This window comes from Thermoanaerobacter sp. YS13, assembly GCF_000806225.2.
Lineage (GTDB): Bacteria > Bacillota > Thermoanaerobacteria > Thermoanaerobacterales > Thermoanaerobacteraceae > Thermoanaerobacter > Thermoanaerobacter uzonensis.
In genome coordinates this window covers 795,401-853,071 of the sequence record NZ_JOOI01000002.1, presented here as the reverse complement: position 1 = coordinate 853,071, position 57,671 = coordinate 795,401, and the positions used below count along the sequence as shown (strand labels likewise).

Below are 57,671 nucleotides of genomic sequence, written 5' to 3'. Positions count from 1 at the left end.
TATTTTCAGTGACTTTTTCTCTTTCTATATCCAGAGGCGATGGCAAAAATTCCACAATGGCATCTAATAATTTATCTGTTCCAATATTTTTAAGGCTTGAACCGCATAAAACAGGCATTAACTCTCCAATTCTTATGCTGTTTTTGATTCCTTCTTTTATTTCTTCTTGTGTAAATTCTTCTCCTCCAAAGTACTTTTCCATTAAAGTTTCATCGTTTTCAGCAATGTTCTCAATCAATTCCTCTTTTGCCGATAAAACTTTATCCATTAACTCTGCCGGTACTTCTGTCTCCTTTATTCCTTTTTCATCGTAAACGTATGCTTTTTGAGTAAGAACGTCTACATAGCCTTTAAAACTTTGTTCGCTTCCAATAGGAAATGTCAAAGGAATAACCTTATTACCAAATTTATCCATCAATTGATTTAAAGCCTTAAAATAATCTGCATTTTCTCTATCCATTTTGTTAATAAAAAATATAATAGGCAACTTATTCTTTTTAGCTATATTAAACACTTTTTCAGTTCCCACTTCTACACCAGCAGCAGCACACACAGGTATTATAACACTGTCTACAACCCGCAAACCACTGACAACCTCTCCAAAAAAATCAAAATACCCTGGCATATCTAATATATTAATTTTATACTCTTTCCACTCCACTGGAATTACTGATGTGGAAATAGATATCTGCCTGGCAATTTCCTCTGGGTCATAGTCAGAGACAGTAGTTCCATTTTCTACGCGTCCCATTCTATCGATGACTTTTGTGTTGAAAAGGAATGCCTCAGTTAATGTAGTTTTACCGGCTCCACCGTGGGAAACCAATCCTACATTTCTTATTTGATTAGTTTTGTAATCCTTCATACATATCCCCCTATCTTATCGCAAATAATCTTTAATATTATTATTCTATACATTTTGAAATTTTCCTTTATTTTTTTGATATTTTTTAATAAAAATCTCTGACAAAACGTCAGAGATTTACTCAATGTCTTTAATTATGTCCTCCATCATTTTTTGTATCTTTTCTGCTTCAGCAATATTTAGCACTCTTTCCGCTATTTCTTTTGCTCTTTCATATTCCACATTTCTGATGATATTTTTAACTGTAGGTATTGAAGATGCACTCATAGAAAATTCGTCTAAGCCAAGTCCTAACAATATAACCGTAGCTAAAGGATCTCCCGCCATTTCACCGCACATAGCCGCAAATTTTCCTTCTTTGTGAGCCGCATCGATCACAAACTTTATAAGCCTTAAAATAGCTGGATTAAATGGCTGATAATAATCTTTTACGTGTTCATTCATTCTGTCAACAGCAAGGGTATACTGCGTCAGGTCATTAGTTCCTATGCTAAAGAAGTCCACTTCTTTAGCTAATATGTCTGCAGTCACTGCAGCAGAAGGTATTTCTACCATTATACCTACTTTTATGTTTTTGTCATACTTTATGCCTTCTTTATCAAGCTCAGCTTTTACTTCATTTAAAACGATATTTGCTTTTCTTACATCTTCTATAGAAGATATCATCGGATACATTATGTGAATATTTCCATAAGCACTTGCTCTTAAAATTGCTCGTAATTGGGTCTTAAATATGTCTGTCCTATCCAAGCAAAGCCTTATAGCCCTATATCCCAAAAAAGGATTCATCTCTTTAGGCATATCAAGATAAGGAAGCTCTTTATCTCCGCCTATATCTAAGGTTCTTATAGTAACAGGCCGTCTTTCCATTTTTTCTACAACTTCTTTGTAGGCTTCAAATTGCTCTTCTTCTGTAGGAAGAGTAGTTCTATCCATGTATAAGAATTCAGTTCTAAAAAGTCCAACACCTTCTGCTCCATTGGCCAGCGCACTTTTTACATCTTTTGGAGTTCCTATATTTGCCGTTAACATGACTTTTTTGCCATCTGGAGTTATTGCAGGCAAATCTTTTAATTTCTTTAATTTCTCCACCTTTTTATCATAATTCTCTTTTTTAGCCTTATATTCGTTTATTGTATTTTCGTCAGGATTTACAATGACAACTCCTTCCAACCCATCTACTATTATGGTATCTCCATTATTAACTTGAAAGGTAACATCGCCCAATCCTACTACAGCAGGAATTTCTAAGGAACGTGCCATTATAGCTGTATGAGAAGTTCTTCCGCCTACATCTGTAGCAAATCCTAAAACCATTTCTTTTTTCATGGTAGCTGTATCTGAAGGGGTTAAGTCTCTGGCTATAACTACCACTTGTTCATCAAGTTCAGAAAGGCTGGTGCTTTTTACTCCTAAAAGATTATTTATTATACGGTTTCCTACATCCCTTAAATCTACAGCTCTTTCTTTTAAATATTCATCATTTAAACTTTCCATTACAGAAGCATTTTGTTCAATTACTTTATTTACCGCATTATCAGCAGTTATAAGTTCAGTCTTTATCATGTTTTCTACCCCTTCAATAAGTTCGGGGTCACTTGCTAGCATTAAATGTGCCTCAAAAATTTCTGCCTTGTCCTTCCCAAATTCTTTTAATGCATCTTCTTTAATTTTTTGTATTTGTTCCTTCGTCACTACTAAAGCTTTCTTAAATCTTTCAATTTCGTACTCTACTTTTGATTCATCTATGTTTTTCATGTTGATTTCTGCTTTTTCTTTAGTATATAAAAAAACCTTCCCAATTGCTATCCCCGGGGATGCCGCAACTCCTTTTAGCATTTTTGACCCTCCTTAAAATTAGTTCTAACGTCTATTATAACATAGTTTTCGTCCCAGTGTGAAACTTTTGCACAATAATAAAATAAAAAAATAAAGCAAACAAAAAAGACCTGGAAAATATTCTCCCAGTCTTTTCTTTAAGCATTTTTCACACTTCATATATTGCAATTTTGTTCCTTCCTTTACTTTTGCCACCTGCATATAAAGCTCTATCTGCATGGCTTATAAGTTTTTCTGCAGAATCAGCCTTTTCCGGATAATCTGCTACTCCACCCGTTATGGTTACATATATATCTCCTTTATCTGTCCTAATTGGCCTTGATGATACTTCATTTCTTATCCTCTCTGCAATCATATAGGCTTGTTCTGCAGTAAGTTTCGGCAAAATCACTGCAAATTCTTCTCCACCAAATCGCGCTACAATATCATCACTTCTCACATTGTTTTTTATCCGTTTTGCCACTTCCTTAAGTACTTCATCTCCCACTAAATGGCCATAAGTATCATTAATCAGTTTAAAATTATCCAAATCAAACATTATAAGGCTCACAGGCTCACTAGTCTCATCTGCCCTCATAATATTTTCCATTAATGCATCATTAAAATATCTTCTATTATAAGTCTTTGTTAAAGGATCAGTAATAGATTTTTTGGTGACTTCATAATATCGTTTAGCATTGGTTATCGCAACAGAAGCTTGATCTACGATTATCTCTATGATTTTAACAGAATCCTCATCAAACACATTTGTCTCTACATGCAACACCATAAGACATCCAATGACAGATCCCGAAAACCTTAAAGGAGCTACTACTACACTGCCATAGTTATTTAAAAATTGTTCTTTTAAAAATCTTTTATCCTGCTTTAAATCCTTAATTGCTACTGTTTTGTTAGAAGATATGCACTTTCCTATTATTCCCTCATCTTTGAAGTAATTTTCTTTAAAGCCTCCTTCTCCCTCTCTATTACCTATCGATTTTACTAAAGCAGCTACCCCATTAGAATCTGTCAAATATATTGCTGCTGCAGATATTGAAACAACTTGAGAAATAACTTCTATAATAGTATCTAATATTTGCTCCAACTCTAACTTCGAATTTATCATTTTAACCATCTCATATATGGCGTTAAGCCTTTTATTTGCCTTAATCAAATCTCTAATCATCCTAAAAGCATATGCTATGAATATAAGTGGAGTTAAAGATAACACAAAAAACAGAAGGCTATGTTTAAAATAAATATATGCAAGAAGTAATGAAACAGGAATCATAACTATATAAGTACCCAACTCTAATAATACACTCTCATTCCAATACTCTTTAAACAAAATCTTCCCCTGTACTTTTAAAGCATAATACAGTATAAAATTATTCAAAAGAAAACTCATTATGACATAACTTAAAATATATTTGACTTGCGTAAAAGAAACTATTCCAATTTTTCCACCTATGAATTCATAAAACCATCCTGCCACTAAATACGCAATAGAAAACATTCCTCCATTTAAAAGCCCATTTTTTATCTTTTTTCTTACTACAATAGTATCAAACATAACAGAGGACACCATGAGAGTAGCCGCTCCAACCGTCCCAAAAATTAAAAAAGTAGTTATTCCTATTGTAGGGCTTAAAGACATTTTTATATCTGTATACATTATTCCAAGATTGTCCAAAATTATTGCAAAAGCTAATAAAATCAAAAAGACTCTCCAATCCATTCCAATACCACAGTAGTAAAGTGCCCACACAAATAATATACTTCCTATTGTAATTAAGGTTATATTAAAAACCAGTTCTCTGTACTTCCCCATACGAATCCCCTCGTTTTTCCGAATCATATTAGTATTCTACATTTATTTCAAAAATCCTTCTTGGGCTGACAAATGTTTATAAAATTAATCACATTTATTTATCAGAGCCAATTGTACCACAAATCTCCATCATAATATGTCGAATTATGTATATTAATTCAAAAAATAAATTAGAACCTCTTCAAAATATTGAAAGAGGTTCTTTAAACTATAATCCAAAAATTAAATTGATAAAATATTTTTCATTAGCATTCAGAATATCCACAATTTAGGCACGTTTTACAACCTTCTGTATACACAAATGTTGCCATACCGCAAGCAGGACAAATATCAACGTGAGTAGTAGAAGATTTAATTCCATTACCATTATTTTTTGGTTGATACCCATTTCTTAAGGCCTTGCCTATAGCATCAGGAACTGACATAACCCTATTTTCCCCAAAACCAATTGCTGTTGCACCACCAATTCCTATTAACTGTTCAGTAATTTCTTCAATTGCTACTCCACCGCGCAAAGCTAAGGAAATTAATCTTGCAATTGCTTCTGTAAAAGCCGCTACATCAGAACCAGCACGCCCAATATTTACAAATACCTCAAACGGCTTCTCATCTATAAAATTAATCGTGACATATGCACGCCCTAATGGAGTTTCTATGCGTTTAGTAACTCCTTTTAATACAGGAGGTCTTTCTGTTATCTGTGTCTTTTCTTTTGATTTTATATCAGTAACTAAAACTCCTTCTCTAGAACCATCCCTATATACTGTAATGCCTTTACATCCCAATTCATAAGCCAATCTATAAATTTTATCTATATCATCAATTGTAGCAGAATTCGGTAAATTTATGGTCTTTGATATGCTTGAATCAACATATTTTTGTAAAACAGCTTGCATTTTCACGTGTTCTTCAGGAGTTATTTCATGGGCACTTACAAAGGCTGGATAATCAGCAAGCCAATGTTTTATAGTATGGGTACCAGTTCTATCTTGCCTTATATACTCTTTTGCAAAATTTGGCTCTATGCCAGAACTCACCCCTGTAAGAATAGAAGTTGTACCTGTAGGAGCTTGAGTCAAAATAGTTGCATTCCGTATCCCATATGTTGCAATTTCCTCTCTTATTTCGTTTGGTAAACTTTTTACAAATTGTGATTTTAAATATTTTTCTACAACAAATTCAGGAAATGCTCCTCTCTCTTTTGCAAGTTCCACAGAAGCTTTATATGCAGCATTTCTAATAGTAGAAGCTATTTGTTCTGTCACTTTAAGAGCATTTTCACTGCCATATTTCAAATCCATAAGTATCAATGCATCGGCAAGTCCCATAATTCCAAGTCCTATTTTGCGTAATTTTTGAGCCATTTCTTTATTTTGTGGTAGTACATAAGCTCCTGAATCCAGCACATTATCTAAAAATCTAACCGCAACTTTTACTGTCTCTTCAAGATCGGTAAAATTAATTTTGCCATTTTCCACAAAAGCAACTAAGTTTATAGCTCCCAAATTGCATACTCCGTAAGGCTCCAAACCCAGCTCCCCACATGGATTTGTGGAGATTATCTTCGCAACATAATATGTATTGCTAAATTTATTATACCTTTCTAAAAATACTACTCCCGGCTCTGCCGATTCCCAGGCAGCAGTAACAATTTTATTCCACAGCTCTCTCGCCGGAATTTCCTTGTAAACTATAGTTGGATACCCTTTAGACTTCCATTCAGTTAAGTCACCTCTCCACTCAGCATCGTAATTAGGATGAGAGGTATCTGGAAATTCAAGCTTCCATACTTTGTCATGCGCTACTGCTTCCATAAATGCATCCGACACAGCAACAGAGAGATTTGCTTGCTGCATTTTTGTTAAATCCTTCTTAACTTTAATGAATTCTTCAATATCAGGGTGCCAGTCCCAAAGCATAAACATTAAAGCTGCTCTGCGACTCCCCCCCTGTTCAACTTGGGTAGCTACTTCATTTGCAGCCAACATCCAGCTTACAGCTCCTGATGAGGTACCCCCTACTCCCTTTACATATGCCCCACGAGGTCTTAGTGTGCTCCAATTAATACCAACACCTCCACCTCGCGAGTTAATTTCCAGCATTTTAGCTATAGTATCCATTATAGCTGCCCGGCTGTCATTACCCTTTTTAGGATCATTTGCTTCAACAGGTATCACAAAGCAATTAAAGTAGGTAACCTCTCTGCCAGTCCCCGCCCCCGCAAGTATTCTACCTCCAGGTATAAATTTCCATTCACTCATCACTTTGTAAAACATCTCTTCTTCTCTTTTATTCGTAGCAATAGCTTTGGCAACTCTTCTAAACATTTCTTCCGGTTTTTTCTCAATCGGCTTTCCTTCTTTGTCTTTCAAAGCATACCTGTCAAGAAATACTTTTTCTCTTTGCTCATTCCAAATTGGAAGCATAATATAATTCCTCCTCTTATGTAAAACCACAATATTTTGTGTATCATTTATTAAATTATACATTTTATTGTGGATTTTGCAACCTTCAAAACTATCCAATTAACTTTATTATCTCACTTTACTATTAATTTTCGTTCAAAAGCTTAATAAATTAAACGAATTTAAAAAGACCCGGCACACTTACCGGGACAAAATATTAATAATTTCCTCAATTATGTTTTTATCATATTTCCCTTTAAGATAATCTCTTTTCCACTCCTCTTCTCCACTTTTTGCAAGTTCTTTTACTATTTCAGGCCTTTCAATCCAATGACCAATTTCTTTAAAATCTTTATTCACAAATACAAAAGTTGGTATTTTAGCTTTGCCATCTATATAATAAGGTTTCATGTGTTCTTCGTTACCTTCTCTTTTTAAAATTCTCAGTTTAAAATTTTTATTATAACTTGCGATTTTTGCAACTATAGGCACATTAACTTGAGAATCAGGACACCAACTCTCAGCAAATGCCAAAATATTTATCTCATCTTTAAATTTTAATTTCTCTATCAACTCTTCATCTAAGACTGTCTTTTCATATCTCTCTTTTATTCTTTTAGCAATATCTTCCTCCGATTCTTTTACAAATTCCTCAAAAGTTATTCCTTTTTCAAACAATTCTTTCAAAGTTAATTCACCTCTTTCAATTTACTGCCTTTTAAATAACGATCCTAAAACAGTTTTTGCTCCCGAGACAGTAATCCCTAAGAAGCTACTATTTCTTGTGAGAATTTCATCTAAAGCATCTACAACTTTATCAATTTGTTCTTTTGTCACAATCAAAGGAGGCTCTAATCTTATTACATTTGGATTATTCAAAGTGTAGGCTGTTATAATTCGATGCTTATTTTGAAGTTCTCCCGCAATCAAAGAACCCATGTATTCACTTGAAAGCTTTGAAATAGCACCTCCAGAAATCTTGTCAAGAAGTCCTCCTTCTGGTTGATTAAATTCTATTCCTATCAAAAGTCCTTTTCCTCTTACATCTTTTATAAGTTTGGGATGTTTTTCCTTCAATTCTTTCAGTCGACCTAAAAAGTATTCACCTTTTTCTTTTGCAGCATCAGGAAGTTTTTTCTCTATAATAGCTTGTATTGAAGCAATTGCAGCAGCACACGCATAAGTATTTCCGCCAAAAGTAGAAGTATGCAAAAGAGCTTTTTCCATCGTTCCATAAGCCTTTTGCCATATTTCTTCCCTAGTTATGTAGGCGCCAATAGGCATAACTCCGCCCCCTAAAGACTTAGCAAGACACATTATATCTGGAACTACTCCTTCATGCTCACATGCAAACATTTTTCCTGTTCTTCCAAAGCCAGTTTGAACCTCATCTAATATTAAATAAGCATCATATTTAGTACATAATTCCCGCACTTTTTGCAAATAGCCTTCTGGAGGCACAATCACTCCTCCTTCCCCTTGGATAGGCTCTACTATAAAAGCAGCAACGTCTCTACCTTTCAAAGTTTCCTCCAAAGCTTTTTCATCTCCAAATGGAATAGGAACTGTCTCTGGCACAAGTGGTTTAAAATACTTTTGATATTTTTCTCGCCCTGTCACTGAAAGGGCACCCATCGATTTACCGTGAAAAGAATTTTGGCAATAAACTATTTTGTGCTTTCCAGAGGCAATTTTAGCAAGTTTTAAAGCACCTTCTACTGCTTCTGCACCACTGTTACAAAAAAAACTCCTTTTAAGATTTCCTGGTGTCACTTTTGCAAGATTATGAGCAAGAACCCCCGGCAAATTTCCTATAGCAGCTTGTAGTATGTTAGGCATATCTTTTACTTTTTCTACAGCTTCGATGACCTCATCGGGGTTATGCCCTAAATTTAAAGCACCATAACCTCCTAAAAAATCATAATACTCATTTCCTTCATTATCCCATACTGAAACTCCTTTAGCTCTTACAAAAAGTTTATCAAACTGAAGCATTGAAAGCATGGATACAAAAACTGAATTTATATATTCTTTGTAATTTTCTCTGACTTGATTTTTGTTTAATGTAAGTGCTTCTTCTAAAGTTATATATTCCGGAATATCCTCCTTCACTTTCCCTTTTGTACCTTCATACATCTTTCATCTCTCCTTTATTTTTAATGTCTATGGTGATGATGGTCATGACCACAATGTTTGCAGCCATTTTCAGCATATTTAATACTTTCTAATTCTCTTCTTACTCTCTCTTTTATTTCTTTCACATATTCTTGCCTCAGCCTTTTCTGCTCTTCTTTTTCCTCTTCTGTTAAACCTTCTGTTTGTGATTTGTAATAAAGGAAATTTATTCTATCTATCATCTCTCTCGTTATCATCTCTCCACCTCGTTGAAGAAATTTTGACTTTGACAAATATATTATATTCCTTTTTTCCAAAAAACAAAAGAATTTTTATAAAGTAATGGATAGGACTATTACTTTTATGATATTATAACAATATAGCGGCAATATTTAAGGAGGTTTTTGTAATGCCTTTGATTTGGATATTTTTTCTAATATTATTGTTTCCCTTTTTAATATTTGTATTTTTCATACAAGCAGCTACTTTTTCTTTTGCAAAATTAGGGTTATCCCCTCAAATGGCAGTTTTTCTTTTTAGCTTATCTTTAATAGGAAGTATAATCAATATTCCTATATCTCGCAAAAAATTTATAGTACATGATGAAGAAGAGATATTTTTTCCTTTTCTTTTCTACTATCCTCCCAGAGTACGGGAACAAATAATTGCAGTAAATGTAGGGGGTGCCATCATTCCTGTGCTATTCAGTATATACCTCATGCAAAGAACCCCTCTAATTCCTACGATAATAGCTACTATAATAGTCACAGCTGTTGCCAAAGCATTAGCTAAACCTGTGCCAGGAGTAGGTATTTCACTTCCTGCCTTTATACCACCTCTTGTAGCAGCTGCTGCAGCAATTTTGCTATCTCATAATAATGCAGCTCCTGTAGCATACATATCAGGAGTTTTAGGCACATTAATTGGAGCAGACCTTCTTAATCTTCCTCATTTTAAAGACTTAAACTCTCATGCTATAAGTATAGGAGGCGCAGGTATATTCGATGGAATTTTTTTAGTAGGTGTAGTAGCAGCTTTATTAGCTTAAAAATACCCTACTTACACAGTAGGGTATTTATCACTTTAAATACTTATTAAACCATTCTGTTATTTCTTTAAACTTTATTTATATATTTAAACTCCCTATTTTTTTACAATTATTGTAACACATATTGTCAAAATAAAAAACACACTAATTATTCAAATTCCTTGTAATTTTTTATAATTACAATAGGAGTTTGCTGTTCAGCATTACCTGATGGGTTATCGATAAATAAGCTTTCTACGAATTTTTTATCAACCCCTTTGGAGGCACCAACGCAATCAGCACGCTGCAAATCATTTGCATCGATTATAACTGCATCGACTCCCGTTTTCTCTTTTATCCTTTCGCAAACTGCATCAGGGTCTTTAGGTCCCAACACTATGTATCTATGATAAGGGGGCATTGTTCCTGCAATGTCGTCGATTAAAGCAACTTTTCTCCCAGCTATAATAAAAAACCACCCTTTTCTACCCAATAGCTTGCCTAGCCCTCCTATAATAGAAGCAATCAAAATCCTAAACCATCCCACTTCGTTGATAGCACATTGCATTGCTTGAGGAGAAGTAAGACTTCCATTCCTGTCGGTAAACTTACACAGTATCTTTGCAAGAATCCCTGGCTTTATATTTTCGGGAAGATATGCCCTACCTTGTGTTATAGCTACAACGCTTTCTGCAATTGATATTAAATCTCCTGGCTCTGCTATATCTTTTGTATAATTGTACACAACTTCTACTATATCATCTTTTTCAGTTATAATATGGGTTTTTATTGGTATTTTTCCATACATAAATTTTGCCTCCAAATATCCTAAAAATTGTAATAATAAAATTTTTAGTAAATATCTTTTATTTTTTTCTTGTTGTGGTAAAATATATTTGTCTTTCATCACAATTATATCACAAATTCATCACAATTATTTCACATTTATGTTTTTTAATCTAATTTTAACAATTGGAGAGGATAAAAATGTTAAACAAATTGACAAATTTAAAAATTGATTCTACTTCCAGCAATGAATCAATAAAAAATCTTAAAAGTCTTATTGTATTTGAGTTTTCACTAAAAGTACCAACATATCACGTAGAAAAGCAAAGCACCTCACTACAAGTCATTTTTGAAACTACCCCTTTAAACATGCCAGAAGGGAAATATAATGTTTTAGATGGAATAATCTCTCATGTAGAAATAAAAGCCATAGAACAACAAATAGTTGCAGAAATAGCTTTTGACTTTCAAACAGATTTTGAAATTGAAATTATTGAAGGTATTCCAGCAAAATTTAAGCTCTATATAAGTAGAAAACCATTATCAGAGATATTGAAAGAAAAAAAAATATTGATTAATCCAGGATTTAAAGAAAAAACTACAAGTCCCACCGGTCTTCTTCAACATATACCAATGATGGCAATAGCAAAAAAACTCCATTTTTTGCTCACGACATGTGGGGCACAAAGTAAACTTTCATGGGAAAAGTCCCCTCAAGAAGAAGATTTAGAAAAATTGGAAGAAGGAATTCTTATAGATATATTTACAGAAACTTCTTTAAAAAAAGAAAGTGGATTTAAGGTATATTATTCAGATAGAAATGAAAAATCTTTAAAACTTGCAAAATACATAAACGAGTCTATGTCTCGTAAACTTCAACTTGACAACCTTGGTATTTACCCCAAATCCTATAATTATAAAGAGAATGTAATACCTATTGGTGTAGTACCTGCAATGGAAAATATAAGACTTGATGATGCCCATTTGAGAGACTTAGATTACAGAAGTAAAGTTGCTCAAGCTATATTTAACGGCTTAGTAAAATTTTATGCTGAATAAAATAAAAAAGGGCAGGGCTATAGCACCACCTCTACCCTGTCCTTTAAAAATACGTAGTTTTCTCCAACATCACAGGTATAAGCATAAGCTTCTACTCCTTTACCTACAGCCTCTCTTAGAAACTTCCCAAACTCCGGGTCTTGCTCGTCATTAGGGGTAAAATATTTTATATCATCCATTTGAATTAAAAAAATTACTGCTGCCCTCATACCTTCTTTTTTTACTTTTATAAGTTCTTTTAAATGTTTCCTTCCTCTTTCTGTGGGAGCATCAGGAAATTTTGCAACACCTTCTACTTCCAGAGTTACTCCTTTGACTTCTACATAGCATATCTCTTTTCCTTTTGTAAGTTTTATATCAAATTTACTGTTCCCAAAAGTTTTTTCTTTTTCTACAATGTCATAGCCTTTAAATTCCTCAATAAGCCCCATCTTTATGCTCTCTAAAACTACTTTATTAGGTACTTGTGAATCGATAGATATAAGTCTTTTCCCCTTATAAGCAAAAGCCAACTCGAAGGGTGTTTTTCTGCCTTGCCTATCTCTTACTTCAAGGATAACCTCTGCTCCCGGGACAAATATCTCTTTACACCTTCCCGTATTAGGCACATGTACTAAAGTCTTTTCTCCGCTATTTAACTCTACATAAGCTTCAAATCTATTGATTCTCTTTATGAATTTCCCGTAAACAATTGGATTTGTAATCACCATTTTAAAAACCTCATACAAAATCTTTTTCAGTAATTTCTGCAAAACTTGTAGGGGTTTCCCACAATCTCAATTTATAAAGATGATAGTTATCTCCTTTTAGCACGGGCTCTAATTCTTTCCATATCCACAAAAGAATATTTTCGCAAGTAGTGTTAAATTCTAAAACTTCATTTAAATACTTATGGTCAAGCTTTTTTACAACTTTCTCATTTATTATTTCTTTAAGCTTCACAAAATCTATTACCATTCCTTCTCCGTCAGGCTTCCCCTCAACTGTGACTTCCAGCTTATAGGTATGACCGTGAAGCTCTTCACACTTCCCATTGTAATTTATAAGATTGTGGGCACTGTCAAAAGTAAATATTTTTGTCACTTTCATTTTTTACACCCCATTGTACCAATTCTCTTTATACAGTTTAACTCCTTCTTTATCAGGCAAATCTCTTATTAAATCTTTAATATACACGTCCTCTTTTTTTATAAAAGGGTTTATACCCGAAAGAGGAATCAACACAAAAGCTCTCTCCCACATTCTCGGATGAGGAATAGTCAACACTTCATCCTTTAATTCAATATCATCGTACAACAGTATGTCAATATCAATAGTCCTTGGACCCCATCTTATGAGTCTTTGTCTTTTTAATTTTTTTTCAATTTCATTTACAACTTTTAATAAGTCATAAGGCCCAATGTTTGTCTCCACTTCAACTGCAATATTTAAAAACATATCCTGGTTTAAATATCCTACAGGTTTTGTTTCATAAATAGGAGAAAGCTTCTTTAAAATTATGCCTTCCCAGTGTTCTAACTCAAAAACGGCTCTTTTTAAATTTTCTTCCCTATCTCCTAAATTAGAACCTAAAGATAAATACACTTCACTCATCTTCTCACCATCGCATCAGTCATCTTAGCAACCCTTAACATCTGCTTTACATCGTGAACGCGTACAATATCAACCCCTTTTACAATCCCAACAGCAACTGTTGCAGCAGTCCCTTCCAATCTATCCTCTACATCTAAGTTTAAAACTTTTCCAATCATTGATTTTCTTGAAGTGCCCAAAAGCACAGGAAGTCCTAAAACTTTTAATTCTTCTAATCGATTCATGACCTCAAGATTATGATCTAAAGTTTTTCCAAAACCTATCCCTGGATCTACTACCATTTGACTTTTATCAATTCCTGCTTTTTCTCCTATCTCTATGCTTTTTTGTAAAAATTTTATTATATCCTGAACAACATCTTCATATTCTGCTACATTGCTGTTATGCATCATTATTACACCTGCATGGTATTTTGCAACTACTTCCGCCATTTTGGGGTCCCTTTGAAGTCCCCATACATCATTTACTATGTGAGCACCTGCTTCTAAAGCTCGAAGTGCCACATTTGATTTCATAGTATCCACAGATATAATGACATTTGAAATTTTTGAAAGCTTTTCAATGACAGGTATAACTCTTCTCATTTCTTCTTCTTCGTCTACTGGAGTATGTCCCGGCCTTGTAGACTCTCCACCTACATCTATTATGTCAGCTCCTTCTTCTATCATTTGAAGAGCTCTTTCTATACCTTTTTCTAAAGTATTATATTTCCCTCCATCTGAAAAAGAATCAGGAGTCATATTTAAAATTCCCATTATGTAAGTTCTCTTACCAATTTCCAGACTTTTATCTCTGCATCTAAATAACATGGTCTCTCTCCCTACCTTTTAGAGTTGATTAAAGACATTACCTCTGCCCTTGATTTTTCATCTGTTCTAAATATTCCTCTCAAAGCAGAAGTAACAGTCTTAGCTCCCGGTTTTTTGATACCTCTCATTGTCATACACAAATGTTCTGCCTCAATGACAACGGCAACGCCTAAGGGATTCACTGCTTCCATTATTGTATCTGCAATTTCACTTGTCAACCTCTCTTGAAGCTGTGGTCTTTTCGCTAAAATGTCTACTATACGAGCTAATTTTGAAAGGCCTAAAATTCTACCCTTTCTAGGCAAATATGCCACATGGGCAACTCCTATAAATGGCAAGAGATGATGTTCGCACATAGAATAAAGCGGAATATCTTTTACAAGTATTATTTCTTGATGTTCATCCTCCTGAAAAATCTTTATAACGTCTTTTACATCCGTATGAAGGCCAGCAAAAATTTCCTCATACATTCTTGCAACCCTATCAGGAGTCTCAATGAGCCCCTCCCTATCTGGGTCTTCACCTATGGCTTCAAGTATGTCTCTTACCGCTTTTTTAATCTTTTCTTTATCTATCATGTACGATACCCCTTTGTTTAAAAAGTTGACAACTTTATTATATTATTTTTATCTCTAAAAAGCCAGTCCTTACAAAAAAGTTAAAAAGCAGTCTTTCGACTGCTTTTTTAGTCATTTTTAGGCTTCATCGTCGGGAATAATATTACATCTCTTATAGAATAAGCATCCGTCATAAACATCACAAGTCTGTCTACACCTATGCCTAATCCTCCAGTCGGTGGCATGCCAACCTCAAGGGCATTTATAAAATCTTCATCCATCATATGGGCTTCTTCGTCCCCGGCTTCTCTTTGTTTTAATTGTTCTAAAAACCTTTCTTTTTGGTCTATAGGGTCATTTAATTCTGAAAAGGCATTAGCCACTTCTCTTCCGTAAATAAAAGCTTCAAATCGAGAAGTAAACTGCGGATTGTCCTGTTTTCTCTTAGCTAAAGGAGAAATCTCTACAGGATAATCCATAACAAAAGTTGGCTGTATCAAATGCTGTTCTACCAGCTCATCAAAAACAAGCGCTATTACTTCTCCTTTTTTCATCCCTTCTTTTGTCTCAAGGTTTAATTTCTTCGCTATCTCTATTGCCTCTTCATCTGTCTTCACTTCATTAAAGTCTACCCCTACATATTCTTTTATCGCATCTACCATAGTAATTCTCTTCCAAGGAGGTGTCAAATCTATTTCTGTTCCTTGATAAACTATTTTCGTAGTACCGTTAACCTTTTGGGCCACATAGGCGAATAACTGTTCTGTAATTTCCATCATACCGTAATAATCAGTATAGGCTTCATAAAGTTCTAAAAGAGTAAATTCCGGATTGTGCCTTATATCCATTCCTTCATTTCTAAAAACTCTGCCCATCTCATATACTTTTTCAAGTCCACCGACAATAAGCCTCTTTAAGTGAAGCTCTAAAGCAATTCGCAAGTACATATCAATATCTAAAGCATTGTGATGAGTAATAAAAGGCCTTGCTGCAGCCCCACCCGCAATAGTATGAAGAATAGGAGTCTCCACCTCTAAAAATCCTCTATTGTCAAGAAACTCTCTTATCGCCTTTATTACTTTCGTCCTCTTTAAAAATACCTCCCTTACTTCGGGATTTATTATTAAATCCGTATATCTCTGTCTATAACGCAAATCAGGGTCTTTTAAACCGTGCCATTTTTCTGGAAGTATTTGAAGAGATTTAGACAAAAGTTTAAAATCTGTCACGCGAATAGTTATTTCTCCAGTTTTAGATTTAAAAACCTCTCCTGTAACTCCTATTATATCTCCAATGTCTAAGATTTTAAAAATTTCATAATTCTTTTCTCCTACTGTATCATATTTGACATAAATCTGGATTCTTCCATTTCTGTCTTGAATATCTGCAAAAGAAGCTTTTCCATGAGCTCTTTTGGACATAATTCGTCCTGCAAGAGCCACTACTTTGCCTTCAAAATTCTCGTAATCGTTTTTAATATCAGAGGATACATTGGTCCTTTCAAACCTGTCAATGCCATAGGGTTCTATTCCCATATTTCTTAAAATATTTAATTTTTCTCTTCTTATTCGCAAAAGTTCATTGAGTTCTTCAGTGTTGTTCCAAAGGTTATCATTTGAATTAGACATATTATACCTCCATCACCCTTTATTTGCGTATTTCTAATATTTTTAACTTTATAATTCCAGCAGGAACTTCAACAAAGACAACATCTCCTACTTTTTTCCCTAAAAGCGCTTTCCCTATTGGAGATTCGTCAGATATTTTGTTGTTCATCGGATCTGCTTCTGCTGAACCTACAATTGTATACTCTACTTCTTCATTATAAGATTCATCGTAGACTTTTACAGTACAGCCGATGCTAACCTGGTCAAGTTTTATGTCATCTTCGTCAATCACTTTTGCATTTTTAAGCATGGCTTCTATGGTAGCAATTCTACCTTCTATAAATGCTTGTTCATTTTTTGCTTCGTCATATTCTGAGTTTTCACTTAAATCTCCAAATGCTCTCGCTTGTTTTATTTTTTCTGCTACTTCAGCTCTCTTGACCGTCTTTAAATATTCTAATTCTTCCTCTAATTTTTTAAGTCCTTCATAAGTCAAAATTACAGGCTTGCTCATAGGCGATTCTCCTTTTTATAAAATATTAAAAATTGTATTTTATTCATATGTAGCAATGATAGAATTTATGTTAATATTAATACACAAGCACTGCAAAAGCAGTGCTTGTGTAATTTTCCATGTGGATTATTATAAATCAGTTAACAGATAAAGTCAAGTCTAAATTATGCAAATTTCCACTCTTGTAATCTCTTTTTAGCGTTTTTTCTCACAGATTCTATCTTTTCCATTGTAACTTCGCGCTCGAAACTTCTAAATCCCGCTAATTTAAACCCATGCTTTTTAGCAAGTTTTGATATCTCATCCACTTGTTCTACAGTCAAATCTCGCCCTAAAGAATAATTCTCAATTCGTCCTTCCATAGCAAGAATCATTGTTTCTGCCATACATGCATAACTTGTTTTAGGCGGAAAGCCAAAGTTAAAGTGGAAGTCTACATCCCCAGGTACTTCTACTACTCCACCTTCTATGACCAAAACATCATCTCTTTTATCCGCAACTTCCTTTGACACATCCCTCGGTCTTGCTACATCGCATACAACAGCCCCGGGTTTTAAATATTCAGGCTTAATTACCGTATCTACTGCACTTGTAACAGTGATTATTATATCCGCGTCTTCTAAAGCTTCTTTTACATCTGAAGTGATATGGGCAGACATACCTGTTTTTGTTAAAAGATAGTCTCTAAAATTTTGTAATTTTTCTTTATTTCGTGCTACAAGTGTCATGTACTTTGCATCTCGGGATAAAATTTCTGCACAGACTTTACCTATTGAGCCTGTCGCTCCTATCACAACGACATGAGAATCTCTTACATCTTTGCCCATCATATCTGCGGCTTTTACCGCTCCTTCTATTGCTGTAGCGACTGTATAACTGTTACCAGTAGTTACAGCGATGTTTGAATTTTTAGCAATTGTTATTCCTGCATCTCCTACAACAGAGGTCATAGCCCCCAAGCCGACAACTTCTGCACCCAAATTTTCTGCAATTTTTATTGCTTTTATTATTTTATTTAATACATAATCTTCTGGTAAGTTCAGCATCTGCTCAGAGGTCAAAGGAACCGCCACAAACCAACCTTCTGTTTCAGCATATTCGCTTCTAACTCCAGTTATCTCTGATACTTTCATTGGTGGAAGAAGTCTTGTAAAACCTTCCACAACTCTTTTGGGAAGCTTCTCCATTATTTTAAATTTGCGACTAACATCTTCGTATTCTATAGGATGTATTATAAAACCAAATTTATGCATATTTATTACCTCCCTATTTTTGTAAATATTCAATTCTTGGTTCAAAACCTATTTTATCCAAAAGTTCATCATAATCTTGTGGTGTCATTTCTTCTTGTTTTTTACCTGCTATTGCCACAAGGACTCCTTCCATCACATTTGTTCCAAAAGACCTGCCATTTATGTTGGGGGTAGTAGTAATTAATAGTTCCACCCCCCTCCCTCTCATCATTTCCACATCTTCCTGTGTAACTGTGTTAGTCACAATTATCTTCCCATCTAGCCTTTCAGGCATGTACTTTTTAATAAACAAGTAATCCCCCGCAATTACATCTGCTTCTTTGTAGAATTTTTCGTATTTTTTGCTGTCTATGGTGAGTTGTTTTTCTCCAGTGGGGTATATCATTTCAAAAGGGAGTCTTGCCACAATTGGAACAATAACTAGCGAAAGGGTATATAAAATCCTTAAAGAATGAAAAGGAATAGGAATACCTAACGCAAAAATCATATCTCCTATAATAAGTTTTGCCCCCAATTCAGAAAAAGTTTGAGCCATTCCAAATCTATCCATAGCACTTACAATAAGCACTTTTTTATCTTTCAAATCAACTATACCTTTTTCTTGTATGTATTTAATTACTTTTCTTTCAAGAGTATTTTTAAGTCCTGAACCATCCACAATCGGAGTAATTTTTGCGGCCTTCTTTAAAGGCAAAGCATCTTTTATAACATATCTTTTTTTACCTGCTGAAAGGTATAAATCTATCCCTCCCATTCCAAAAGCATCAACTTTCCCGTCTAGTTCTTTAATGAGTTCAATAGCTTTTTTTAAATCTCCATCAGTCCCTATTCTTTCTATAACGAATTTTTCTCCTAAAATCTCTACTTCTGCCGTTTTATTCCTTGTAGAAGAACCTATACTTATGCTTACAACCTTTTTCATATTTTCACCCTTTCAAAGAATTTAATATTTCTTTCACAATTTGGGGATCAACATATACATCTTCTGTCAAAGGAGAATGTCCAATATTTATAGTTATTATATCTCTGTCAAATATAGCCTCTACCAATTGGCTCCTTTTGTCTGAACCTAAAAAAATTATCACGTCGTGAGATTGAATTTTAGCAATTAAATCCATTACCATGTTAAAAAGCTCCACACCACTCATATTTTCAGCCAAGTTCAATCTCTCTTTTTCAGACAAAAGAAGTGTAAAATTAACTCCCCACTCTCTAAAAAGCATCTCCAACTCTTCCTTATTCTTTATAGGAAAACCTACTACAGCAATATTTCCTCCTTTTCTGACCTCACCTAAACTTTCTAGTCTAGAAACAAAACTTCTGTCAACTTTGAAGCGGGAGGCAACCTCTTGCTGTGAAAACCCATTTTGTCTCATTTCAATTATTTTATCTATTATGCCGTGTAATTTCTCTAAATTTATAGTCTTATCACCAATTTTAATAAATTTCATTTGCACAACCTCCAGTGTGCACATTTTGTGCTCACATTAATTACAATTTTAATACTTTTTTAAAAAAATTTCAATACCAAAAAGAAAAATAACCAGATAAAATACTTTTCTGGATTATTGTCCCCAAAATTTTTCAATTGGTTTTAATAGAGATTGGATTATTTTATTAGTAGGGGTAATTTGTATATTTAAAAGGTAAAGCAAGTTTAATATGTAGCTGACAATTAAAAAGACAAAAAACACAATGACTTCTTTAATCTTTTTTTGTTTTACAAGACCTGGTACTTCAATCAATGATATAATCACAAAAATCAATGTTAGAACAAGTATTTTGAACATAAAATCACCTCGGCTGTATAGGCTTTGAAGATAGTCCTGTCCTTCTTACAATTGATTTCACTGTCACATTAAATTTAACCTCAGGATAAATTTTGTCCCAGTCTTTTTCAACTTCTTTCCATAGTTTAGGATTCTTTTGGTGCAGAATATTAATGAATCCTACTACATCAGCATTATACTTCTTTTGAAGTACAAAAAGCGCGTGTTCTATCCCTTGTTTTATTTTGTCATTTATTAAAAGTTGAAGCTTTTCGAGATTTTTAGGCTCTGTCAAATCATATTTGCTCTCTTGCTCATTCATATGGGTTTCTATATTAATTTTTATGTCAAAAAAAATGTCTTTACCTTTTACTTTAGGGATAATATCAGTATGAGCTTTAATAACTACAAATGAAATATGTACCTTTTCCCCCTTTAATCCCTTGTCTAAAGTCAATGTACTTCTTCTTAATTTGTTCTTTAATGTCATTATAGCTTTTGTATCTTGCTCTTCTAAAAATCCCACTAACTTGTCATTGTTAAAAACTGCAGACCCTGCCATCCTCACTCCAATTGCTTTGCCATCCTTTTTTACTATTTCCAGTCGCCCTGTTATAGGCGCTTCTTTGGGAATTTCAAGCATCTCAAGAAACTCATTTAGATCGCATACGTACGAAGAAGAAGTATTTTTTTGATTTTCTATCATCCCCAACACTTCTTTATAAGGATATCTTTCAAGCTGCTTGGTATTTGGCAAATCAAAGAGTTCCTGTAGGCTCCCCCCCGTTACAACTAATATATAAGCTGTCCTTCTGAACTCAGGATTTCTTGTCATAAAATCTAAAGTCTTGTATATTCCAGAACGTGCAAATTTTTCTTCCAAAAATATTATTTCGTTATATTGCATAAAAAGACTCCTCGGCAACTCATCGTTTAAATTTGCAAAAGCCTTTGCAAAATCCACACCACTGGCTTGAAAAACAGCATAGGGCTTGCCAACAGCACTTCCTCCTCCCGTACCTCCAGCGCCACCGCCACCTGCTGCAAGAAGGCCCGGTTTTAAAATTTGTACAATGAGGTGTATCATATCATCTTTTCCTCTTTCTATACCTAAACCTTGTACAAAGGCCAATTGATTTATTTCTCTTTTATCCCAGCATCCTGTAAATAAAAGAGAAATTATAAAAATTAATATTACAAATCTCTTCATCTTATCCTCTTGTATCCTCCTGTCTCACAATATTTTTTCTTTGTACAGCGCGCGGCCTCAATATCTTTGCCCACCAAGGTATTCTTATTAATGCATCACTTAATTCTTGTGTCCTACTTGGAGTCAAAGGCGAAAGGTATGGTACTCCAAAAGATTCCAATGACGCCATATGGGCAAGTATCATCATCACCACCATTATTATCCCAAAAAAGCCTAAAGTCCCTGCTGCAATCATTATAATAAATCTCAAGAGTCTAAAAGTTATCGCAACGTTATAAGCAGGAATTGAAAAGGAAGCTATTCCTGTCATTGCAACTACAATCACCATTGCAGGAGACACGAGTCCTGCTTGAACAGCTGCTTGCCCAACTACCAAACCGCCTACTATACTTACTGCTTGTCCTACTTGCATAGGAAGTCTTATACCCGCCTCCCTTAAAATTTCAAAGGTTATTTCCATGAATAATGCCTCCAAAAGTGCTGGAAAAGGCACTCCTTCTCTTTGAGCAGCAATAGAAATAGCCAGTTGCGTCGGTATCATTTCCTGATGAAAAGTAGTTTCTGCAATGTATATAGATGGAAATAAAAGAGCAATAAACATCGCAGCAATTCTTAAAATTCTGAGAGCTGAGGACAAGAAATATCTCTCATAATAATCTTCAGCAGCTTGAAAGAATTGTACAAATACTGCAGGAACCATTAATGCAAAGGGCGAACCATCAACTAATATTGCCACTTTTCCTTCTAAAATTTCTGCAGTCACCTTGTCTGGCTTTTCAGAATGAGCTATTTGTGGAAAAGGAGAAAAAGGATTATCTTCTATAAATTCTTCCAAATAACCGCTATCAATAACCCCATCAATTTGGACTTTTTTCAACCGTTTCTTTACTTCTTGAACTACTTTCTCATCTGCAATACTCTTTATATAAGCAATAGCCACATCAGTTTTAGAATATTCACCTATTTTCATATTTTCAATTACAAAATCAGGGTGTTTTATTCTCCTCCTAAGCATAGAAGTATTTATTCTTAAAGTTTCTACAAAAGCTTCTTTAGGACCTCTTACATAGGATTCTGTAGTAGATTCAGTTACATTTCTCCCTTCCCATCCCTTTGTGGAAATAATTAATGCTTTTTCCACTCCATCAATTAAAAGTATTGTTTCTCCACAAAGTAAGTCATCTACTACGTCTCCAAATTTATCTTTTGTATTTACTTCTGAAGTTGTTATAAAATATTCTTTTATATAATCAAAAAATTGTTGATTGTTGTATATGAATTTATTCAACTTTCTTGTCTCAATCATTATTGGCTCTAAAATATTTCGAGTAATTAACGATTTGTCTGCCATACCATCTATATAAATTAAAAAAGCTTTAACTTTTTTATCTCCTATTCTAATTTGCCTAAAAACTATGTCATTATTCCCTTTTAAAAGCGCTTGAAATACATATATATTTTCTTCTAATTCTTTGCTGAGAGTAATATATTGGTAATTTTCTTTTACATACTGTGCATCAGGCAACTTATGGGGCATTTTAAGCACCTCCAGATATTATTATTTCAAGTTTTTTTTAGAATATTATGTTGGTTTTAGAGAAATAATAAAAAAAATATGTTTAGGAGTCGGATATGTTTAAAGGAATAAGGCAATATGAAAGGACTTCAGAAAAGAAAATCTCTACAAAGCAAATGATATTTTTATTGGTCACAACTGTTCTATCAACGGCGGACGTTTTTTTGCCTTCTTTCGTGGCATTAGCCGCAAAGCAAGACTCTTGGATTTCTGTGGTGATATCTTTTGTAACCTCTAGCATTGTCTTTGTTTTTTATTATAAGCTGGCAATACTCTTTAAAGAAGAGATGCTATTTTCCTATGTAGATAAAATAACAGGAAAATTTATAGGGAAAATAATAACATTCCTTTACTTGCTCTATATATTGCGCATTGTCTCATTGGTAATAAGAGAATTAATAGAAATTATGATCAATGCTTTTATGCCTCATACTCCCCCAATGGTTTTTTATGTAGTTTTGATAATATCAGTAATGTATACTGTATCAAAAGGCTTTTTAGCAATTGTTAAATTAAATGAACTTATATTCCCTTTTGGAATGCTCCTCTTAGCATTCGTGATCACTTTGGACCTTCAAAAAGTTGATATAGCAAATTTTCTTCCAATACTTGAAAACGGGATAAAACCTCCCATAATAGGTTCAATCCTTATCACCTCATATATGCTTGAAACGGTAATAATACTTCTTATATTCCCTCATATCTCAGAAAAAGAAAAAGCTTTAAAAGGAGGGATAATAAGCCTTGGAATATTAGCCCTTAGTATGATGTTGGGAGTTTTAGCAATAGGGATTTTTGGAGCAAAAACCGCATCAAATTTTCAATTTACAGCTTTAGAAATGGTTAGAAATATAAAAATTAGCGATTACATACAGCGATTTGATTCATTAGTAATGGCGATGTGGTTGATGGGAATTTATCTTAAAATTGTAATATTTACTTATATATTCGCAAAAGGGGTAACTGAAACGATAAAAGCTCCAGATTATCGTTTCGTTTTGCTACCACTTGCAACTTTGTTAATCCCATTAGCAGAAAATGTATCTGAAAGTTTAGATGGATTGTATACTTACATACAGAGGTTTTTCCCTCTTGAAGCCTTTTTGTTTGAAGTATTTTTCCCTATAGTTCTTTATATCATTGCGAAAATTAGAAAAATAAAATGAGAGGAATTAGTCTGCATTCCTCTCATAGATTATTCTTAAACCTTCTAGGGTAAGCATATCATTCACTGTGTCTATAGTTTTTGACTCTTCTGCAATCATCTTTGCAAAACCACCTGTTGCTACCACATAAGCGTCTGGTGCAAACTCTTCTTTCATTCTGCTTACTATATAATCCACCATGCCAACATGTCCATATATAATACCTGACTGCATGCTGGACACTGTATTTTTGCAAATAACAGTAGGCGGTTTTGTAAGTTCAATTTTGGGAAGTTTGGCAGTTCTTTGAAAAAGTGCATCGGCAGATATTGCCAGTCCAGGGGCAATTATTCCACCTAAATACTCACAATTTTTAGAAATCGCACAAAAAGTAGTAGCTGTGCCAAAATCTATTACTATGACTGGCCCTCCGTAAATTTCATATGCGGCAACAGCATTTACAATCCTATCTGCACCTACTTCTTTGGGATTATCGTACTTTATATTTATGCCTGTCTTTATCCCTGGGCCCACAATCAAAGGCTTGGCATTGCAATATTTTATAGTCATTGATTCAAGTGTGTGCATAATAGGAGGTACAACGGAAGAAATTATCACCGCATCTACATCTTTAAGCTTTAAACCATTGTATTCAAACAACTGATTGATCAACATCCCATATTCATCAGAGGTTTTGCTTTTATCGGTAGATATTCTAAAAGAATGTAGAAGCTTTTTCCCTTTATAAATTCCCATTACAATGTTGGTATTCCCTACGTCAAAAACTAAAAGCAAAATCATCACCTTCTTAAAATTAAGCAGGCAAATGCCTGCTTTTATTTTTATTTATCATACACTTTCTTCAAAGACTTTACTATCATTGTTGTCAATATCACAGCAACAATAATTTCAAATATGCCATTTTTTAAAGCTACAAATAATGCAACATTAAGAGGCAGATATTTTAGAAGCACTGCTAAACCCAAAACTCCAATGGTATTTGTCAACGTGCCTGCAGCTGCTGCAATGCCAACATTTTTAGTCAACTTATAAGAATAATATGCCACAACCCCTATCAAAATCCTGGGTAATATAGCAATTACAGGATCGGCAAAAAGAGGAGTGTTTTGCCTTATGAAGCTGGTCAATCCAAAAATCAAACCTATAAAAGCTCCTACAATAGGTCCTTCTAACACTCCTCCTATAATTGCTGGTATATGCATTGTAGTAGCATTCGCAATACCTAAAGGAATGTACCCTAAAATGGTGGTAGATAAAACAATGGATATCGCAGCCAGCATTCCTGCTACAGTTATCTGCCTCAAAGAAATTTTTACCGCTTTCCCTTCTCTTGTCGCTTTAATTTGCACTTTTTTCACCTCCGTTCCGGTTCCTTTTCAGGATACCGTTCCGAATGCCTAACAATATTAAATTTTTATTAGTTGTCAGGTTCGAAGACGATACCCGCAATTTTATTTTACCAAAAAAAGCCTCACTCATCAATAATTTTTTAATTCATAGTCACAAGCACATCTCCTGTGTTTACGGAAGAGCCTTTAGAAACATGTATACTTACTATAACTCCTTCTTCAGGCGCCATTATTTCATTTTCCATCTTCATAGCCTCTAAAATTACTACGACATCTCCCCGCTTTATCCTGTCACCTTCTTTAACTTTTACATCAAGAATTGTGCCTGGCATAGGCGCAGAAATTACTTTAGAACCTTTAGCCGCCGGAGAAGAAGCTTCAGCTTTTGAAACTGACTGGAAAGTTTCCTGAGTTTCAGTCGCTTTAGTTTGTGAAACAGTTGCCCTTTGTGTTATGTTAGAAGTCTCATCCTTATCTTTTATCTCTTCTACCTCAACCTCATATACTTTCCCATTTACTGTTACTTTAAACTTTTTCACAGAAATTCCTCCTTCAGTTACAATCTTGTTCTCATTTGCTCCTGCCGCCCTACTTTAGCCCAAACGGGAGCAGTCTCTGGAAGTCTCACTATAGATTTTACGTAAAAACCACTAACATCGGCTTGTAAATATAAAGCTATCGCGGCTGTAATCGCAGCAACAAGCTCAATTTCTTCTTCGTTTTCTCCACTTTTGTCTTTTTTTTCTTCATTCTTTACTTCTTCTTCCTCTTTACTATTAAAGGTTTTTTTCAAAAAATCCAAAAAACTTTCCATAAAAACACCACCTTATAGAGGTATATTGCCATGTTTCTTAGGAGGCCGACTCTCTCTTTTGCTAGATAACATATCAAAAGCTGATATGAGCCTTGGCCTTGTCTCAGAAGGAAGAATTACATCATCTACATAGCCACGAGCTGCAGCTCTGTATGGATTTGCAAAATTATCTCTGTATTCATTTATCTTTTGCTGCCTCACTTCTGCAGGATTTTCTGCCTCATTGATTTCATTTTTAAATACAATGTTTGCTGCTCCTTCTGGTCCCATGACCGCAATTTCTGCCGTAGGCCATGCAAACACTATGTCAGCTCCTAAGTCTTTGCTGCACATAGCAAGATAAGCCCCACCGTAAGCCTTCCTTACAATCAAAGTAACCTTAGGAACAGTTGCCTCAGAATAAGCGTAAAGCATTTTCGCCCCATGTCTTATTATCCCACCATATTCTTGATTTGTCCCTGGCAAAAATCCAGGCACATCCACTATACTAAGTATAGGAATATTAAAAGCATCACAAAAGCGAATAAACCTAGCCGCTTTGTCAGAAGCATTTATGTCAAGTACTCCTGCTAATACTCTTGGCTGATTTGCAACAATTCCTATTGTCTTTCCATTAAGTCTTGCAAAAACTGTGATGATATTTTCTGCGTACATCTCCTGTGACTCTAAAAATTCTCCATTGTCGACTATTTCTCTTATTAATTCTTTCATGTCATAAGGCTTATTGGGATTGCCTGGAATTATCTCCATAAGTCTTTGAGAAACTCTATTGGGATTATCCCCTGTCTCGTATTGTGGAGGATCTTCTAAGTTGTTAGAAGGTAAATAACTTAACAAATTCCTCACCATCTTTAGAACTTCTTCATCATTTGGACCCCTGAAATGAGCAACACCGCTTAGCCTATTGTGAGTTATTGAGCCTCCTAATTCTTCAGGAGTAACCTCTTCTCCAGTTACAGCTTTTATAACTTGTGGACCTGTTATAAACATTTGGCTGGTTTTATCTACCATAAAAATAAAATCTGTTAATGCCGGCGAATATACGGCTCCACCAGCACTCGGTCCCATTATTACCGATATTTGCGGTATAACGCCGGAGGCTAAAGTATTTCTGTAAAATATGTTTCCATAACCTGAAAGAGCATCTACTCCTTCTTGTATGCGAGCACCTCCTGAGTCGTTAAGACCTATTATAGGTGCTCCCATCTTCATTGCCATGTCCATCACTTTAGTTATTTTTTTTGCATGATATTCTCCTAATGAACCACCTAATACAGTAAAGTCCTGTGCATATACATATACTAACCTTCCATCTACTGTTCCGTAGCCTGTTACAACCCCTTCTCCGAAATATTTTTGCTTTTCCATCCCAAAGTCATAACACCGATGCTCTACAAAAGGGTCTATTTCTACAAAACTGTCCTTGTCAAGAAGCTTATGTATTCTCTCTCTTGCAGTCAATTTTCCCTTTTCGTGCTGAGCAGCTATTCTTTTAGCCCCTCCACCTTCCAAAACTTTTTCTTTTCTTCTTTTTAGCTCTTCTATCATATCATGGACACTCATAAAATTTCCTCCTTATAGCCTCACTGCAACTTAATAGTAGCAGTTATTATTAGTACCTACTAAATAATATACCACATACTTTCCAACTGCACAATAAATTTAATCCCTTTGACAAAGTTCTAAAAGTACTCCATTTGTGCTTTTGGGGTGTACAAAAGCTATTTTGGCACCACCAGCTCCATATCTAGGTAGTTCGTCAATGAAGTTGACCCCCCTTTGTTTTAGCTCTTCTAAAGTTTTTTCAATATTATCTACTTGAAGGGCAATGTGTTGTATACCTTCTCCTCTTTTTTCTATAAACCTGGCTATAGGACCATCCTCGGAGGTAGACTCTAAAAGTTCTATCTCACTATCACCTACAGGAATAAAAGCTGTCTTTACTTTTTGTTCTTCTACTACTTCCATTCCTTTTATTTCAAGGCCTAGGACATCTCTATAAAACTTTGCTGCTTCTTCAATGCTTTTAACAGCAATCCCTATATGGTCAATCTTTTTAATCATCTTAAAACCTCCTTACAACATTTAATTAAAAATTTCCTTGTATAAATCATCTGCAAAAGTGTACGGGTCTATCCTTTTGTCTATCACTTCTTGCAATTTAGATATGAATTCCCTCTCTTGAATCTTGTCAAAAACATTCTTCATTATCCTATTCTTTACAGTTTCAATTATCTCCATTTTCAACCTCTCAATTCTTTTCTTTTGAAGAGCCCCACTTTCTTCTAAATAGCTTTTATGTTGGGTAATATGATCAATAAGGTCAGCAATTCCTTTGTTCTCCTGTGCAATCACTTTTACCACAGGTGGTCTCCATTTCTTCTTTTCATCCAAATCCAACATCATGTTAAGCTCAACGACTGTTTTGTCTGCTCCTTCTCTGTCGCACTTGTTCACCACAAAAATGTCTGCTATTTCCATGATCCCCGCCTTTATAGCTTGTACATCATCTCCAAGTCCAGGAGCCAAAACCATCACCACAGTGTCAGCAATTTTGATTATGTCTATCTCCGATTGACCTACTCCAACTGTCTCTATAAAAATGTAATCCATGCCGGCTATATCTAAAATTCTCGCTGCCATGTAAGTCCCTTTAGAAAGCCCTCCAAGATGTCCTCGCGTCCCCATGCTCCTTATGTAAACATTAGGATGCTGAGATAAATCCTGCATTCTTATCCTGTCTCCTAAAAGTGAACCCCCTGTAAAAGGGCTAGTGGGGTCTACTGCTATTACTCCTATTTTTTTACCTACATCAACTAAATTTTTAATTAATTTGTCTGTCAATGTGCTCTTACCAACACCCGGCGGTCCGGTAATGCCTATAATATAAGCATTACCAGACTTAGTATAAAGCCTTTTTATTATCTCTTTGGCTTTATCCTCATAGTTTTCCGCATAAGTTATAGCTCTGGCAATAGCCCTTTTATCCCCTTTTAACAAAAGCTCTTCAATATCACGCATTTTATACCGCCCTATTGACATGTTCTTTTATATACTCAATAACAGCAGAAGTGGGAGTGCCGGGTGTAAAAATTTCCGCTATTCCATGCTCTTTCAAAAAAGGTATGTCTTCCTCTGGTATAACTCCGCCACCTATTACTAATATGTCATCTGCTCCTCTTTCTTTTAAAAGCTTTGTTATTTTAGGAAATAAAGTGTTATGGGCACCAGATAAAATGCTTAAAGCTACAACATCTACGTCTTCTTGAATGGCTGCTTCTACAATTTGTTCGGGTGTTTGCCTAAGTCCCGTGTATATCACTTCCATTCCCGCATCTCTTAAAGCTCTTGCAATTACTTTTGCTCCCCTGTCGTGACCGTCTAATCCCGGCTTTGCCACTAATACTCTTATAGGTCTTTCCATATTTATCCTCCTTTACAGTATAATCTGTTGCTGATATTCCCCAAAAATAGAACGCAACACATCTGTAATTTCACCTAATGTCGCATATTCCCTTACTGCATCTAATATCCAAGGCATCAAGTTGTCGTCTCCTTCTGCAGCTTTTTTTAAGGCCTCTAAAGTCTTTTTCACACTGGCGTTGTTTCTCATTTCTTTTACTTTAGCGATTTTTTGTTTTTGCAATTCTTCTACAGCAGGGTTTACTTTTAAAAGCCCTTTTGGCGGCTCCTCTTCAATTTGGAATTTGTTAAGCCCTACTATTACTCTTTCACCAGATTCTATTTCTTTTTGATATCTATATGCACTTTCTTGTATTTCTTTTTGTATATATCCCAAATCAATAGCTCTTGCCGCTCCTCCTAATTCGTCAATTTTCTTTATATATTCAAAAGCCCTCTTTTCAATTTCATCTGTCAATTTTTCAACATAGTAACTTCCGGCCAATGGATCTGGAGTCTCACAAACACCGCTTTCATAAGCAATAATTTGCTGCGTCCTTAAGGCAATTCTCACAGAATCTTCTGTAGGAAGAGCAAGAGCTTCGTCTCTGCTGTTCGTGTGTAACGACTGAGTACCCCCTAAAACTGCTGCTAAAGCTTGAATAGTAACCCTAATAATATTGTTGTCAGGTTGTTGAGCAGTAAGAGCAGAACCCGCAGTTTGAGTGTGAAATCTCATCATCATTGACCTTGGATCTTTCGCGTTAAATCTTTCTTTCATTATCTTTGCCCACATTCTTCTTGCCGCCCTAAATTTTGCAACTTCTTCGAAAAGATCGTTGTGGGCATTGAAGAAAAATGACAATCTTGGAGCAAACTCATCTACATCAAGACCTGCCTTTATAGCCGCCTCCACGTAAGCTATGCCATTAGCCAAAGTAAATGCTATTTCTTGCACTGCCGTGGCTCCTGCTTCTCTTATGTGATAACCGCTTATACTTATAGTATTCCACTTAGGAACATACTTGGAACAATATTCGAAAATATTAGTAATAAGCCTCATAGAAGGACCTGTCGGAAAAATATAAGTTCCACGAGCTACATATTCTTTTAAAATGTCATTTTGAATAGTCCCATTCAACTTATCTGGAGATACCCCTTGCTTTTCTGCAACTGCAATATACATCGCAAGAAGTATTGCAGCAGGCGCATTAATAGTCATAGAAGTACTGACTTTGTCAAGGGGAATGCCATCAAAGAGAATTTCCATGTCATAAAGTGAATCTATGGCTACTCCTACTTTCCCTACTTCTCCTTCTGCCATTGGATGGTCAGAATCATAGCCTATCTGTGTAGGTAAATCAAAAGCTACGCTCAAACCTGTTTGGCCTTGCGACAAAAGATATTTAAACCTTTTATTCGACTCTTCTGCAGTTCCAAATCCTGCATATTGCCTCATAGTCCAAAATTTGCCTCTATACATAGTAGGCTGTACGCCTCTTGTATAAGGATATTCTCCTGGAAAGCCAATCTTTTCGAGATAATCTATATCACTTATATCGTAAGGGGTGTAAATCTCCTTAATCTCTATCCCAGACGAGGTTTTAAATTCTTTTTTCCTCTCTGGAAATTTAGATACCACCTTTTGTCTTTGATTAACTTCCCATTCTTCCTTTTTGTTTTTTATTTCCTCTAATTTTTTTTTGTCAATCATATAACACCCTCCTTTGATTTTCCCCTTTTACATTATAACACAAATTTTTAACAAATGTTTACCTTTTCATTTGAAATTTTTTTCTATAAAAAAGCGGCCAAAGAGAAGACCTCTTCGCCGCCTATCTAGTCATTTCCTCAATAACACTTTCTAATTCTTCTACAACTTCATTAAGCTCAAAATAGCCCTTTTGCATCTTAAGTTTTGCCAAAAGCCTTTGATATTGTCTTAATGTTCCCATTATAATAACGTCAGATTTTTCAACACTCATATTTACGCAACCTCTTGCTACAGCTGCTTCTCCTCCTATAGCTAGCATCTCCTGTTTTATTATGTTAGCAGCTGCTGGATGTACATCAAAGAGCTTGACAACCCTGAAAACGGCTTTTGGTGCCATAATATCTACAGAAATTTCTTCAGCTTTTATTTGGCTAAGTTCCTTTTTCGCCTGTGACAAATTTTGTATATCTAATATTTCTTTTTTCATCTACTTTCATCTACACTCCCTTAAAACAGTCCTGTTATTCTTCCGTTTTCATCAATGTCTATATTTTCTGCTGCCGGATGCTTTGGAAGGCCTGGCATTGTCATTATATCACCTGTCAAAGCCACAATAAAACCTGCACCTCTTGAAATTCTCAGTTCTCTTACTGTTATTTTAAATCCTCTCGGACGTCCTAAAAGTTTTGGGTCATCTGAAAGAGAATATTGAGTTTTTGCCACAACTATTGGCATCTTGTCAAAGCCTAGTCTTTCAAGGTTTGCTATATCTTTAAGAGCAGAAGCAGTATACTCTACTCCATCAGCTCCATATATTTCTGTTGCAATTATGTGCAATTTATCTTTAATTGGAAGTGTTTCATCATACAAAACGTGGAAGTTGGAAGGTATCTCACAAGCTTTCACAACTTTTTCAGCCAACTCTATTCCGCCCTCTCCTCCTTTTTCCCACACTTCCGCTACCGCCATATCTACTCCTATTTTTTCGCAGGCAATTCTCACTTCATCAATTTCTCTTTCTGTATCAAAGACAAACTTGTTAAGGGCTACAACAACTGGCACTCCAAATTTTTTTATATTTTCAACTTGCTTTTCAAGATTTTCAATTCCCTTTCTTACTGCGTCCACATCTTCTTTTTGCAAATCTTCCTTTTTAACTCCCCCATGCATCTTTAAAGCTCTTACAGTCGCTACTATGACGGCTGCATTTGGTGTTAGTCCTCCAAACCTTGACTTTATGTCAAAGAATTTTTCAGCCCCTAAATCTGCACCAAAGCCTGCCTCTGTTACAAGATAATCCGCCAATTTTAAACCATATTTAGTGGCAATTAAGCTATTGCATCCATGAGCAATATTTGCAAAAGGCCCTCCATGAACAAATGCTGGAACGTTTTCAATCGTCTGTACTAAATTAGGTTTTATAGCATCTTTTAATAAGACTGTCATAGCTCCATCGGCTTTTAAATCTTTTGCAGTTACAGGATTGCCATCTTTATCATATGCTACAATTATGTCGCCAATTCTTCTTTTTAAATCCATCAGGTCTCGTGATAAACACAAAATTGCCATTATTTCCGACGCCACAGTTATTATAAAACCATCTTGTCTTGGATATCCATTTGCTTTTCCTCCAAGTCCTACTATTACTTCTCTTAAAGCCCTATCATTCATGTCCATAGCTCTTTTCCATGTAATAGTCCTTATGTCAATATTAAGTTCATTTCCATGATGGATGTGATTGTCAATCATAGCAGCTAGCAGATTATGAGCAGCAGTAATCGCATGTAAATCTCCTGTAAAGTGTAAATTTATGTCCTCCATAGGTACAACTTGAGAATATCCTCCCCCAGCCGCTCCACCTTTTATTCCCATAGAAGGTCCTAATGAGGGCTCCCTCAAGGCTATCATGGCTTTTTTACCTATTTTGGCAAGAGCTTGACCTAATCCTACAGTAAGTGTGGTCTTACCCTCGCCTGCAGGGGTGGGAGTTATCGCTGTGACAAGAATAAGCTTACCATCTTTCCTGTGCTTTATTTTTTCCCATAATGCAAGAGAAATTTTTGCTTTATACTTGCCGTAGTATTCTAGGTAGTCTTCCTCAATATCTAACTTTTTTGCAACCTCCCTTATATGTAGCATTTTCGCTTCTTGAGCTATTTCAATATCAGATTTCATAAATTTTCCCCTCCAGCTTTTATTTTTATCTCTCACCCAAAATTATTTTTACAAGTGTACCTTTACCTTTTTTACTAAAAATTTTAATATCACCATTGTACAATTCTACAATACTTTTGCAAATTGCAAGTCCCAGGCCTGTTCCTTCTCTTTTAGTTGTAAACAATGGCTCAATAACTTTTTTTAAATATTTCTTCTCTATACCACCTCCATTATCAACAATTCTTATTACTATCCTCTTTTTAAGAGGGTAGTATCTTGTATCTAATATTATTTTACCATTCTCCCCAATGGCATGAAGAGAATTTTGAACTATATTTAAAATAAGCTGCTTAAGATGATTTTTGTCCATTTTTATAGGAGGAACATCACCAAACCTTTTTTCTATTTTAATTTTTTTGCGAACAGTTTCTGCTTCAAAAAGAAGTAAATATTGATTTATAACGCTATTTATGTCTATTTCAGTTTCTCCTTCTTCATTGCTTCTGACTATACCAAGGTAATTTTTTATTAAAGCTAATACTCTGTCCACTTCGTCTAAAATAGTCTCATAGTAAGTAGAACTTTCTTTATGTTTAGCTTGTAGAAGTTGTATAAAGCCTTTTATAGAAGTTAAAGAATTTTTTATTTCATGAATAGTTGTGGCAGCAAATTCACCAGCAATTGTGTATTTTTCCGTTTGCTCAATTAATTTTTGATATTTTAAGTCTTCAGTTATATTTTTCACAATAATAGTTTTCCAATGCCCACTGTTTAATTTCCCATACTTAAGCAAAAGCACTCTTTCGTCAAAACTGCCTTTCGATGGAATTACAATTTTTTCTCCGTTAATTAAATTATTTTCTGAAGCATCCGGTTTGTATTTTTTTATAATGTCCATAAACTTTGCATTTATGAATTTTGTATATTTAAGGCCAAATAATTCACATGCCCTGTTATTCACATAGACCACGTTAAACCTATTATCAACTATCACAACACCTTCCTCTGTCATATCCATTACGTCAGTTGGATATTTGAAGAAGTTAAAATAATCTTCAGCTTTTCCTTTACAATAGCTTCGCAACTTCACAAACCCCAAAAAAGCTACTTTATCACCACCACTGTTAACTATAGGACTAAATCTTATACTAAAAGACATTTTTATATTGTATTTTGCCGTAAGCTCTATGATAAGACCATCTTCGTATGGCCCTACTTCTTTGTATTTTATTATATGGTAAAAAAAATAATCATAATCATCTATCTCATCAGCGAAATAGCCTAATGTTTCAAGAAGTCTTTTATTTACATGAACTACCTTACCATTTAAATTTTTTAAGACAAAAAAATCGTGTGCATTATCTAAAAGGTTGCATATCCATTGCAAGGAATTTTTATCTGTAGCAAAAGCTTTGTTCACTTTCATGACTGTCCCCCTTTATCTCCCTTATCTTTTGTTCAAAAACCTTAGTCCCACTAATATAATTAGACATTAAAGTAGAAAAATCCTCCTTCTTATCAATAATTTTTTTATTGTTAACTAAAAATTTTTAAAAAAATAATGTATAAGTCCAAAGACTTATACATTATTTGGTATTTTATGCAAACTGCACCCCTTCTATATCCTCTCCGCTAAAGACTTTTTCAAACTCTTCTCCATTAAGCTTTTCTTTTTCAATAAGAGCTTTTGCTACTCTGTGAAGTTTATCAATATTTCCCTTTAACAATGATTCTGCTCTTTTATACGCTTCTTCAATTATTCTCTTTATCTCTCTATCAATTTCTGCAGCTACTTCTTCACTGTAATTTCTTGTTCTTCCTAAATCCCGCCCTAAAAACACTTCTTCACTTTTAGTACCAAAAGTCATGGGTCCTAACCTTTCACTCATGCCATACTCTGTAACCATCTTTCTTGCAATATTTGTAGCTCTCTCAATGTCATTTTGTGCACCTGTACTTATATCATTTAACACTAAACTCTCTGCCACACGTCCGCCTAAAAGATGAACTATCTCATCCATCATTTCAGATTTTGACATGTAATATTTATCTTCTTCGGGAAGAAGCATAGTATAGCCTCCAGCTCTGCCTCTCGGAATTATCGTTACCTCATGGACAGGAGGAGTGTTTGGCAAAAGCTTTGCTACAACAGCATGCCCTGCTTCATGATATGCCACCAATTTCTTGTCTTTCTCAGACATAATCCTACTTCTCTTTTCAGGTCCTGCTATTACTCTCGTTATAGCTTCTTCCAATTCTGCCATAGTTATCTGCTTAAGCCCTCTCCTTGCTGCTAAAAGTGCCGCTTCATTCATAAGATTTTCAAGGTCGGCCCCAGTAAACCCAGGAGTTCTTCGTGCCAGTACTTGCAATGATACATCTGGAGCCAATGGCTTATTTCTTGAATGTATCTTCAAAATTTCTTCTCTTCCTTTTATATCAGGAATACCAACAGTAACGTGCCTATCAAATCTTCCTGGTCGCAGTAGTGCAGGGTCTAATATATCTGGCCTGTTTGTTGCGGCAATCACAATTATACCTTCATTGACACTGAAACCATCCATTTCAACTAACAGCTGATTTAGTGTTTGCTCTCTTTCATCATGCCCGCCACCTAAACCCGCACCTCTTTGCCTTCCTACCGCGTCTATTTCATCAATAAAAACAATACAAGGTGCATTCTTTTTAGCTTGATCAAATAAATCTCTAACTCTCGCAGCACCTACACCGACAAACATCTCCACAAAATCAGAACCACTTATGCTAAAAAATGGTACTCCCGCTTCTCCTGCTACAGCTTTTGCGAGGAGCGTTTTTCCTGTACCTGGAGGCCCCACTAAAAGAACCCCTTTAGGTATTCTGGCTCCAAGCTCAAGAAACTTTTTGGGATATTTTAAAAATTCAACAATTTCTTGCAGTTCTTCTTTTTCTTCATCTGCTCCCGCCACGTCATTAAAAGTTACTCTTTTATCTTTGTCTGTAATCATCCTGGCCCTGCTTTTGCCAAAAGACATCACTTTGCTTCCTCCCCCACCTTGTGCCTGTTGCATAAAAATATACCAAAATATGATGAAAATTACGATTAAAAAGAGAGAAGGAAGCATTTGTACCCACCATGGCGGGCCTACTTGCGGCTCACTTTTAAAATCCAGTTTCCCCTGTAAAATGTAAGGATTTACAAAACTCATAAAGTTAGTTACATCTGGTACACGGCTCTTAAACTCGGTACCATTTTTTAATACACCTTTAACATCATTACCCACAAGGGTAATGCTTTTTACTTGATTGGCATCAATGTATTTTATTAGCTGTCCGTAATCAATATCGGTTATTGGTTCGGCGCTTTGAGAATACAATTGTACCATTGCGTAAATAGCTATAAATATTAATAAATAGAGCACCATGCTTCTAATTATCTTGTTATTATCGTTCAAATAAGGCCCCTCCTTCAAACAAGTCCAACTACTTTTAATCTATAATATCATATCTCCTTTAAAAAACCAAATCATTTATACAGCTCTGGCTTTAAAACCCCTATAAATGGGAGATTTCTGTATTTTTCATCAAAATCTAATCCATAACCAACTACAAATTTGTCAGGAATTTTAAATCCACAATAATCTACCTTAACGTCTGCTTCTCTTCTTTCAGGTTTATCTAAAATAGTGCAAATTTTTAAACTTCTAGGTTTTCTTTCTAATAAAGTCTTTCTTAAATAAGAAAGTGTTAAACCGCTATCTATAATATCCTCGACTATGAGCACATCTTTTCCTTCAATGTTTATGTCATGGTCTTTAATTATTTTTACTATTCCAGAAGACTGAGTAGAAGAACCATAACTGGAGACTGCCATAAAATCTATTGATAAAGGTAAATCTATTGCTCGAGATAAGTCTGCCATAAACATTATTGCTCCTTTTAAAACCCCAAGGAGGACAAGGTCTTTACCTTGGTAGTCTTTTGTAATTATTTGTCCTAACTCTTTCACTTTTTCTTTTAATTGCTCTTCCGTAATCAAAATCTCCTGTATATCTTGTGTTGGACTCGACATAAATTTAACCTCCTTCTTTTTTATTTTATCCTTTGGTATACTCTATCACAAGGACATTTTTTGTATTTTTATCTACTTTAAATTTATCACTCATTCTATAACCTACAACCCACACAATTTCATTGTCTATGGCTAATAAAGGAATGCTATCTCTTATTTCGCGGGGTATTTTCTCGTCAATAAAAAATTCTTTTAATTTTTTACTCCCTCCCAGGTTAAGAGGAGAAAAAATATCCCCTGCTTGCCTATTTCTAACTACCACATCTTTCTGTATTTTATCATAGTCAAAAAATTTCGTGTATTTTCCTATATTAAGTTTTTTTATTTCTTCAATCCCTAAAACGGTAGTTTTAAATTGCCCAACACCACATATCTTAGTAATTCCAGGAATATTTAATTTTGCCCAAAAAGTCTTGGCCTCTTTTTCTTTTATTTTTCTCATTATAAGATTATTATAGCTTTTTAAAGCCTCAATTTCAAAGGGTAAATCAATTTTTGAGGAAGTTGGTTTGTCTAAAAGGCTTAAAACATCCTCTACATGGATGTATTCTAATCCATAAATATCTCCTTTTAATTTTTGGTACATAAGCCTAACTAAGCGTCGCTGAATAGCTGGATGCTGTGCCCTCAGTTTTTTTATATCAGCAAAAATTTCCTCTCGATTAAAATAGCAAACCTCATTAAAAATCTTTTCACACTCTTTTTCTAAATGGTCATTCTCCTCTAAAATAATTTTTGCCATCCTGTAGATATTCTCTATTATATCTACTTCAAAAGTTTCATTTATATAGGGAATTAATTTAAGTCTTACTTTATTTCTCTTATATAAATCTTCATAATTTGTAAAATCTATTACCGGCTTTAAATCTTTTTCCTTGATGTAATTCTCTATTTCTTCCCTTTCTATTTCAATGAGAGGCCTTATTATATTTCCATTTACCGGTTTTATTCCAATGAGGCCAGCCATTCCAGAACCTCTTATTAAATTTAAAAAAACTGTTTCCACTACGTCGTTCTTATTATGGGCTACAGCTATTTTATTACCCTTAACTTCTTTTAATACTTCCTCAAAAGCCTGATACCTCACATATCGACCAGCCTCTTCTTCCGAATATCCCATTTCTTTGGCTATTTTTTTTACATCTTTTTCAAATAAAAAAAATGGGAGTTTCAATTTGCGGCACATATCTTCAACAAATTGCGCATCCCTTTTAGCTTCTTCTCCTCTTATCATATGATTAACATGTACTACATACAACTTAAGATTAAATAAATCTTTTAAATTGTATAAAATATCCAGCATACACAAAGAATCAGGTCCACCGGAAACCCCCATTACAATTTTATCATTTGTCTCAATCATTTTATACCTTCTAATTGTTGAAATAACCTTATCAATCATTTCTTAACCCCTTATAGCGATATATACTCATGTTATATAATGATTATATAATATCCTCCTTTTTAAATCAAACCCAAAAAACCCCTCCACAAAAGTATTCCTTTAATCGCCTCGATATATTGTTTCCACATTGTGGAAGGGTTATTCCAATTTATTAACTTTTATATTTTCTTCCATACCTTTAAAACCAAAATTGTCATATCGTCCTTTGGAGTATTATTACATAATTCCAAACATTTTTTCATTAACGCATCTGCCATATCCTGAGGATTTCTCGTCTTGATTTCACTGATTAACCTTGAAAATTCTATTTCTTTATCCTTCTCAAAACACTCCAACACTCCATCAGTGACTAAAATCACAAAATCTCCATCTTTTAATTTTCTTTCATGTATATCTGCCTCTATATCTTCCAAAATGCCAATGGGCAGAGAACTGGATTCTATAATCTCAACCTCATTCCCTCTTTTTATAAAGGTAGCACAAGAGCCAATTTTTATAAATTCTGCTTCTCCAGTAAACTTGTCCAGAAACATTATATCCACAGTAGAAAACATTTCTTCTGCAGACCGCAAAGCCAAAATAGAGTTTAATGTTTGAATAACTAAATGTTTATCAAAGCCTGCCTCTATAAATTTCTCCAGCAAAGAAATGGTAGTAGTGCTCTCTGCAGCCGCTTTATATCCAATCCCCATTCCATCGCTTAAAGCTGCCATATATTTTCCATCTTCTAAGTCCATAAATGAATAAGTATCTCCAGAAATCTTGGCTTTTGACTTGCTAACTCTGCTTATCCCCGTTAAGACTTGCAAGCTCTCTGCTTTTGTAAGAGTAAGTACACATCTTCCATTGTGGTCTATAGAGCATAACCTACTTTTTCTCTCATATCTTTCCCCCATAATTTCAGATACAATAGGGACAATCTTTTTGTCACATTCCTTAGCAAAACATGCCTTTTTATATATTTTTACGTTAAAATTTTCGTCTCCTGTGTCATAAATTAGCACATCCTCTACAGGTATGCCCTTTTTGTCCAATTCTACCATCATTATTTGTTCTAATTCATCTTTAAAAGTGACATTCATGCTAATATCACTAGCCATATTAGATATTGCATCAGCAACTCCTTTTAATTGAGTAGCAATAAGTCCTTTAGCATCTTTTAGCCTTTCTCTCCACTGCATGCTTATTTTGTAAATGCCTAAGTAATATTTAGTTGTGCTCATAAGTTCAGAAAATCTTATACATTTTCTATACAGTTTATTGTCCTCAATACTACTATTTTTTTCAAGATGTTCTATCAACTCAAACATGCTTTTATAAGTATTGTAAAACTCCTTATCCCAACAAGTTTTATACATGATACATTGAGTACAGGTCTTATTGGCAATTTCCTCAAACAAATAAGAAATATCTTTGTGGTCTAATACCTTTTCATTTACCTGTTTAAAACTTTTAGAGAGCTCTTCAAATACTTGAGAATACTCTTTAAGTTTGCCTGTCACTACTTCTTTTAATTTTTCATTGTAATTTCTGTTGTTTAAATTTTTATTACCCTTTACTATTTCCTCAGCCTTTACTATGTACTTCTTAGGAAGTGCTGCAAACATTAAAGAAGCTAACACAATATCATAAGGATTTACAATCATATCCACAGTTGAAGTTACATAAAATGTAATAATAAAAATGGCAGTTAAAAAGCCTATAATAACTCCAATTTTATGCAATTTTTTCAAACTACCGGCCAACAAGCCTGCAAATCCAAAAAGCCCTATGGAGACTGGCATTTGGAAAAAAGATAAGCCTCCAAGAAGCCCCATAGTTGTGCCGATACTTGCTCCTACTCCAGCCCCACCTATATAAGAGGCTAAAAGTATTATGAATATCCCTAATATCCCATTGAGAGTAAATTTCCACACATTCAAATGATTCATTCCTAGAATAAATAGCCCTATAAATATACTCAAAGATATCAACTCTTCATTGGAAACAATTTTTCTGTTTATATTCAAAATAAATGAAACAGCGTGGTTAAAAATAAAAACCATTAACATTGCAGTGACAGACTCATATAGGCTCATCATAATGTCAAAAAGCAAAAAGCCATAAATATAGCTGAATATAAGATCTGCACTAAAAAGAGAAATAAAAGTAATGAAAGAGGTTTTAATAATATTTTGAGGTTTAATTTTTAGAAACCCTTCTAATAAAAAGATCAAAACAAGTGCTAAAAGGTATTTAAAACTATTGACATTGGGTAAAGTTAATATTCCCAACCATACTCCTATTCCTGTTAAAAGATATCGCTTTTTATACATTAAAAGGGTTGCAAAAAAAGCAATGCCGAAAGGCAAAAGACTATTGAAAATAACAGCTCGCCCTATAAAAAAGCTTATAACTGACAATAATATAATCTGTTGAATATTTTTATAAATATTTTTTTGAGTATTTTCTGTCAAGGAAGTTTTTATAACTCTTTTATAAGGTAAAATATTTATATTTTGCATAAAAAAACCACCACCTCTTGTTTTTTTCTAAATTATAGCATCATGGTGATGGTTTTATTTGTTAATTTTTGCTATATATGTAATTTTTCTTTCGACATAAAAAATAATGTCGCACCTTTGTGCGACATTTTATTTCTTAACTTAAATGGTGACCCCGACGGGATTCGAACCCGTGTTGCCGCCGTGAAAGGGCGGTGTCTTAACCTCTTGACCACGGGGCCACAAAAGACATTACTTATTTTATCATATTTTCATGTCTTGTCAACGATAAATTTTTCCTTAATAATTGTCATTTTTTGGATATAAAAATATCTGTACTCTCTCCCTGTTTTATTTCTCCTATTAAAGCATATTCGATTTCTAAATACTTTGCAATATCTTCAATGCTTATATTTGCTTCATGATGGCTTCCTCTTTTCTTATGCCTTTCAGCGACAACTTTCTTCCCATATTCGTTTAATTCGGATATAAGAATATTACCGCCTTTTTTACAGACCCTCACCATCTCATCCAGTACCTTTTTATAATCCCTCATGTGATGCATGGCATTGTATGTAGCCACAACCTCAAAAGTTTCATCTAAAAATGGAAGATTGTGAGCATCTCCCTGAAGTAGCAAAATATTTTCCAAAGTTACACTTTCTTTCAAAAGGTCTTCTGCTCTTTTTAAAGCATCTTTGCTCTCATCAATAGACACGACTTGATATCCGTATTCAGCCAAAGCGGCTGCCATTCGTCCCCGTCCTGTACCAATATCAAGAGCTTTTCCACTTCCTCTGCCTAACATTTCCACAGCTTCTTTTACATCCCTCTCCATAGTTTCACCTCAAAAACTTTTTTTATTTATTATCTCTCTTTTTGTACTTTAATAAAACGCAAAAACATGCTATACTAATTAAAGTACTAATAAAATCACTCCTCTATAATAAATGCGGTATTTTTATACCGCATCCTTTTTGGACTAATATATGCCCCCGTATGGTATAGGGTTACGTTAAAAGTATATCACATTCTCTATGTAATGTAAATACAGAATTTCAGTGTGTTTCTTGTGAAGAAATAATCGGTTGAGACACTTTTCCAAAATAATTTGTCCCCCATACTCCTATCAATATCATAATAGCTCCTATTATATGATACCAATAAAAAGCTTCACGTCGTATGGTGATCCCCGCTATTACCGAAATTACTGTGGTCAAATTTGCAAAAACTGAAGCTTGAGATGCAGGCAATTTTGAAAGAGCGTAATTGTTTAAAAAATACGCTACAACAGAAGATAAAACACCTAGATATAACACAAGAATAAGTACTCTGTAATCAGTTAAATCCCTGAAATAGTCAGAAATAGGATAGCCTTTTGCTAATCTATCAATTAAATTTAAAAAATTGAAAGAAATTGCGGCAAACCACATCATGACAAAGGTTATCTCAATAGGTGAAAATTCTAAAGAAGACTTCCTTGCTAAAATACTGTAAAAAGCTGCAGATAAGACTGCTCCTAAAAGATATACAAAACCTATAATTGACGTATTACGGCTTTCAACACCTGTCATAAAAATTATAAAAGCAACTCCTGTAACAGACAAAAGAATAAAAAAAAGCTGATACAAAGAAGGCCTTTCTTTTAAAAATACCGCCGCCAAAGCGGTAACAGCAATAGGAATTAAAGCTATCATCAAGCCAGAAAGAGAAGAGGATGTATATTTTACACCATATGTTTCAAATATAAAATACACAACAGGCTCTGATAGAGACAATAAAAACAATGGCCACAGATTTTTCCCTCTATAATTAAGTTTAATAATTCCAAATATCCACAAAAGAGTAATCATAAATGCTGCAAGTAAAAAACGATAGGCTATAAGCTCCATAGGAGAAACTACATCAAGCCCCATAGAGGTAAACATAAAAGAAAATCCAAAAATTGATGCCATTCCTATTCCTGCTAAATAAGGATAATAGGCCTTTATCCTTTCCAATTTAACACCCCCGCCTTTTTTAAAGCACCGAATATAATTATATAACACTTCCCCCAAAAAATAAAACCCAGACAAAGGGGACGGTTCCTCTTGTCTGAAAAGTTTTGTCACAAAATTGATTTTAGATGTGTTATTATTAGTGAAAAGAGACAGGGGAGGTGTTAAAAATAGAGGAGAGTTTCAAAGATATCTTTGAAAGGTATTATCCAAAAATTTTAAAACAGATATCCTGGATTGTAAAAGATGAATTTAAAGCAGAGGACATTGCGCAGGAGGTATTCATAAAGTTCTTAAAAAAGCCTCCCCGGCACAATGAAAATATAGGAGGTTGGCTTTCAAAAGTGGCCATGAACCATGCATTAAACTATCTTCGAACAGAAAGAAGCGCAAGAGTAAGAGAAATAGAAGCCTTCCAGCAGAATGAAGAAAAACTTTTGGAAGACCCCGAAGAAATAGCTATAAAGAACTTTGAAAAGTCAAAGGTGAAAGAAGTTCTATTAAAAATGAACAAAAGAGACATGATGTGTTTAATACTTAAGCATTCAGGTTACAGTTATGAAGAAATAGCAGTCGCTTTGGGAATTAAAAAATCCTCCGTAGGAACAACCATTGCAAGAGCTCAGAAAAAATTCAAGGAATTATACGAAAAGGAGGTGTGAAAGGATGTGCTACGATGAAGGAACTCTTCAGGCATATTTAGATGGAGAATTAGATGAAATTACCTCAAAAAATATAGAAGAGCATGTAAAAACCTGCAGCACATGTAGGCAAAAATTAGAAGAGCTAAAGTTCATAAATGAATTTACAGCAAATGCCTTAAAAACTTCCAATATAGACTTGAATGAAGCGTGGATGGCCTTTAATGAAAAATTGGGCAAAGAAAATAATAAAAGAAAGGGAGTGGTATACTTGTTTACAAAGTACAAAAAGGCCATTGCCGCTGCTTTGATAGTAGCATTTATAGGCGCCTCAGCCTTTTTCCCGCCACTTAAAAATGCAGAAGCCAAACTTTTAAACATATTCAGGCTAAATAAGATGCAGGTTATAACAATAACACCAGAGGATATGACGCAAATCCAAAATCAGTTCTATGACAGAGGCATAAAAAATATAAGCCTTAAAGACTATGGAGAGATTATAAAAGACGGTTCTTCAGAAGGGCGTCAAATTTCTCCTGATGAGCTTGACAAAGTAAAATCTGAACTCGGATATGAAATAAAACTTCCAGCAGATGAAAATTTTGAAATAAAGCATGCGTACACCTCAAAAATTGAAGGCTTAGAGTTTATATTAAAAGTCGACAAAATAAATGACCTCATTAAAACATTTGGTGGTACCCACCTTTTCCCAAAAGAACTTGACAGAAAACCCATTATTATAAATTTTGGTAAAACACTTGGTATGGATTTACAGAAAAAAGGCAGTGAAAAAGTCCAAGTTGTCCTTGACATAGTAAAAACCCCGGAAATAGTGGTACCAGAAGGGGTAAATGTAGATAAAGTAATTGATGCTCTGGCAAACCTTCCATTTTTACCTGAAAATATAAAAAGGCAAATCGCCAGTGTAACTGACTGGAAAGAGACATTGCCAATACCGATGCCTATGGAGAACAACACTGAAACTAAGGAAATAACCATTCGAGGAAATAAAGGCATTCTAATTGTTGAAAAATCCGGACCTTATTTTGTAACTTTGGGATGGACTGAAAATGGAGTGATGTACAACCTCACAATCTGGCCAAATCCTACAGGAGACAATAAGAATTCCCTTACAAAGGAAGAGGCAATAAATACACTGATGCAAATTGCAAATTCAATGAGGTGATTAAATGGTTCTAGAGACACAAAATCTCACAAAGCAGTTTAACGGAAAAGGCGGTTTTAAAGAAGTAACTCTTTTTATTGATAAAGGAAAGGTGTTTGGATTCTTAGGTCCAAACGGTGCTGGGAAGACCACTTTTGTAAAAACCATGGTGGGGTTTTTGCACCCCACCTCTGGTTTTGCATGGATTTTGGGAAAACCCATAGGCAGTGTAGAATCAAGAGAAAAAGTAGGATTTTTACCTGAAAATTTCAGATATCACGACTGGATGACAGGAAAAGAGCTTTTAAAATTTCATGCAGAGCTTCATAGAATAAAAAATCCAGATAAAAAAATTGAGGAGCTTTTAGAATTGGTAAAATTAAAAGGCCATGAAAATAAACTCATCAAAAATTACAGCAAAGGAATGCAGCAGAGGATTGGCATTGCAATATCCCTTTTAAATGACCCTGAAATAGTTTTTTTGGATGAACCTACTTCAGCCCTTGACCCTGTTGGTAGAATTGAAGTAAGAGAAATCATCAAAAAATTAAAATCGCAAGGCAAAACCGTCTTCTTAAACAGCCACTTATTAAGTGAAGTAGAAATGGTGTGCGATGAAGTAGCTATAATAAATCACGGCAGAGTAATAGCGCAAGGTAAACTGGAGGATTTATTAAAAAAACAAACCTATGTAGAAATGATTATATCAGACTACACCCCAGAGTTGATTGAAAAAATTTCTCGCCTATCAAAAGAATTTCAGTTTAAAGAAGGTAAGATCTCTTTTAAAGTAGAAGACAGAGAAAAAATACCAATTATAGCCAAAATGGTGGTAGAAGCCGGTGCCAAGCTGTATCAATTAAATACCCAAACTTCTTCGCTGGAAGATTTATTCATAAATTTGATTGGAAAGGATGAGGTTTCATGACAACTATAATAAAATACACCTTTAAAGAGATGCTAAAAAAACGGGCTTTTTTATTAGTCTCTATCTTATCCCTCCTCTACCTTTCCATATACGCTTTTGGATTGAGCAGAATATTTGATCGCCCCGCAAGTTCTATATTCGACATAATAGTTGAATCACAAATTTTATCTGCTGGTCTTTTCTTTGCAAACTTTATAGTAGCTTTCCTCGTGGTTTTGACGTCTGTAAATGCCATATCTGGAGAAATAGAAAGCTGCACTATATATTCTATTTTGTCTAAACCTATAAAAAGATATGAACTGGTATTGGGGAAATTTATAGGCTTAGGCGCTATGATTGTAATATACAGCTCCATCATGTTTTTGTCTGTAATAGGTTTGAACATTTGGTTTGGCTCTAAAATAAATTTCGGGTGGGATAACATTTTAAAAGGTCTCTTTTTCTTTGACTTAGGCCCTATTGTATTTTTAGCTCTTATAATCGCTTCAAGCTCAATTTTTTCTACTGTAAACACAGGAATAATCGCCATTATGGCCTATGGAATTGCCCTTGTTGGAGGAGTTTTAGAGCAAATTGGATATGCAATCCAGCAAGGCACGGCAGGAACATTAGCCTCAAATTCTGGAGAAAGCTTGATTAACGCTGGCATACTTACAAGCCTCATACTCCCCACCGATGTGATATACAGGAAAATGATAGCAGTCCTTCTTACAAAAAGCAGCGGAATAAGCTTCATGACACAAGGTTTCTTTGGGGGCATGTCCCAACCCAGTATTTACATGTTTATATACATCTTCTTCTACGTGGTGTTTCTCCTCTATTACGGTGCAAAGCGCTTTTCACAAAGAGACTTATAAAGGCGGCTTCAGCCACCTTTTAACTTTTTAAGCCCTTCTAAACAATAACCCAGACCAAACCATTGACAGTTACTGCATATCTTTTCCATTTTTTCTTCCGTCATTTTCTCTTTAATTCTATTTGTGACTTCCCTATAGCTCAATATCTCCCCTGGCCTTATATCTAAAACTTCTAAAATTGCCCTATCTTTCCCTTTTACACTTCCTGGATACTCTTCCTCTGTACATTCTCCATTTACATTGTTTGGACACATGCTGCAAATGTTATCCACACTATCCACAGCTTTTATCAACATATCATGTTCATTATTCAATTTTCTAATAATTTCATCCATATTTTTAACAAATTTTTCATCATAACCAAGCCCTCTAAAGCCCAACACACACAAAAAGTGATGTCCTCTTATCTCCATTTCAATCTCTCCTCTTCCCAGGATTACAACAATAATTATACTGCTAATTTGAACTGTAACCTAAGAAAGAAAAGAAATTTACATCCCTCAGTTTATCACAATAAAGTCATAATTTCTTCAATTATAGAAAATAATACATTTAAAGGAGTGATTGTATGATTAAAAAACCAAAAAAACCTCACAAAGTGCCAATAGAAAATCACAAAACTGCTTCCTGGGCAAATATACAAAATGTAAAAGAACAATCAAATGTGCCTATCCCAAGTGAAAATGAGGTAATAAATGCAAAAGAATGGGTAGAAGAAAACAAAAAATAACGATTCCGGGCATACGCCCGGAATCGTTATTCTGTCAGCCTTCTATATCTTTCATATCTCTCTTTTGCAGTATCTTCTGCCTTCTGATAAAGTTTTTCCGCAATGTGAGGAAATACATTTTTAAGTGAGGAATATCGTATCTCCCCCTCAATAAATTCTCTGAAAGATTTTATCGGCTCTTTAGAATCAAGTACAAATGGATTTTTGCCTTCTTTTTTAAGTTCTGGATTAAATCTATAAAGGTGCCAGTAACCAGACTCCACTGCTTTTTTCTCCTCCATTATACTTGTTCCCATGCCTGACTTTATGCCATGGTTTATACAAGGAGCGTATGCTATTATAAGTGAAGGCCCTTTGTATTTTTCTGCCTCCACAAAAGCCTTTATCGTCTGGTTCATATTTGCTCCCATTGCAACTTGCGCCACATACACGTATCCATAGCTCATAGCCATCAAGCCTAAATCTTTCTTGCTTGTCCTCTTACCTGCTGCCGCAAATTTTGCAACTGCTCCTAATGGAGTAGATTTTGAGGATTGCCCTCCTGTATTAGAATACACCTCTGTGTCAAGCACTAGTACATTTACATCTTCTCCTGATGCTATAACATGGTCAAGCCCTCCAAAGCCAATGTCATACGCCCATCCATCTCCCCCTATTATCCACTGAGATTTTTTTATAAGAAAATCTTTTTTGTCAAGTATCTCTTTTATTATCTCATTCTCTGTATACCCGCCTCTATTTATAATATCCAAAATCTTTTTAGAAGCAATTTTAGATTTATCTCCATCCTCCATCCCATCAATCCACTCTTGGAATGCAGCTTTTAATTCTTCGTCAATAGGGATATTTATAGCTTCTTTCATCAAATCTCTAAGCCTTTCCCTTATCTGCTTATTTGCTAAAAACATGCCGTAACCAAATTCGGCATTGTCTTCAAAAAGTGAGTTAGCCCAAGCAGGCCCTTTTCCCTCTTTATTAGTAGTATAAGGAATAGAGGGTGCACTTGCCCCATAAATAGATGAACAGCCTGTGGCATTTGCTATCATCATCCTATCTCCAAAAAGCTGTGTCAAAAGCTTTATGTAAGGAGTCTCACCACAGCCGGGGCATGCGCCACTGAATTCAAACAAAGGCTTTGCAAATTGACTGCCTTTTAGAGTCGTCTTATCTATTAAATTATCTTTGACATCAAGAGTTACAGCATACTCCCAATTTCTCGCTTCTTTTTCTATTTGTTCTTCAGCGGGTTTCATTATAAGAGCTTTTGTAGGTGCTGGACAAACATCCGCACAATTGCCGCATCCTGTACAGTCTAAAGGACTTACCTGTATTCTATACCAAAGCCCTTCTAATCCTCTTCCTATTGCTTTTTTCAGTTTAAAAGTTGGAGGCGCTTTTTTCATTTCTTCCTCCGTTAACAAAAATGGCCGTATTACTGCATGAGGGCAAACATAAGAGCACTGGTTACACTGTATGCAATTGTCTATCTGCCATTCGGGTATCAATACTGCAATTCCTCTCTTTTCATAGGCAGTCGTACCAGTAGGAAATGTGCCATCTTCCATTCCTACAAAAGCACTTACAGGAAGCAGGTCTCCTTCATTTCTTTCCATAGGTCTTTGTATATTTTTAACAAAATCAGGCTCTGGCTTTACAATTTTTTGCCCTTCTTTTGCGTTTTTCCACTCCTCAGGCACTTCTACTTTTACAAGAGCTTCTACGCTTCTGTCAACAGCCTTTAAGTTCATATCCACTATATCCTGACCTTTTTTGCCATAGGCCTTCTGTATAGAATCTTTTAAATACTCAACTGCTTCTTCAAAAGGTATTATATTTATAAGTTTAAAAAACACTGTCTGCATTATCATGTTTATTCTGTTACCCAAACCTATTTCTTGGGCAATTGATATGGCATCTATTGTATAAAAATTGATATTGTTTTTAGCTATATATCTTTTCATTGAAGCAGGTAACTTCTCCTCCAGCTCCTCTTTACTCCAAGGGCAATTTAATACAAAAATCCCACCATGTTTAAGTCCTTTTAAAACATCATAATTGTAAATAAAAGACTTATTGTGACAGGCAATATAATCAGCATGATTTACCAAATAAGAAGATTTAATCGGCTTTTTACCAAACCTCAAATGGGAAATAGTGGTGCCTCCTGATTTTTTGCTGTCATACTGAAAATATGCCTGCACATACAAGTCTGTGTTGTCCCCAATTATTTTAATAGCCGATTTATTTGCCCCAACCGTTCCATCAGAGCCTAATCCCCAAAACTTGCAGCTTACAGTGCCAAAAGGTGTAGTCTCTACAAATTCACTTTCTTCTAATGATGTGTAAGTCACATCATCTAAAATTCCTATGGTAAAACGGTCTTTGGGGGAGTCCTTTTTTAAATTGTCATAGACTGCAATAATCTGAGAAGGAGTTGTATCTTTTGAGCCCAGACCATATCTACCTCCTACTATAACGGGCTTTTTATCTTTGTTATAAAATAACTTAGCCACATCAAGGTACAAAGGCTCTCCTATTGAACCCGGCTCTTTTGTCCTGTCTAATACGGCAATCTTTTTAACTGTATCAGGTAAAACCTCAAAAAAGTGTTTTTCAGAAAATGGCCTGTAGAGATGTACTTTAATTAAACCCACTTTTTCTCCTTTTTTTGTTAGATAATCAATCGTCTCTTCTATCGTGTCACAAACAGAACCCATAGCTACAATTATATACTCTGCGTCCTTTGAACCGTAATAGTCAAAAAGGTGATATTCTCTTCCCGTCAGCTCTTTGTACCTCTTCATGTAATTTTCTACTATGTCAGGAACCTTTTCATATAATTTATTAGCAGCTTCTCTTCCTTGAAAATAAATATCGGGATTTTGTGCAGTACCTCTTACAACAGGATGTTCAGGATTTAACGCTCTATCTCTAAATTCTTTAACTGCCCTTAAATCTAAAAGTTTCGCAATTTCTTCATATTCCACCACTTCTATTTTTTGCATCTCGTGAGAAGTCCTAAAGCCATCAAAAAAATGCAAAAATGGTACCCTAGATTTTATAGCAGAAAGATGAGCTATAAATGCCATATCCATGGCTTCCTGTACATTGGCAGAACAAAGAAGTGCAAAACCTGTTTGTCTTACTGCCATTACATCCTGATGGTCGCCAAATATAGAAAGTGCATGGGCAGAAATTGCGCGGGCACTTACATGAAACACCCCTGGCAAAAGCTCTCCTGCAATTTTATACATATTTGGTATCATTAAAAGAAGCCCCTGTGATGCGGTATATGTGGTTGTCAAAGCGCCTGCAGTTAAAGAACCATGGGCAGCACCTGCAGCACCTGCTTCTGACTGCATTTCAACAACCTTCACAGGTTGTCCAAATATGTTCTTTTTTCCGTGGGCAGCCCATTCATCAACATTTTCAGCCATTGGAGAAGAAGGCGTAATAGGGTAAATTGCTGCAACCTCAGTAAAAGCATAAGAGGCATAAGCAGCTGCTGTATTTCCGTCCATTGTAGCCATTTTTCGCATAAAATAATCCTCCTTAACTCTTAACATGGTTTTTCTATCCAGATATATTATTTCATTAAAAAAGAATAATCATGCATCTAGACATAGAAGATAATTTTAAATATTTGTCTTCAGAGTTTTAATGATAGAACTGTTTCTTTTTGCCTTTATAAAAAAATATAGTCCATTAAAATTTTTTTGTAATGCAAGAAGGAATTTGTACAAATATATAGAATATATTATGTATTAAGATGAGTGTACAAGTAAAGGAGATGTACATTATGGAAGGATATATGACCGCTGTTGTTAAACAACATCCCAAAGAAGGTGCAGATATAATAAAAAAAGAAATACCAAAAATAGAACCTGATGAGGTACTAATAAAAGTCAAAGCCACATCTATTTGTGGCACAGACGTTCACATTTACATTTGGAACGAATGGGCAAAAAGCCGGATAAAACCACCTAAGATAATGGGACATGAATTTGTAGGAGAAGTTGTAGAAATAGGAGAGAATGTAACCTCAGTAAAGGTTGGAGATTTAGTAAGTGCGGAGACTCACATAGTATGCGGAAAATGTAAAGCTTGTAGAACAGGAAATGCCCATATTTGCGAAAATACGCTAATACTCGGTGTTGACACAGACGGTGCTTTTGCAGAATACATTAAAGTCCCTGAAAGCAATGTATGGCTAAACGACAAAGACATACCTTTAGAACTTCTCTCCATACAAGAACCCCTTGGAAACGCCGTTCACACAGTATTTTCTGGAGAGGTAGTAGGAAAAACTGTCGCTGTAGTAGGGTGCGGCCCTATAGGCATGATGGCAATACCACTTCTTGAAACAACTGGTGCTTCAGCTATATTTGCAATAGAACCTGTCGAATACAGAATGGAACTTGCTCATAAATTAGGTGCAACGCGCGTTATAAACCCTCTTAAAGAAGACGTCTTCAGTATAATAAAAAGCGAAACAGAAGGCTACGGCGCAGATGTAGTATTGGACTTCTCTGGAAGCCCCACTGCAATAAGACAAGGCCTTAAATATATCGCAAAAGGCGGAAGAATGTCTATTTTGGGTCTTCCTGACAATGAAGTTCCTATAGACATAACAAATGACGTCGTTTTTAAAGGTATAACAATAAACGGCATCACAGGAAGGCGAATGTACGATACCTGGTACAAAGTAAAAGGTTTATTGCGCTCTGGCCTTAAAGAAGCATTAAAACCAATAATTACTCATACCTTCCCTCTTTCTGAATATGAAAAGGGCATGGAACTAATGATAAAAGGCCAATGTGGTAAAGTTGTGTTATATCCATAAACAAAAGGAGGTAAAAAAGATGCCACTTACAAGATTAAATGAAATTTTACAAAAAGAACTCGATGAGTTAAAGACTGAAGGTCGTGCTAAAGGAAAAGAACTTATCATAGTAGATGTAAAAAAACCACAGGGTGAAAAAGGTCCACGTTTCTTTTTAAAAGGCTTTGGAGACAAAGAATTTATAAGGATGAACTCTAACTCTTACCTCGGAATGCAATTTAATGAGGAAGTAATAAAAGTAGAAGAGGAGACTGCAAGAAAGTTTGGCATTGGACCTGGAGCAGTGAGGTTTATAAGCGGAACCTATATAACACATAGAAACCTTGAGAAAAAGCTTGCTCAATTCCATGGTAGAGAAGATGCAATGATTTTTAGCTCTGCATACATGACTGTGGTAGGAATCATCTCCTCTTTGGTAACTCCTGAAACAGTAATAATAAGTGATGAACTTAACCACAACTGTATTATCAATGCTATAAGACTTTCAAGACCCAAAGAAAGATATATTTATAAACACCTAGACTATAAAGATTTAGAAAATGGAATAAAGAATTTTATTGGTAAAGCTAAACGCGCCATTGTAGTCACTGACGGTGTATTCAGTATGAGAGGAGATTACGCAGATTTAAAGAAAATTCAGGAGATTGCAGACAGATATGACAAAGATTTTGAAGAAAACATAATAACTATAGTTGACGATTCTCACGGTGTTGGCGCTTTTGGCCCAACTGGAAGAGGCACAGAAGAAATAACAGGTGGAAAAGCTGACCTTCTCATCGGTACTATGGGAAAGGCATATGGTGTAAATGGAGGTTATGTAGTATCAAACGAGGTTATAACAACTTACTTGCGAGAAAAAACTATAACTTATATTTACTCAAATCCAGTAACACCATCAGAAGCTGCTTGTGTTTTAAAAGTCCTTGAAATACTTGATAGCAAAGAAGGTCAAAAAAGACTTTCACACCTCAAAGAATTGGCAAAATTTTTTAGAGAAGGGATTGTAAAATTAGGATATGAAACTGTAGTAAGCGAGCATCCAATAGTACCACTTTTAGTTAGAGATGCAACAAAAACAATAGATTTAGTAAATTACCTCATAGATAACGGTATTCTTGCAACAGCCATAAACTATCCAGTGGTACCAAGAGGTAGTGAAAGTATCCGGTTTCAAATTAACGCCGACCACACAACTTTTGATATAAATTATGTACTGAATGTATTGGAATGTTACAGAAAAGAAAGGTGGAGCTATAATAGTTAAATTTTATCTTCTCTTTGCTTTCTAAAAGGTCTCTTAAAGGGGCTTTTTGTTGTAGACAAATAATATTTTGTATGCTATAATTGTAAAGAAAAAGTGAAAAAACCCTTTAATTTAGCCCAGCGAGGCTAAAAAGGAGGAAAATAAAATATCTATATTTGCATCCTCCTTTAGAGGGTTTTTTTGTAAACAAAAAACTCAAAGGAGGTTTTTTTATGTCAAACAAAATATACGGAATCGAAGAAACCCCCCCTATAAAACAAGCAATTCCACTATCTTTTCAGCACGTATTTGCCATGTTTGGTGCAACAATTTTAGTACCTCTTTTAACAGGTCTTGACCCAGCTGTTACCCTCTTCACATCAGGGCTTGGAACTTTAATATTCCACTTGATGACAAAAGGAAAAGTACCTGCGTATCTAGGTTCTTCCTTCGCCTTTATAGCACCTATAATAGCTGCAACTAAGCAATTTGGTGTAAGAGGTGCTTTTACTGGTATGATAGCAGCAGGCCTTGTATATATAGTGGTATTCATAATCATAAGCTTGACAGGCATCGATTGGTTAGATAAATTGCTTCCCCCCGTTGTAGTAGGCCCTGTAGTTATGATAATAGGCCTAAGCCTTGCTCCTGTAGCAATAGCTCAAGCGCAAAAAGATTTAGCTACAGCTCTGTTTACAGCGGCATTAATAATCATATTCAGCATGTTTGGCAAAGGATTTATAAAAGTCATACCCATACTTTTAGGAACAATTGGCGGATATATATTCGCGATAACAAGAGGTCTTGTAGACTTTGAGCCTGTTTCAAAAGCTTCCTGGTTTGCAATTCCCAAATTCTCCTTCTTAACAGGACATACTCCGGAACTAGCATGGGGTGCTGTCTCTTTGGTTGCGCCGCTGGCCTTAGTCGCTATAATTGAAGACTTAGGGCACGTCCTCGTAATAGGAAATATCGTTGAAAAAGATTTAATAAAAGACCCTGGATTTCATAGAGTAATGTTAGGTAATGGCCTTGCAACATCAATTGCGGCACTTTTTGGCGGACCACCCAGCACAACTTATGGTGAAAACATTGGAGTCCTTGCAATAACAAGAGTCTATAGCTCAAGAGTAATTCAAGGCGCCGCTATAATAGCCATACTTTTAAGCTTTATACAAAAAATAGGCGCTTTGATAGAAGTAATTCCACAACCTGTTATGGGCGGAGTGACAATAATACTCTTTGGAATGATTGCGGCAGCAGGTATGAGAACACTTGTTGAAAATAAAGTTGATTTTTCTGACAGCAGAAATCTCATAATAGCTTCTGTAATACTGACTTTGGGTGTAGGCGGTATAAAAATAGCCTTCGGAAACTTCGTCTTTGAAGGCATAGGTCCTGCCACCTTAGCAGGAATACTTCTAAACCTTGTCTTGCCCAAAATCAACTTAGCAAAAGCAAAAAAGACGGAAAAAACTTCAACCTCAAAAGAAGCCGTTCACGAAGCATAAAAAAGAGGGGAATAATTTATCTAAACTCAAAAAGAGACAAGTCTAATAAATATAAGGCTTGTCTCTTTGTACACATATAAACACTGTGTAAAATTAAATTACGATTATAGATAGGGTACATAGTACAAATAGAAACTTAAATACCTTTATCGTAATCTTCGCCATATCTACGTACCAAAATACCCTTTAACCGTTGGACTTCTTCCTCTAATTCTTTTATACGCTTGTTTTTTGCAGCGATAAGGACGCTTGCAGGAAAAGGAAATTAGACTCATAGGTGTTGCTACATATGGTAATGCATTAAACCGTCTTGCCGAATTTCTTAATGAATATTATCCTGACGTAACAAGTATTGTAGATATTCCATATGACAAGGCTCTGTTACAATGGTGTTCTTTTCTTGTTGACAAGGGTATGAGTATCAATGATGATGAAGAAATTTCCAATAGACAATACGAGACGGTTTTTAACCAATTATATTCTTTCTTTACCAATCTTTATGATACCCGTGATTGATCAGCGTACATAAACTTAACTTCATTCTTGATTGAAGGGCTAAAGGTTGAAAAGTCAATAGTTTTATTGGATAAACTCCACTTTGCAGGGCGTAAGTCATCAAAAAAGGAATCTCTAATATCCCAAACATCATTACCCCAATAACCATTTAGTAACTCGCTAATTTCCTGTCTTTTTTCTGCTGTTGGTTTAACTTGATATGCAACACTCACTTTTTATCATTCTCCTTGGTTTTATTTTTTAACTTCATACGTTTTTCAGCCTGTTCCCAGTCTTTACGCATTTCTTCTTCGTCTGGATGTGAATATATCTGCATAGGTGTTTGAACATTCGACCATCCGTCACGTTGCTTAATCTTTTCAAATCCCCAACCTTGCTTCCGAAGTGTATCAAAATGACTGTGACGAAACATATGGTGAGTTACATATATGCCCGTTTTTTCACGTAACCTTTTAAATAGGGAAGCCACATCAGGATATTCCATAGGTTGATACTTGTCTTTTCCTGAAAGTTTAATAAAGACATGGTTTGTATCTACTTCATCAGTGTGATACTCTGCAACATAGTCCATATACAGGTTCATTAGGTCAGCAGATACATCTATCCTTCTTGGACTGCAAACTGTTTTAATATCAGCAAGGTTAGGCAATTCACCCCTGTCTTTAAGGTCAATCTTCCTTGCATCAATGATGAAATCCTCAAGCCATAAGGATAAACACTCACCTATACGGAATCCACTTTCCCAGAGCAGTTGTATAAGGAACTTGTCCCTCAAATTAGAACAAGCATCTATCAATATAGCGATTTTCTCTTTTGAAATGGTTTTTGGGCGTTTTTTTGGGACTTTAACCTTTAAAATTTTCGTATTGTAATCCCTGTTCTTGTTAATATGATATAAGAAATCCTTAAATTCTCTCCGAGAACCTGGTATCTGCTTTTTAAGCCTTTGAGATAATTGTATAGAATAATCATCAACCTTCATTAGATAGTCATAAAACTCAATAACACTTGATATGTAGGCATTAACAGTATTTGCTTGTAAAACATCTTGCGAAGGCTTTATTGATGATACTTTTACATTCCTATGTGGTGTTTGTAGCCATCTCATGAACTCTGCCATATCGTCTATGCTTATATCACGATAATCTCTGTCTTTTTGTTGAAGAAACTCAAAAAACTCCTTCAAATGATAACAGTATGCACGAAGAGTGTTCCTTGCTTTCCCAGCATTATCTTTGAATTTTAAAAACCTATACACTGGCTCTACTGGCTCACCGTCATCATCAACAAGCAAGTATCGCTTCTGTCCTCCTGGTGTAACTATTTCCTCCACTCTCAAGGGAATACCCCCTACTCCAAAATATTATATACCAAATATGCTATATATACTGTAGTTATTTAATATATATTAACATTAACTTATGTATAAAAATAATAGATAGAGCATACACAAAATACTGTGTAGCCTATCTATTATCATAGTTTAGTTAAACTTCCCCCCTCTTTTATAAATTACTTTCTTTTAGCCTTATACCCACTTCAAACATTCTATTCCACGGCATGTATACCTCAAAGTTATAATTAAATTCACCAAGATTTTCTTTTTTAAATTTCTCCAGCTCAGTTTTTACAACTTCTGAAATAGCCTTTCCCTTATCAGCTAAATTGTAATAACTAACTCCATATTTATCTAATTGCTGTGTCACTTTTGTTCTAACTGATATCCTCTCAAATGATTTTTATACACAATTTCCCATCAACCATTGTCATATCTACAGTCAAATCACTGTCTAGAATCGTTATATCAATAGCTATGCTTCCTTTTCTGTCGTCTATGCCAATTGCTTTAGCAGGATTTGTTGAAACCATTTTTATAGCTTCAAAAAGCAGTATCCCCAGCTA

At 34.9% G+C, this 57,671-nt stretch carries 55 protein-coding genes, 1 tRNA gene and 1 pseudogene (1 of these 57 cut by a window edge); 11 read left to right on the top strand and 46 right to left on the bottom strand.

All coding sequences use genetic code 11. The annotated features are described in order from the left end of the window. The 7 genes from fusA to THYS13_RS11930 form a co-directional block, all read right to left on the bottom strand. Window positions 1–865, bottom strand: partial view of an elongation factor G gene (fusA, locus tag THYS13_RS11960; protein WP_042834727.1) — the 5' portion only. Its footprint begins 1,175 nt before the window's first position; 865 of the gene's 2,040 nt are visible here — the first part of the coding sequence; it begins with the start codon at window positions 863–865; its stop codon lies off the left edge, out of view. Window positions 866–982: 117 nt separating this feature from the next. Then, window positions 983–2,704 carry a phosphoenolpyruvate--protein phosphotransferase gene (ptsP, locus tag THYS13_RS11955; RefSeq protein ID WP_042834726.1) on the bottom strand — a complete coding sequence of 574 codons (1,722 nt, stop codon included), beginning with the start codon at window positions 2,702–2,704 and terminating at the stop codon, window positions 983–985. Between the two features lie 148 nt (window positions 2,705–2,852). Next, on the bottom strand, window positions 2,853–4,517 hold the full coding sequence (locus tag THYS13_RS11950; protein WP_042834725.1) for a sensor domain-containing diguanylate cyclase: 1,665 nt from the start codon (window positions 4,515–4,517) through the stop codon (window positions 2,853–2,855). A gap of 245 nt (window positions 4,518–4,762) precedes the next feature. Further along, a complete protein-coding gene (locus THYS13_RS11945; protein ID WP_042834724.1) occupies window positions 4,763–6,943 on the bottom strand; it encodes an adenosylcobalamin-dependent ribonucleoside-diphosphate reductase in 2,181 nt (726 codons plus the stop codon). A 180-nt stretch (window positions 6,944–7,123) separates the two neighbouring features. Further along, entirely contained in the window at window positions 7,124–7,609 is a 486-nt protein-coding gene (locus THYS13_RS11940; RefSeq protein ID WP_042834723.1) for a thioredoxin family protein, read from the bottom strand. 21 nt (window positions 7,610–7,630) lie between these two features. Next, window positions 7,631–9,058 (bottom strand): aspartate aminotransferase family protein, encoded by a 1,428-nt coding sequence (locus THYS13_RS11935; RefSeq protein ID WP_042834721.1) that lies wholly within the window; start codon window positions 9,056–9,058, stop codon window positions 7,631–7,633. Between the two features lie 20 nt (window positions 9,059–9,078). Further along, window positions 9,079–9,294 (bottom strand): DUF896 domain-containing protein, encoded by a 216-nt coding sequence (locus tag THYS13_RS11930; RefSeq protein WP_042834720.1) that lies wholly within the window; start codon window positions 9,292–9,294, stop codon window positions 9,079–9,081. 152 nt (window positions 9,295–9,446) lie between these two features. Here THYS13_RS11930 and THYS13_RS11925 point away from each other — a divergent pair, with 152 nt between their 5' ends. Beyond that, on the top strand, window positions 9,447–10,085 hold the full coding sequence (locus THYS13_RS11925; protein ID WP_042834719.1) for a DUF1614 domain-containing protein: 639 nt from the start codon (window positions 9,447–9,449) through the stop codon (window positions 10,083–10,085). A 148-nt stretch (window positions 10,086–10,233) separates the two neighbouring features. On the opposite strand, the gene THYS13_RS11920 is transcribed toward THYS13_RS11925, so the two are convergent. After that, window positions 10,234–10,872, bottom strand: coding sequence for a coenzyme F420-0:L-glutamate ligase (locus tag THYS13_RS11920; RefSeq protein ID WP_042834718.1), 639 nt, complete (start codon window positions 10,870–10,872; stop codon window positions 10,234–10,236). 179 nt (window positions 10,873–11,051) lie between these two features. Here THYS13_RS11920 and THYS13_RS11915 point away from each other — a divergent pair, with 179 nt between their 5' ends. Further along, complete coding sequence (locus THYS13_RS11915; protein ID WP_042834716.1) at window positions 11,052–11,909, top strand: N-acetylmuramoyl-L-alanine amidase; 858 nt, start codon at window positions 11,052–11,054, stop codon at window positions 11,907–11,909. A gap of 17 nt (window positions 11,910–11,926) precedes the next feature. On the opposite strand, the gene sfsA is transcribed toward THYS13_RS11915, so the two are convergent. The 13 genes from sfsA to THYS13_RS11850 form a co-directional block, all read right to left on the bottom strand. Next, a complete protein-coding gene (gene sfsA, locus THYS13_RS11910) occupies window positions 11,927–12,619 on the bottom strand; it encodes a DNA/RNA nuclease SfsA (protein WP_003867821.1) in 693 nt (230 codons plus the stop codon). 10 nt (window positions 12,620–12,629) lie between these two features. Beyond that, window positions 12,630–12,998 carry a 6-carboxytetrahydropterin synthase QueD gene (queD, locus tag THYS13_RS11905; protein ID WP_042834715.1) on the bottom strand — a complete coding sequence of 123 codons (369 nt, stop codon included), beginning with the start codon at window positions 12,996–12,998 and terminating at the stop codon, window positions 12,630–12,632. A gap of 3 nt (window positions 12,999–13,001) precedes the next feature. Next, entirely contained in the window at window positions 13,002–13,502 is a 501-nt protein-coding gene (folK, locus tag THYS13_RS11900) for a 2-amino-4-hydroxy-6-hydroxymethyldihydropteridine diphosphokinase (protein WP_042834714.1), read from the bottom strand. Beyond that, the gene (gene folP / locus THYS13_RS11895; RefSeq protein ID WP_042834713.1) at window positions 13,499–14,311 is read right to left on the bottom strand and encodes a dihydropteroate synthase; all 813 of its coding nucleotides are present in this window, start codon (window positions 14,309–14,311) and stop codon (window positions 13,499–13,501) included. Before folP ends, folK begins: the two co-directional genes overlap by 4 nt. 11 nt (window positions 14,312–14,322) lie before the next feature. Continuing rightward, entirely contained in the window at window positions 14,323–14,889 is a 567-nt protein-coding gene (folE, locus tag THYS13_RS11890) for a GTP cyclohydrolase I FolE (RefSeq protein ID WP_042834712.1), read from the bottom strand. 107 nt (window positions 14,890–14,996) lie between these two features. Then, window positions 14,997–16,496 (bottom strand): lysine--tRNA ligase, encoded by a 1,500-nt coding sequence (gene lysS / locus THYS13_RS11885; RefSeq protein WP_042834711.1) that lies wholly within the window; start codon window positions 16,494–16,496, stop codon window positions 14,997–14,999. A gap of 19 nt (window positions 16,497–16,515) precedes the next feature. Beyond that, entirely contained in the window at window positions 16,516–16,989 is a 474-nt protein-coding gene (gene greA / locus THYS13_RS11880) for a transcription elongation factor GreA (protein ID WP_042834710.1), read from the bottom strand. Window positions 16,990–17,153: 164 nt separating this feature from the next. Then, the gene (locus THYS13_RS11875) at window positions 17,154–18,242 is read right to left on the bottom strand and encodes an NAD(P)H-binding protein (protein WP_042834709.1); all 1,089 of its coding nucleotides are present in this window, start codon (window positions 18,240–18,242) and stop codon (window positions 17,154–17,156) included. A 13-nt stretch (window positions 18,243–18,255) separates the two neighbouring features. Beyond that, window positions 18,256–19,164: a hypothetical protein gene (locus tag THYS13_RS11870; RefSeq protein WP_042834708.1), complete on the bottom strand. Its 909-nt coding sequence runs from the start codon at window positions 19,162–19,164 to the stop codon at window positions 18,256–18,258. 4 nt (window positions 19,165–19,168) lie between these two features. Next, window positions 19,169–19,693 carry a hypothetical protein gene (locus tag THYS13_RS11865; RefSeq protein ID WP_042834707.1) on the bottom strand — a complete coding sequence of 175 codons (525 nt, stop codon included), beginning with the start codon at window positions 19,691–19,693 and terminating at the stop codon, window positions 19,169–19,171. Window positions 19,694–19,807: 114 nt separating this feature from the next. Continuing rightward, the gene (locus THYS13_RS11860; RefSeq protein WP_042834706.1) at window positions 19,808–20,032 is read right to left on the bottom strand and encodes a hypothetical protein; all 225 of its coding nucleotides are present in this window, start codon (window positions 20,030–20,032) and stop codon (window positions 19,808–19,810) included. 4 nt (window positions 20,033–20,036) lie between these two features. Continuing rightward, complete coding sequence (locus THYS13_RS11855) at window positions 20,037–21,221, bottom strand: Ger(x)C family spore germination protein (RefSeq protein ID WP_042834705.1); 1,185 nt, start codon at window positions 21,219–21,221, stop codon at window positions 20,037–20,039. A gap of 1 nt (window position 21,222) precedes the next feature. Then, window positions 21,223–22,758, bottom strand: coding sequence for a spore germination protein (locus THYS13_RS11850; protein WP_042834704.1), 1,536 nt, complete (start codon window positions 22,756–22,758; stop codon window positions 21,223–21,225). Between the two features lie 95 nt (window positions 22,759–22,853). Between THYS13_RS11850 and THYS13_RS11845 the strand changes: the two genes are divergently transcribed. Next, the gene (locus THYS13_RS11845) at window positions 22,854–23,963 is read left to right on the top strand and encodes an endospore germination permease (protein ID WP_042834703.1); all 1,110 of its coding nucleotides are present in this window, start codon (window positions 22,854–22,856) and stop codon (window positions 23,961–23,963) included. Between the two features lie 6 nt (window positions 23,964–23,969). Here the strand turns inward: THYS13_RS11845 and THYS13_RS11840 are convergent, their stop codons facing one another. The 19 genes from THYS13_RS11840 to THYS13_RS11750 form a co-directional block, all read right to left on the bottom strand. Further along, entirely contained in the window at window positions 23,970–24,737 is a 768-nt protein-coding gene (locus THYS13_RS11840) for a type III pantothenate kinase (protein WP_042834702.1), read from the bottom strand. A gap of 47 nt (window positions 24,738–24,784) precedes the next feature. Next, on the bottom strand, window positions 24,785–25,312 hold the full coding sequence (locus tag THYS13_RS11835) for an ECF transporter S component (protein ID WP_042834701.1): 528 nt from the start codon (window positions 25,310–25,312) through the stop codon (window positions 24,785–24,787). Between the two features lie 140 nt (window positions 25,313–25,452). Continuing rightward, on the bottom strand, window positions 25,453–25,851 hold the full coding sequence (locus tag THYS13_RS11830) for a biotin/lipoyl-containing protein (protein ID WP_042834700.1): 399 nt from the start codon (window positions 25,849–25,851) through the stop codon (window positions 25,453–25,455). Between the two features lie 17 nt (window positions 25,852–25,868). Further along, entirely contained in the window at window positions 25,869–26,126 is a 258-nt protein-coding gene (locus THYS13_RS11825; protein ID WP_042834699.1) for a sodium pump decarboxylase subunit gamma, read from the bottom strand. 12 nt (window positions 26,127–26,138) lie between these two features. After that, complete coding sequence (locus THYS13_RS11820; protein ID WP_042834698.1) at window positions 26,139–27,689, bottom strand: acyl-CoA carboxylase subunit beta; 1,551 nt, start codon at window positions 27,687–27,689, stop codon at window positions 26,139–26,141. Between the two features lie 99 nt (window positions 27,690–27,788). Continuing rightward, window positions 27,789–28,190 carry a methylmalonyl-CoA epimerase gene (gene mce, locus THYS13_RS11815; RefSeq protein WP_042834697.1) on the bottom strand — a complete coding sequence of 134 codons (402 nt, stop codon included), beginning with the start codon at window positions 28,188–28,190 and terminating at the stop codon, window positions 27,789–27,791. A 21-nt stretch (window positions 28,191–28,211) separates the two neighbouring features. Next, a complete protein-coding gene (meaB, locus tag THYS13_RS11810; protein ID WP_042834696.1) occupies window positions 28,212–29,147 on the bottom strand; it encodes a methylmalonyl Co-A mutase-associated GTPase MeaB in 936 nt (311 codons plus the stop codon). 1 nt (window position 29,148) lies between these two features. After that, complete coding sequence (locus THYS13_RS11805) at window positions 29,149–29,550, bottom strand: cobalamin B12-binding domain-containing protein (protein WP_042834695.1); 402 nt, start codon at window positions 29,548–29,550, stop codon at window positions 29,149–29,151. A gap of 12 nt (window positions 29,551–29,562) precedes the next feature. Then, complete coding sequence (locus THYS13_RS11800) at window positions 29,563–31,242, bottom strand: methylmalonyl-CoA mutase (protein WP_029689208.1); 1,680 nt, start codon at window positions 31,240–31,242, stop codon at window positions 29,563–29,565. Window positions 31,243–31,363: 121 nt separating this feature from the next. Next, window positions 31,364–31,729, bottom strand: coding sequence for a hypothetical protein (locus THYS13_RS11795; protein WP_042834694.1), 366 nt, complete (start codon window positions 31,727–31,729; stop codon window positions 31,364–31,366). A 20-nt stretch (window positions 31,730–31,749) separates the two neighbouring features. After that, the gene (locus tag THYS13_RS11790) at window positions 31,750–33,417 is read right to left on the bottom strand and encodes a formate--tetrahydrofolate ligase (RefSeq protein WP_042834693.1); all 1,668 of its coding nucleotides are present in this window, start codon (window positions 33,415–33,417) and stop codon (window positions 31,750–31,752) included. A gap of 25 nt (window positions 33,418–33,442) precedes the next feature. Next, window positions 33,443–34,825, bottom strand: coding sequence for a PAS domain-containing sensor histidine kinase (locus tag THYS13_RS11785; protein ID WP_042834692.1), 1,383 nt, complete (start codon window positions 34,823–34,825; stop codon window positions 33,443–33,445). Window positions 34,826–34,997: 172 nt separating this feature from the next. Next, complete coding sequence (ftsH, locus tag THYS13_RS11780; protein ID WP_042834691.1) at window positions 34,998–36,833, bottom strand: ATP-dependent zinc metalloprotease FtsH; 1,836 nt, start codon at window positions 36,831–36,833, stop codon at window positions 34,998–35,000. Between the two features lie 71 nt (window positions 36,834–36,904). Continuing rightward, the gene (gene hpt / locus THYS13_RS11775; RefSeq protein WP_003867797.1) at window positions 36,905–37,450 is read right to left on the bottom strand and encodes a hypoxanthine phosphoribosyltransferase; all 546 of its coding nucleotides are present in this window, start codon (window positions 37,448–37,450) and stop codon (window positions 36,905–36,907) included. Between the two features lie 25 nt (window positions 37,451–37,475). Continuing rightward, the gene (gene tilS, locus THYS13_RS11770; RefSeq protein WP_042834690.1) at window positions 37,476–38,852 is read right to left on the bottom strand and encodes a tRNA lysidine(34) synthetase TilS; all 1,377 of its coding nucleotides are present in this window, start codon (window positions 38,850–38,852) and stop codon (window positions 37,476–37,478) included. Window positions 38,853–39,013: 161 nt separating this feature from the next. Further along, complete coding sequence (gene spoIIE, locus THYS13_RS11765; RefSeq protein WP_042834689.1) at window positions 39,014–41,359, bottom strand: stage II sporulation protein E; 2,346 nt, start codon at window positions 41,357–41,359, stop codon at window positions 39,014–39,016. Between the two features lie 146 nt (window positions 41,360–41,505). After that, window positions 41,506–41,580 (bottom strand) — tRNA-Glu (locus THYS13_RS11760). Between the two features lie 68 nt (window positions 41,581–41,648). Further along, window positions 41,649–42,176 (bottom strand): class I SAM-dependent methyltransferase, encoded by a 528-nt coding sequence (locus tag THYS13_RS11755; protein WP_042834688.1) that lies wholly within the window; start codon window positions 42,174–42,176, stop codon window positions 41,649–41,651. A 220-nt stretch (window positions 42,177–42,396) separates the two neighbouring features. After that, window positions 42,397–43,338, bottom strand: coding sequence for a DMT family transporter (locus THYS13_RS11750; protein ID WP_042834801.1), 942 nt, complete (start codon window positions 43,336–43,338; stop codon window positions 42,397–42,399). Window positions 43,339–43,496: 158 nt separating this feature from the next. Here THYS13_RS11750 and THYS13_RS11745 point away from each other — a divergent pair, with 158 nt between their 5' ends. Genes THYS13_RS11745 through THYS13_RS11730 form a run of 4 tightly spaced genes read left to right on the top strand, consistent with a single transcriptional unit; the run spans window position 43,497 to window position 46,926 of the window. Further along, on the top strand, window positions 43,497–43,997 hold the full coding sequence (locus THYS13_RS11745) for an RNA polymerase sigma factor SigX (RefSeq protein ID WP_042834687.1): 501 nt from the start codon (window positions 43,497–43,499) through the stop codon (window positions 43,995–43,997). Window positions 43,998–44,001: 4 nt separating this feature from the next. Further along, window positions 44,002–45,162: a DUF2275 domain-containing protein gene (locus THYS13_RS11740; RefSeq protein WP_042834686.1), complete on the top strand. Its 1,161-nt coding sequence runs from the start codon at window positions 44,002–44,004 to the stop codon at window positions 45,160–45,162. Window positions 45,163–45,166: 4 nt separating this feature from the next. Then, the gene (locus tag THYS13_RS11735) at window positions 45,167–46,069 is read left to right on the top strand and encodes an ABC transporter ATP-binding protein (protein WP_042834685.1); all 903 of its coding nucleotides are present in this window, start codon (window positions 45,167–45,169) and stop codon (window positions 46,067–46,069) included. After that, entirely contained in the window at window positions 46,066–46,926 is an 861-nt protein-coding gene (locus tag THYS13_RS11730) for an ABC transporter permease (RefSeq protein ID WP_042834683.1), read from the top strand. Before THYS13_RS11735 ends, THYS13_RS11730 begins: the two co-directional genes overlap by 4 nt. Window positions 46,927–46,934: 8 nt before the next feature. On the opposite strand, the gene THYS13_RS11725 is transcribed toward THYS13_RS11730, so the two are convergent. Next, the gene (locus THYS13_RS11725) at window positions 46,935–47,339 is read right to left on the bottom strand and encodes a DUF1284 domain-containing protein (protein WP_042834682.1); all 405 of its coding nucleotides are present in this window, start codon (window positions 47,337–47,339) and stop codon (window positions 46,935–46,937) included. A 155-nt stretch (window positions 47,340–47,494) separates the two neighbouring features. On the opposite strand from THYS13_RS11725, the gene THYS13_RS11720 reads away from it, so the two are divergent. After that, on the top strand, window positions 47,495–47,656 hold the full coding sequence (locus tag THYS13_RS11720) for a DUF3787 domain-containing protein (protein WP_065214144.1): 162 nt from the start codon (window positions 47,495–47,497) through the stop codon (window positions 47,654–47,656). Window positions 47,657–47,682: 26 nt separating this feature from the next. Here THYS13_RS11720 and nifJ read toward each other — a convergent pair whose 3' ends face one another. Next, complete coding sequence (gene nifJ, locus THYS13_RS11715) at window positions 47,683–51,195, bottom strand: pyruvate:ferredoxin (flavodoxin) oxidoreductase (RefSeq protein ID WP_042834681.1); 3,513 nt, start codon at window positions 51,193–51,195, stop codon at window positions 47,683–47,685. Window positions 51,196–51,455: 260 nt separating this feature from the next. Between nifJ and tdh the strand changes: the two genes are divergently transcribed. The 3 genes from tdh (at window position 51,456) to THYS13_RS11700 (ending at window position 55,253) form a co-directional block, all read left to right on the top strand. Continuing rightward, window positions 51,456–52,499: an L-threonine 3-dehydrogenase gene (tdh, locus tag THYS13_RS11710; RefSeq protein WP_042834680.1), complete on the top strand. Its 1,044-nt coding sequence runs from the start codon at window positions 51,456–51,458 to the stop codon at window positions 52,497–52,499. Between the two features lie 19 nt (window positions 52,500–52,518). Next, a complete protein-coding gene (locus THYS13_RS11705; protein WP_042834679.1) occupies window positions 52,519–53,763 on the top strand; it encodes an aminotransferase class I/II-fold pyridoxal phosphate-dependent enzyme in 1,245 nt (414 codons plus the stop codon). 212 nt (window positions 53,764–53,975) lie between these two features. After that, window positions 53,976–55,253, top strand: a complete 1,278-nt coding sequence (locus tag THYS13_RS11700; protein WP_042834800.1) for a solute carrier family 23 protein — start codon at window positions 53,976–53,978, stop codon at window positions 55,251–55,253. A 497-nt stretch (window positions 55,254–55,750) separates the two neighbouring features. Here the strand turns inward: THYS13_RS11700 and THYS13_RS11690 are convergent, their stop codons facing one another. The 4 genes and pseudogenes from THYS13_RS11690 to THYS13_RS14210 form a co-directional block, all read right to left on the bottom strand. Continuing rightward, a complete protein-coding gene (locus tag THYS13_RS11690) occupies window positions 55,751–55,981 on the bottom strand; it encodes a hypothetical protein (RefSeq protein ID WP_042834677.1) in 231 nt (76 codons plus the stop codon). Continuing rightward, window positions 55,978–57,108, bottom strand: a complete 1,131-nt coding sequence (locus THYS13_RS11685; protein WP_042834676.1) for a tyrosine-type recombinase/integrase — start codon at window positions 57,106–57,108, stop codon at window positions 55,978–55,980. The genes THYS13_RS11690 and THYS13_RS11685 overlap by 4 nt, the downstream gene beginning before the upstream one ends. 166 nt (window positions 57,109–57,274) lie before the next feature. After that, window positions 57,275–57,475, bottom strand: a complete 201-nt coding sequence (locus tag THYS13_RS11680) for a DUF4127 family protein (protein ID WP_042834675.1) — start codon at window positions 57,473–57,475, stop codon at window positions 57,275–57,277. Window positions 57,476–57,497: 22 nt separating this feature from the next. Next, a pseudogene (locus tag THYS13_RS14210) lies at window positions 57,498–57,668 on the bottom strand (amidohydrolase family protein); the annotation flags it as partial. Between the last annotated feature and the right edge of the window lie 3 nt (window positions 57,669–57,671).

Bases quoted from the DNA above. Each gene is read 5' to 3' on its own strand.
- ptsP (WP_042834726.1), bottom strand. From the start codon at position 2,704: ATGCTAAAAGGAGTTGCGGCATCCCCGGGGATAGCAATTGGGAAGGTT.
- THYS13_RS11950 (WP_042834725.1), bottom strand. From the start codon at position 4,517: ATGGGGAAGTACAGAGAACTGGTTTTTAATATAACCTTAATTACAATA.
- THYS13_RS11945 (WP_042834724.1), bottom strand. From the start codon at position 6,943: ATGCTTCCAATTTGGAATGAGCAAAGAGAAAAAGTATTTCTTGACAGG.
- THYS13_RS11935 (WP_042834721.1), bottom strand. From the start codon at position 9,058: ATGTATGAAGGTACAAAAGGGAAAGTGAAGGAGGATATTCCGGAATAT.
- THYS13_RS11930 (WP_042834720.1), bottom strand. From the start codon at position 9,294: ATGATAACGAGAGAGATGATAGATAGAATAAATTTCCTTTATTACAAA.
- THYS13_RS11925 (WP_042834719.1), top strand. From the start codon at position 9,447: ATGCCTTTGATTTGGATATTTTTTCTAATATTATTGTTTCCCTTTTTA.
- THYS13_RS11920 (WP_042834718.1), bottom strand. From the start codon at position 10,872: ATGTATGGAAAAATACCAATAAAAACCCATATTATAACTGAAAAAGAT.
- THYS13_RS11915 (WP_042834716.1), top strand. From the start codon at position 11,052: ATGTTAAACAAATTGACAAATTTAAAAATTGATTCTACTTCCAGCAAT.
- sfsA (WP_003867821.1), bottom strand. From the start codon at position 12,619: ATGGTGATTACAAATCCAATTGTTTACGGGAAATTCATAAAGAGAATC.
- queD (WP_042834715.1), bottom strand. From the start codon at position 12,998: ATGAAAGTGACAAAAATATTTACTTTTGACAGTGCCCACAATCTTATA.
- folK (WP_042834714.1), bottom strand. From the start codon at position 13,502: ATGAGTGAAGTGTATTTATCTTTAGGTTCTAATTTAGGAGATAGGGAA.
- folP (WP_042834713.1), bottom strand. From the start codon at position 14,311: ATGTTATTTAGATGCAGAGATAAAAGTCTGGAAATTGGTAAGAGAACT.
- folE (WP_042834712.1), bottom strand. From the start codon at position 14,889: ATGATAGATAAAGAAAAGATTAAAAAAGCGGTAAGAGACATACTTGAA.
- lysS (WP_042834711.1), bottom strand. From the start codon at position 16,496: ATGTCTAATTCAAATGATAACCTTTGGAACAACACTGAAGAACTCAAT.
- greA (WP_042834710.1), bottom strand. From the start codon at position 16,989: ATGAGCAAGCCTGTAATTTTGACTTATGAAGGACTTAAAAAATTAGAG.
- THYS13_RS11875 (WP_042834709.1), bottom strand. From the start codon at position 18,242: ATGCATAAATTTGGTTTTATAATACATCCTATAGAATACGAAGATGTT.
- THYS13_RS11870 (WP_042834708.1), bottom strand. From the start codon at position 19,164: ATGAAAAAGGTTGTAAGCATAAGTATAGGTTCTTCTACAAGGAATAAA.
- THYS13_RS11865 (WP_042834707.1), bottom strand. From the start codon at position 19,693: ATGAAATTTATTAAAATTGGTGATAAGACTATAAATTTAGAGAAATTA.
- THYS13_RS11860 (WP_042834706.1), bottom strand. From the start codon at position 20,032: ATGTTCAAAATACTTGTTCTAACATTGATTTTTGTGATTATATCATTG.
- THYS13_RS11855 (WP_042834705.1), bottom strand. From the start codon at position 21,221: ATGAAGAGATTTGTAATATTAATTTTTATAATTTCTCTTTTATTTACA.
- THYS13_RS11850 (WP_042834704.1), bottom strand. From the start codon at position 22,758: ATGCCCCATAAGTTGCCTGATGCACAGTATGTAAAAGAAAATTACCAA.
- THYS13_RS11845 (WP_042834703.1), top strand. From the start codon at position 22,854: ATGTTTAAAGGAATAAGGCAATATGAAAGGACTTCAGAAAAGAAAATC.
- THYS13_RS11825 (WP_042834699.1), bottom strand. From the start codon at position 26,126: ATGGAAAGTTTTTTGGATTTTTTGAAAAAAACCTTTAATAGTAAAGAG.
- THYS13_RS11820 (WP_042834698.1), bottom strand. From the start codon at position 27,689: ATGAGTGTCCATGATATGATAGAAGAGCTAAAAAGAAGAAAAGAAAAA.
- mce (WP_042834697.1), bottom strand. From the start codon at position 28,190: ATGATTAAAAAGATTGACCATATAGGGATTGCTGTTAAAAGCATTGAA.
- meaB (WP_042834696.1), bottom strand. From the start codon at position 29,147: ATGCGTGATATTGAAGAGCTTTTGTTAAAAGGGGATAAAAGGGCTATT.
- THYS13_RS11805 (WP_042834695.1), bottom strand. From the start codon at position 29,550: ATGGAAAGACCTATAAGAGTATTAGTGGCAAAGCCGGGATTAGACGGT.
- THYS13_RS11800 (WP_029689208.1), bottom strand. From the start codon at position 31,242: ATGATTGACAAAAAAAAATTAGAGGAAATAAAAAACAAAAAGGAAGAA.
- THYS13_RS11795 (WP_042834694.1), bottom strand. From the start codon at position 31,729: ATGAAAAAAGAAATATTAGATATACAAAATTTGTCACAGGCGAAAAAG.
- THYS13_RS11790 (WP_042834693.1), bottom strand. From the start codon at position 33,417: ATGAAATCTGATATTGAAATAGCTCAAGAAGCGAAAATGCTACATATA.
- THYS13_RS11785 (WP_042834692.1), bottom strand. From the start codon at position 34,825: ATGAAAGTGAACAAAGCTTTTGCTACAGATAAAAATTCCTTGCAATGG.
- hpt (WP_003867797.1), bottom strand. From the start codon at position 37,450: ATGTCGAGTCCAACACAAGATATACAGGAGATTTTGATTACGGAAGAG.
- tilS (WP_042834690.1), bottom strand. From the start codon at position 38,852: ATGATTGATAAGGTTATTTCAACAATTAGAAGGTATAAAATGATTGAG.
- spoIIE (WP_042834689.1), bottom strand. From the start codon at position 41,359: ATGCAAAATATAAATATTTTACCTTATAAAAGAGTTATAAAAACTTCC.
- THYS13_RS11755 (WP_042834688.1), bottom strand. From the start codon at position 42,176: ATGGAGAGGGATGTAAAAGAAGCTGTGGAAATGTTAGGCAGAGGAAGT.
- THYS13_RS11740 (WP_042834686.1), top strand. From the start codon at position 44,002: ATGTGCTACGATGAAGGAACTCTTCAGGCATATTTAGATGGAGAATTA.
- THYS13_RS11735 (WP_042834685.1), top strand. From the start codon at position 45,167: ATGGTTCTAGAGACACAAAATCTCACAAAGCAGTTTAACGGAAAAGGC.
- THYS13_RS11730 (WP_042834683.1), top strand. From the start codon at position 46,066: ATGACAACTATAATAAAATACACCTTTAAAGAGATGCTAAAAAAACGG.
- THYS13_RS11725 (WP_042834682.1), bottom strand. From the start codon at position 47,339: ATGGAGATAAGAGGACATCACTTTTTGTGTGTGTTGGGCTTTAGAGGG.
- THYS13_RS11720 (WP_065214144.1), top strand. From the start codon at position 47,495: ATGATTAAAAAACCAAAAAAACCTCACAAAGTGCCAATAGAAAATCAC.
- nifJ (WP_042834681.1), bottom strand. From the start codon at position 51,195: ATGCGAAAAATGGCTACAATGGACGGAAATACAGCAGCTGCTTATGCC.
- tdh (WP_042834680.1), top strand. From the start codon at position 51,456: ATGGAAGGATATATGACCGCTGTTGTTAAACAACATCCCAAAGAAGGT.
- THYS13_RS11705 (WP_042834679.1), top strand. From the start codon at position 52,519: ATGCCACTTACAAGATTAAATGAAATTTTACAAAAAGAACTCGATGAG.
- THYS13_RS11700 (WP_042834800.1), top strand. From the start codon at position 53,976: ATGTCAAACAAAATATACGGAATCGAAGAAACCCCCCCTATAAAACAA.